The organism is Paenibacillus sp. OK003 (genome assembly GCF_900109515.1).
GTDB classification, from domain to species: domain Bacteria; phylum Bacillota; class Bacilli; order Paenibacillales; family Paenibacillaceae; genus Paenibacillus; species Paenibacillus marchantiae.
In genome coordinates this window covers 288358-346028 of sequence record NZ_FOBD01000005.1, presented here as the reverse complement: position 1 = coordinate 346028, position 57671 = coordinate 288358, and the positions used below count along the sequence as shown (strand labels likewise).

The 57671-nt window shown below is 47.8% G+C and carries 46 protein-coding genes and 1 pseudogene (2 of these 47 only partly in view); 21 read left to right on the top strand and 26 right to left on the bottom strand.

The features are described from left to right. Window positions 1-141, top strand: partial view of an ArsR/SmtB family transcription factor gene (locus BMW94_RS10140; protein WP_082935196.1) — the end only. Its footprint begins 768 nt before the window's first position; the window shows 141 of its 909 coding nt (coding positions 769-909); the start codon falls outside the window, past its left edge; the stop codon is at window positions 139-141. A 90-nt stretch (window positions 142-231) separates the two neighbouring features. Here BMW94_RS10140 and BMW94_RS10135 read toward each other — a convergent pair whose 3' ends face one another. The 5 genes from BMW94_RS10135 to BMW94_RS10115 form a co-directional block, all read right to left on the bottom strand. Continuing rightward, window positions 232-1047: a C40 family peptidase gene (locus BMW94_RS10135; RefSeq protein ID WP_090997842.1), complete on the bottom strand. Its 816-nt coding sequence runs from the start codon at window positions 1045-1047 to the stop codon at window positions 232-234. 425 nt (window positions 1048-1472) lie between these two features. After that, entirely contained in the window at window positions 1473-4748 is a 3276-nt protein-coding gene (locus BMW94_RS10130) for a glycoside hydrolase family 48 protein (RefSeq protein ID WP_090997839.1), read from the bottom strand. Window positions 4749-4825: 77 nt separating this feature from the next. Continuing rightward, window positions 4826-7819 carry a glycoside hydrolase family 9 protein gene (locus tag BMW94_RS10125; RefSeq protein ID WP_090997930.1) on the bottom strand — a complete coding sequence of 998 codons (2994 nt, stop codon included), beginning with the start codon at window positions 7817-7819 and terminating at the stop codon, window positions 4826-4828. A 329-nt stretch (window positions 7820-8148) separates the two neighbouring features. Then, window positions 8149-9885 (bottom strand): methyl-accepting chemotaxis protein, encoded by a 1737-nt coding sequence (locus tag BMW94_RS10120; protein ID WP_090997836.1) that lies wholly within the window; start codon window positions 9883-9885, stop codon window positions 8149-8151. Window positions 9886-10096: 211 nt separating this feature from the next. Next, window positions 10097-10648, bottom strand: coding sequence for an undecaprenyl-diphosphatase (locus BMW94_RS10115; protein WP_175480644.1), 552 nt, complete (start codon window positions 10646-10648; stop codon window positions 10097-10099). A 182-nt stretch (window positions 10649-10830) separates the two neighbouring features. Here BMW94_RS10115 and BMW94_RS10110 point away from each other — a divergent pair, with 182 nt between their 5' ends. Together BMW94_RS10110 and BMW94_RS10105 are read left to right on the top strand one after the other, a co-directional pair. After that, on the top strand, window positions 10831-11820 hold the full coding sequence (locus BMW94_RS10110; protein ID WP_090997830.1) for an LCP family protein: 990 nt from the start codon (window positions 10831-10833) through the stop codon (window positions 11818-11820). 162 nt (window positions 11821-11982) lie between these two features. Continuing rightward, a complete protein-coding gene (locus tag BMW94_RS10105; RefSeq protein ID WP_090997827.1) occupies window positions 11983-13236 on the top strand; it encodes an acyltransferase in 1254 nt (417 codons plus the stop codon). A 50-nt stretch (window positions 13237-13286) separates the two neighbouring features. Here BMW94_RS10105 and BMW94_RS10100 read toward each other — a convergent pair whose 3' ends face one another. Further along, a complete protein-coding gene (locus BMW94_RS10100) occupies window positions 13287-14021 on the bottom strand; it encodes a hypothetical protein (RefSeq protein ID WP_090997823.1) in 735 nt (244 codons plus the stop codon). A 221-nt stretch (window positions 14022-14242) separates the two neighbouring features. Between BMW94_RS10100 and BMW94_RS10095 the strand changes: the two genes are divergently transcribed. Continuing rightward, complete coding sequence (locus BMW94_RS10095) at window positions 14243-15190, top strand: hypothetical protein (protein WP_090997821.1); 948 nt, start codon at window positions 14243-14245, stop codon at window positions 15188-15190. A gap of 54 nt (window positions 15191-15244) precedes the next feature. After that, the gene (locus tag BMW94_RS10090; RefSeq protein WP_090953016.1) at window positions 15245-15487 is read left to right on the top strand and encodes an NHLP leader peptide family RiPP precursor; all 243 of its coding nucleotides are present in this window, start codon (window positions 15245-15247) and stop codon (window positions 15485-15487) included. 77 nt (window positions 15488-15564) lie between these two features. On the opposite strand, the gene BMW94_RS10085 is transcribed toward BMW94_RS10090, so the two are convergent. Together BMW94_RS10085 and BMW94_RS10080 are read right to left on the bottom strand one after the other, a co-directional pair. Then, window positions 15565-17466: a sensor histidine kinase gene (locus BMW94_RS10085; protein WP_090997818.1), complete on the bottom strand. Its 1902-nt coding sequence runs from the start codon at window positions 17464-17466 to the stop codon at window positions 15565-15567. 163 nt (window positions 17467-17629) lie between these two features. After that, the gene (locus tag BMW94_RS10080; RefSeq protein WP_090997815.1) at window positions 17630-17911 is read right to left on the bottom strand and encodes a hypothetical protein; all 282 of its coding nucleotides are present in this window, start codon (window positions 17909-17911) and stop codon (window positions 17630-17632) included. A 146-nt stretch (window positions 17912-18057) separates the two neighbouring features. Between BMW94_RS10080 and BMW94_RS30440 the strand changes: the two genes are divergently transcribed. The 3 genes from BMW94_RS30440 to BMW94_RS10070 all read left to right on the top strand — a co-directional run bounded on the left by BMW94_RS30440 (window position 18058) and on the right by BMW94_RS10070 (window position 19052). Then, a complete protein-coding gene (locus BMW94_RS30440; protein ID WP_175480643.1) occupies window positions 18058-18219 on the top strand; it encodes a hypothetical protein in 162 nt (53 codons plus the stop codon). Between the two features lie 201 nt (window positions 18220-18420). Next, entirely contained in the window at window positions 18421-18804 is a 384-nt protein-coding gene (locus BMW94_RS10075; RefSeq protein WP_090997812.1) for a hypothetical protein, read from the top strand. Window positions 18805-18842: 38 nt separating this feature from the next. After that, window positions 18843-19052: a hypothetical protein gene (locus tag BMW94_RS10070; protein ID WP_090997809.1), complete on the top strand. Its 210-nt coding sequence runs from the start codon at window positions 18843-18845 to the stop codon at window positions 19050-19052. A gap of 240 nt (window positions 19053-19292) precedes the next feature. Here the strand turns inward: BMW94_RS10070 and BMW94_RS10065 are convergent. Continuing rightward, window positions 19293-19526: pseudogene (locus BMW94_RS10065) on the bottom strand (MFS transporter); the annotation flags it as partial. Between the two features lie 257 nt (window positions 19527-19783). Between BMW94_RS10065 and BMW94_RS10060 the strand changes: the two are divergent. After that, entirely contained in the window at window positions 19784-20434 is a 651-nt protein-coding gene (locus BMW94_RS10060) for a peptidylprolyl isomerase (protein WP_090997806.1), read from the top strand. Between the two features lie 182 nt (window positions 20435-20616). Here the strand turns inward: BMW94_RS10060 and BMW94_RS10055 are convergent, their stop codons facing one another. Next, the gene (locus tag BMW94_RS10055; RefSeq protein ID WP_024632483.1) at window positions 20617-20799 is read right to left on the bottom strand and encodes a hypothetical protein; all 183 of its coding nucleotides are present in this window, start codon (window positions 20797-20799) and stop codon (window positions 20617-20619) included. Window positions 20800-20928: 129 nt separating this feature from the next. On the opposite strand from BMW94_RS10055, the gene BMW94_RS10050 reads away from it, so the two are divergent. Together BMW94_RS10050 and BMW94_RS10045 are read left to right on the top strand one after the other, a co-directional pair. Then, complete coding sequence (locus BMW94_RS10050; protein ID WP_090997803.1) at window positions 20929-21186, top strand: YqkE family protein; 258 nt, start codon at window positions 20929-20931, stop codon at window positions 21184-21186. Window positions 21187-21343: 157 nt separating this feature from the next. Further along, entirely contained in the window at window positions 21344-22138 is a 795-nt protein-coding gene (locus BMW94_RS10045; RefSeq protein WP_090997800.1) for an SDR family oxidoreductase, read from the top strand. Between the two features lie 569 nt (window positions 22139-22707). Here BMW94_RS10045 and BMW94_RS10040 read toward each other — a convergent pair. Next, entirely contained in the window at window positions 22708-23469 is a 762-nt protein-coding gene (locus BMW94_RS10040; RefSeq protein WP_090997797.1) for a YwaF family protein, read from the bottom strand. Between the two features lie 448 nt (window positions 23470-23917). On the opposite strand from BMW94_RS10040, the gene BMW94_RS10035 reads away from it, so the two are divergent. Then, window positions 23918-24892: a ring-cleaving dioxygenase gene (locus BMW94_RS10035; RefSeq protein WP_090997794.1), complete on the top strand. Its 975-nt coding sequence runs from the start codon at window positions 23918-23920 to the stop codon at window positions 24890-24892. Window positions 24893-25074: 182 nt separating this feature from the next. Here BMW94_RS10035 and BMW94_RS10030 read toward each other — a convergent pair whose 3' ends face one another. The 3 genes from BMW94_RS10030 to BMW94_RS10020 all read right to left on the bottom strand — a co-directional run bounded on the left by BMW94_RS10030 (window position 25075) and on the right by BMW94_RS10020 (window position 28351). After that, window positions 25075-25782: a stalk domain-containing protein gene (locus BMW94_RS10030; RefSeq protein ID WP_090997790.1), complete on the bottom strand. Its 708-nt coding sequence runs from the start codon at window positions 25780-25782 to the stop codon at window positions 25075-25077. 277 nt (window positions 25783-26059) lie between these two features. After that, on the bottom strand, window positions 26060-26905 hold the full coding sequence (locus tag BMW94_RS10025) for a hypothetical protein (RefSeq protein ID WP_090997787.1): 846 nt from the start codon (window positions 26903-26905) through the stop codon (window positions 26060-26062). A gap of 168 nt (window positions 26906-27073) precedes the next feature. Further along, window positions 27074-28351: a methyl-accepting chemotaxis protein gene (locus BMW94_RS10020; RefSeq protein WP_090997784.1), complete on the bottom strand. Its 1278-nt coding sequence runs from the start codon at window positions 28349-28351 to the stop codon at window positions 27074-27076. A 324-nt stretch (window positions 28352-28675) separates the two neighbouring features. On the opposite strand from BMW94_RS10020, the gene BMW94_RS10015 reads away from it, so the two are divergent. Beyond that, a complete protein-coding gene (locus BMW94_RS10015) occupies window positions 28676-30106 on the top strand; it encodes an aspartate ammonia-lyase (RefSeq protein WP_090997781.1) in 1431 nt (476 codons plus the stop codon). Window positions 30107-30268: 162 nt separating this feature from the next. Here BMW94_RS10015 and rpoN read toward each other — a convergent pair whose 3' ends face one another. Together rpoN and pruA are read right to left on the bottom strand one after the other, a co-directional pair. Further along, window positions 30269-31576, bottom strand: coding sequence for an RNA polymerase factor sigma-54 (gene rpoN, locus BMW94_RS10010; protein ID WP_090997778.1), 1308 nt, complete (start codon window positions 31574-31576; stop codon window positions 30269-30271). A gap of 118 nt (window positions 31577-31694) precedes the next feature. Further along, on the bottom strand, window positions 31695-33242 hold the full coding sequence (gene pruA, locus BMW94_RS10005) for an L-glutamate gamma-semialdehyde dehydrogenase (protein ID WP_090997774.1): 1548 nt from the start codon (window positions 33240-33242) through the stop codon (window positions 31695-31697). A 245-nt stretch (window positions 33243-33487) separates the two neighbouring features. Between pruA and BMW94_RS10000 the strand changes: the two genes are divergently transcribed. Then, window positions 33488-34411 (top strand): proline dehydrogenase family protein, encoded by a 924-nt coding sequence (locus BMW94_RS10000; protein WP_090997770.1) that lies wholly within the window; start codon window positions 33488-33490, stop codon window positions 34409-34411. A 222-nt stretch (window positions 34412-34633) separates the two neighbouring features. Here the strand turns inward: BMW94_RS10000 and BMW94_RS30910 are convergent, their stop codons facing one another. From BMW94_RS30910 to BMW94_RS09985, 3 genes are read right to left on the bottom strand one after another with little or no spacing between them, the layout of a single operon-like run. Beyond that, the gene (locus tag BMW94_RS30910; protein WP_090997768.1) at window positions 34634-37189 is read right to left on the bottom strand and encodes a YVTN family beta-propeller repeat protein; all 2556 of its coding nucleotides are present in this window, start codon (window positions 37187-37189) and stop codon (window positions 34634-34636) included. A gap of 54 nt (window positions 37190-37243) precedes the next feature. Next, window positions 37244-37600: a hypothetical protein gene (locus BMW94_RS09990; protein WP_090997765.1), complete on the bottom strand. Its 357-nt coding sequence runs from the start codon at window positions 37598-37600 to the stop codon at window positions 37244-37246. Between the two features lie 58 nt (window positions 37601-37658). Continuing rightward, window positions 37659-39320: a collagen-like protein gene (locus BMW94_RS09985; protein ID WP_254790200.1), complete on the bottom strand. Its 1662-nt coding sequence runs from the start codon at window positions 39318-39320 to the stop codon at window positions 37659-37661. A gap of 454 nt (window positions 39321-39774) precedes the next feature. Here BMW94_RS09985 and BMW94_RS09980 point away from each other — a divergent pair, with 454 nt between their 5' ends. After that, window positions 39775-41469 carry a sigma-54 interaction domain-containing protein gene (locus BMW94_RS09980; protein ID WP_090997762.1) on the top strand — a complete coding sequence of 565 codons (1695 nt, stop codon included), beginning with the start codon at window positions 39775-39777 and terminating at the stop codon, window positions 41467-41469. A 135-nt stretch (window positions 41470-41604) separates the two neighbouring features. Here the strand turns inward: BMW94_RS09980 and BMW94_RS09975 are convergent, their stop codons facing one another. Beyond that, a complete protein-coding gene (locus BMW94_RS09975) occupies window positions 41605-43671 on the bottom strand; it encodes an nSTAND1 domain-containing NTPase (RefSeq protein WP_090997756.1) in 2067 nt (688 codons plus the stop codon). A gap of 344 nt (window positions 43672-44015) precedes the next feature. Here BMW94_RS09975 and BMW94_RS30430 point away from each other — a divergent pair, with 344 nt between their 5' ends. Beyond that, window positions 44016-44300, top strand: coding sequence for a hypothetical protein (locus tag BMW94_RS30430; protein WP_175480642.1), 285 nt, complete (start codon window positions 44016-44018; stop codon window positions 44298-44300). A gap of 54 nt (window positions 44301-44354) precedes the next feature. Here BMW94_RS30430 and BMW94_RS09970 read toward each other — a convergent pair whose 3' ends face one another. Next, entirely contained in the window at window positions 44355-46025 is a 1671-nt protein-coding gene (locus BMW94_RS09970; RefSeq protein WP_090997753.1) for a PucR family transcriptional regulator, read from the bottom strand. A 190-nt stretch (window positions 46026-46215) separates the two neighbouring features. Between BMW94_RS09970 and ald the strand changes: the two genes are divergently transcribed. Next, complete coding sequence (ald, locus tag BMW94_RS09965; protein WP_090997750.1) at window positions 46216-47349, top strand: alanine dehydrogenase; 1134 nt, start codon at window positions 46216-46218, stop codon at window positions 47347-47349. A gap of 151 nt (window positions 47350-47500) precedes the next feature. Here ald and BMW94_RS09960 read toward each other — a convergent pair whose 3' ends face one another. Continuing rightward, a complete protein-coding gene (locus BMW94_RS09960; protein ID WP_063567666.1) occupies window positions 47501-48418 on the bottom strand; it encodes a PD-(D/E)XK nuclease family protein in 918 nt (305 codons plus the stop codon). A 264-nt stretch (window positions 48419-48682) separates the two neighbouring features. Between BMW94_RS09960 and BMW94_RS09955 the strand changes: the two genes are divergently transcribed. Beyond that, window positions 48683-49366 (top strand): serine/threonine protein kinase, encoded by a 684-nt coding sequence (locus tag BMW94_RS09955; RefSeq protein WP_090997747.1) that lies wholly within the window; start codon window positions 48683-48685, stop codon window positions 49364-49366. Between the two features lie 126 nt (window positions 49367-49492). On the opposite strand, the gene BMW94_RS09950 is transcribed toward BMW94_RS09955, so the two are convergent. After that, window positions 49493-50380 (bottom strand): helix-turn-helix transcriptional regulator, encoded by an 888-nt coding sequence (locus tag BMW94_RS09950; RefSeq protein ID WP_063567668.1) that lies wholly within the window; start codon window positions 50378-50380, stop codon window positions 49493-49495. Window positions 50381-50510: 130 nt separating this feature from the next. Between BMW94_RS09950 and BMW94_RS09945 the strand changes: the two genes are divergently transcribed. Together BMW94_RS09945 and BMW94_RS09940 are read left to right on the top strand one after the other, a co-directional pair. Next, the gene (locus BMW94_RS09945) at window positions 50511-51398 is read left to right on the top strand and encodes a sugar phosphate isomerase/epimerase family protein (protein WP_090997744.1); all 888 of its coding nucleotides are present in this window, start codon (window positions 50511-50513) and stop codon (window positions 51396-51398) included. 75 nt (window positions 51399-51473) lie between these two features. Then, complete coding sequence (locus BMW94_RS09940) at window positions 51474-52529, top strand: Gfo/Idh/MocA family protein (protein ID WP_090997741.1); 1056 nt, start codon at window positions 51474-51476, stop codon at window positions 52527-52529. Between the two features lie 298 nt (window positions 52530-52827). On the opposite strand, the gene BMW94_RS09935 is transcribed toward BMW94_RS09940, so the two are convergent. Further along, the gene (locus tag BMW94_RS09935; RefSeq protein ID WP_090997738.1) at window positions 52828-54147 is read right to left on the bottom strand and encodes a glycoside hydrolase family 125 protein; all 1320 of its coding nucleotides are present in this window, start codon (window positions 54145-54147) and stop codon (window positions 52828-52830) included. A gap of 317 nt (window positions 54148-54464) precedes the next feature. Here BMW94_RS09935 and BMW94_RS09930 point away from each other — a divergent pair, with 317 nt between their 5' ends. Next, complete coding sequence (locus BMW94_RS09930) at window positions 54465-55523, top strand: LacI family DNA-binding transcriptional regulator (protein ID WP_090997736.1); 1059 nt, start codon at window positions 54465-54467, stop codon at window positions 55521-55523. A gap of 136 nt (window positions 55524-55659) precedes the next feature. Here BMW94_RS09930 and BMW94_RS09925 read toward each other — a convergent pair whose 3' ends face one another. Together BMW94_RS09925 and BMW94_RS09920 are read right to left on the bottom strand one after the other, a co-directional pair. After that, the gene (locus BMW94_RS09925) at window positions 55660-57279 is read right to left on the bottom strand and encodes a DUF4179 domain-containing protein (protein ID WP_090997733.1); all 1620 of its coding nucleotides are present in this window, start codon (window positions 57277-57279) and stop codon (window positions 55660-55662) included. Further along, a protein-coding gene (locus tag BMW94_RS09920; protein WP_090997730.1) for an RNA polymerase sigma factor crosses the window boundary here: on the bottom strand, window positions 57260-57671 show its 3' portion. It continues 161 nt past the right edge of the window; only the last 412 of its 573 coding nucleotides appear in the window; the start codon falls outside the window, past its right edge — the gene reads right to left on this strand; it ends in the stop codon at window positions 57260-57262. The genes BMW94_RS09925 and BMW94_RS09920 overlap by 20 nt, the downstream gene beginning before the upstream one ends.

The window sequence follows — 57671 nt, the reverse complement described above, 5'->3', positions numbered from 1 at the left end:
ATTCCTGTAGAACGCAATCAGTGGACATTACGCCTCTCCGTGGAGGAAGATGCGCAGCATGTGGGCGGGCTGACGTTGTATGGTCAAGGATTCGGCAACTATGATCAGGATATTCTGTTCCGTCTGTACTACCAGGACTAAATAAACAACAAAAAGAACCTTCCATCCCCCGCATAGGCAGAGATGGAAGGTTCTATATATGTGGCCATTATTTAAGAAGCATGCCGGAACTTAAAGTGCACTTCCGCCAAACAGGAAACGGTACTCCCAATGTTTGCCGGAGATATCACTAATCGTTACACCGCCGCCAGCATTGGAATAGGTGTGCAGGATTTTGCCGTCACCCAGATAAATTCCCGTGTGGGTAATCGTAGCAGTAGATTTGTTCACACCAGAGTACGATGAAGCTGAGCTGCCTTTGTAGGACATAAAGTACATCAGGTCACCACGCTTCAGATTTTTCCAATTCGTCTGAACCGTACCGTTGGCTTTCACATAAGCACCTTGTTTACGCGAATCGGATGGAAGCTTGATTCCGAGCGCATCAATAAATGCCTGGCGGACAAAGCTTGAACAATCAAACGTAGCCGTACTGTTACGACTTGCGCCAAACTCATAAGGCGTCCCCCAATATTTCATGCCAGCAGCTATGACTTTCTCCACGGAAGCACTGCCTGTAACAGACGTACTGCTGTCTGAACCAGATCCACTAGTACTGCCACTTCCTGTTGTCGTGTTGCCTTTCACGGCTTGTGTATATTTTGAAGAAGAAGATATGTATCCTGTCCGGTTACCGGAGTCCGTAACTTTATACCAGCCTGATCCAGATTTTTGCACTACCGTGACAATCTCTCCTTTTGGCACCAAACGAACAATGCTCGCGGAAGAAGATGGCGATGTACGCAAATTAACTCCCCAGATGACTTTAACTTTTGAATTTTCAACGGCAGCTGCCGATGCAGGTGTCGTTAATGCTCCTGTTGTCAGACTTCCCATCAGCATCGTTGCTGTTACACTTGCAGTAATGATCTTGCTTTTCCAGTTCATGATGTCGTGTTCCCCCTGATGTTACAGAATTTTAACCTGGCCTCATTGCCGGGCTTGCCCCATTGTAAAACGGGCTGTCCATAACGATCATCAGTCCAAAGTCCTGTATTCGATCAGACAGGCTTGAGCACTAAGAATCAGGGAAAATTCTCACACCAGTGGGCTAAAACTACCGCAAATCACTTCTTTTTCAAAGGTTAAATTATTGTAACTATTTGCTGCGCTTCGTTTTACGCAGAAAAGAAGCCTATGCCGCTCATCACTTAGGACATGCGTCATATGACCTATATTTTAATGTTTAAATTCTATATATGGTAAACATTACTATGGTTCATTTCCCGATTATGAATACCCGTAATCCTAAAATCAACACGTAAAAAGCCGGGGATTTCTCCCCGGCTATACTCTGTTTCAATATGAATGGATTATGGCTCAATGCCCCAAGCGTTGACTCCGCCAATATAAGCGGTCACTTTGTTCCAAGCGCTAAAGGCCGTTTTGGTCGCATCAAAAGAATAGTCATTGCTCTGATCAAAATTCGTCCAGTTGTTCTTCGAGAAGCGCCCCTGAATCATTCCCGTCTCTGCTCCGGCAGCCAAACTGCCTGCCCCGGATTTGAACCCAATCTCCAGATACGTATCCGCTGTGCCTTTAGCCGGATCTATGGTCACAAAGTGAGCTTCAACGTTGGCGCTGCCAATCTGGGCGTAATCACACCAGAAACTCAGATCGGATGCACTATCCTTCGTAAAATAATACCGCAGCTTCACCTGGCTCAGATCCACTGCTGTCGTGCCTGTGTTTTTGACATTGAACTGCGGGTTCACCGCATTGCCTGACGTCCCTGAACCGCCATTGCGATATTGCACTTCAAGTGCACCTGTTGTTACAGGAGGCGCTGTAGGTGTCACGGTCACTATATTGGACAAGGTCTGTCCGCTTGCATTTACTGCCACCACGCGGTAATTGTATGCGGTATTGTTCACTGCCGTGGCATCCGTGTATGTCAATGCCGTCAGACCTGTAGCCAGATCAGTGTAGGCTCCACTTGCTACCGAGCGTTGTACCTTGTAACTTGCAGCTCCGGTCGATGCGGTCCATGTCAGCACAGCCTGATTGTTGCCTGCCGTTCCCGTAAGGGTTAACACTCCCGGTATGGAAGTTCCCGCTTGCGGTGTTGCAGAGGCTTGAGCAGAAGGTGCAGATTCACCAGCCGTATTCACTGCCGTCACTACATAATAGTACGTTTTTCCATTCGTCAGTCCTGTATCCGTGAAGGTCGAACCGGTAACCCCTGTTGCTACGGAAGTATACGGGCCACCGTTCACCTCTGCACGTTTTACCGTGTAAGAAGCGGCACCCGTGGATGCGTTCCAGTTCAGAACAATCTTTTCACTGCCTGCTGCAGCGGTCAGACCAGCCGGAGCTGCTGGCACTTGGACGACGGGGCCTCCTGCGTCACCAAGGAGACGATCATATTCGCCATATGCGGTAGCCATATCCACCTGTGACCAGAAACGGTGATACGTAAAGGTTGGTGCGCCATTTTCCCATTTTTTCGTTGTTGGATTATACGACGTTTTGTACAGATTATCCAGATAAGCCCATGCCGGATCTTGCTTGATGGCTGGACGCAGGTCAGAATAACCAATGTATACGCCATTACCACCTTTGGCCGGGTCAGAAGGTACGCCGGCTGTACCCGGTATCGTGTTCCCCTGTCCGAAGGTTCCCGTCCAGTTCGCCGGAATATAAATCTCTTTGGCGAAGAAGCGGAAGTAGTCTTTACGAACTTCCTCGGTCACGATCCCCACACCATCATTGTAATCCCACGCCGTGTTCAACAGTTTCTCAGCCATATCTTTGGCTTCCTGACCTTTGGCACTGAGCACGCCGCCTTCGGCTTGAGTTCCCGCTGCAAAGAACGTCAGCGTTTTGATATAGCTCCCCAGCACGCCTGTATCCTGAGCAGGATCTTTGGTTACCACATGGAAATTAGGATTGTTCGTAAAGGAACTGAACCCATTCCATTTATCCGGTTGCCCCTGCCATTCCTGGCTGCCTGGAATCCAGAATTCGCCCGGTGCAGGTGTAGTGGCAACCTGTGCATTGGTACCGCCAAGTATCCGCTGACCTGCGGCGTTCAGATAATATCCTTGTGCATCCGTCACCGGACGCTCATCGACGAATACATAATCCTTGGCCCAGTCGACCCACTTGGTAATGACTTTTTTGGCCATCTGGAAGTTCTCGGAGCTGAGGTCCCCGCTCTCGGCAAGAATGTAATACATCTCAGCTACACGCTCCAGCGACCAGGCCTGGAAACCGAACCATGTGTTGGAATCAGGGTCACGATATACCGGAGCTTCCTGATAAGCCATGTCGTAGAACGTACTCGTTCCGGCAGGGTATGCTTTATAGGAGCCATCAAAACTGTTCGTCGCTCCACCGCCAATTGCCCCTTCGTGAGATTGTAACCAGGTGTAGAACTCCAGTTGGCGCTTCAGCGATGCATTCCAATCTGCCTTGGCTGTTGTTGATTTTGGAATCAGGCCGCCTGCCGGATCAGACAAGGCATAAGCTGCCACCGGATTCTGGTAAGCCTGATGCGTGTGACTGGCGCCAATCCGCCAAGCCCAGTTCCCACCCTCGCCAAGGCCGCCGCCCCATGAGGTATACCATGCCATCAGATACATATTAGAGTCTTTGCCTGTACCGGCAGTTGGTGTACCGTTCTTGGCACTTCCGATCTTCTGGAAGTACTTGTCGTGCATCCCATAGCGCAGATAGTCACCCATTTTCTTCGCTTTATCCAGATACGCCGTATTGGTGTAACCCATCTCCTTTGCCCAATACAGGACTTGCACCGCACGTGCGTCAGCATCCGTTGCGTTGGTATAACGCCACTGGGCTGCCGGTGCCTGGGTCTCCTTGGTGAACAGGCTCATGAAACCTTCGCCCGTTTTGCCAAATGTTTTATTGTCCTGAGACGGGTGTGGAATGGCTTCCCACACAGACTCCTGCTCTCCACGCTGGAACGTATTCACGTAAGCCGCCGTATGATTCGGATTCAGCAGGTTGCCATACCCGTACCAGTTATCCACATCCAGCAGCCAGTGCATCAGGTACGTCTGATTGTTGCCGTAGGAAGCTTTCAGCTCGGCATCAAGCGGGTCTTTTCCGGCTGCATATTGACCGTTAATTGCAGAAGGATATTGATCGGGAAAAGGTTTTTCCGCTGCATAGGTGGCCGGGCTGTTCGGATTGTAATAACTCATCGTAGGCTGCTCTTCCTTGCCGTCACCTTCATTGACAGGAATGATGTATTTCTCCATGCTGTCCCAAGCCGCTTCCAGTTTGGACCAATCTCCCGTATAGTGACCGTACATCGTTTCCAGCCAGAGCCAGTAACTGTAGGCCTCGGATGTCGTCATGTGTCCATAATCCGGTGCCTCGCTCATCAGCGTTTCAATGGAATGATACGGAATGCCCTCTGGAGAAAAATAACCGTTCGCCGGATCTTTCAGCTGATCATACAATTGCAAAAATCGAGCTTCGTTTACTCCGTCCGCCTGAGCATCAATAGTCTGTTCTTCGGCATAAACCGTTTGAGGCCCTGCCCACAAACCGGTATACCCGGTCAGCATAACGGTCCCTGCCAGCATGGCAGACAAACTTTTTTTCGCTGCTGATCTCAACATGTACATACCTCCCTGGAATGGTGAAATTCAATTTGAATTACTGTGGGTCTGCGCATGCTGTTAAACTGCCTTTTAGGTTACGGCTCCATGCCCCAGACTTTCGTCTCTCCCTGAAACCCTGTCACCTGATTCCAGACGGCAAAAGCCGTCTTGGTTGCATCATAGGAATAGTCGTTGCTCTGATCGAAATTGCTCCAATTATTCTTGGAAAAGCGCCCCTGGATCACACCCGTCTCCGCTCCGGCAGCCAAGCTGCCAGCCCCGGATTTGAAGCTGATCTCCAGATACGTATCCGCTGTACCCGTTGCCGGAGTCAGCGTGACAAATTTGCCTTCAATATTGGCCGTGCCGATCTGGGCATAATCACACCAGAAGGTCAGATCCCCTGCACCATCTTTGGTAAAATAATATCGGAGCCTCACGGTACTCAGATCAATCGCCTGATTGCCTGTGTTTTTTAGATTAAACTGCGGAGTCACCGCATTGCCGGAAGTTCCTGACCCTCCGTTACGATACTGCACCTCAAGCGTGCCCGTTGTTGCCGGAGGCGCACTCGGTGTCACCGTCACGATATTGGACAATGTCTGTCCACTCGCATTCACGGCGGCGATTCGGTAACTGTACGCCGTGCCATTTACGGCTGTTGCATCGATGTAATTCAACACTGACAATCCAGTTGCCACATCGGCATATGCACCGCCCACAACGGAGCGCTGCACCTTATAAGTCACAGCTCCCGTCGCTGCCGTCCAGGTCAGAATCGACTGGGCATTGCCTGCCGTACCGCTTAACGTCAGTGCGCCAGGCAACGATGTTCCAGCCTGCGGCGTGGCAGAGGCTGGTGCAGACCCGGCCGATTCCCCGGCCGAATTAACAGCCGTCACCACATAATAATAGGTCTTCCCGTTCGTGAGCCCCGTGTTCGTGTACGTCAATCCATGCACACCTGTCGCTACAGAAGTATATGGACCCCCACTCACCTCGGCACGCTTCACGGTGTACGATTCTGCCCCAGGTGATGCTGCCCAGTTCAGGATTACCTGAGCATTCCCTGAAACAGCCTGCACCCCCGAAGGTGCAACAGGCGTGACGACCGGTGTGACAACAGGTTCCTGACCGTATATCCGTTTTCCCGCATCGTAGACTGGGAGATATACGCTCTTCGTCACATTGCCTGTGCCCAAGCCCTGGAATGAATGATCGTTATTCGCATTCCACGCGCCTTGCGGGCCGGTAATGCGGAACTGGACCTCTTTGCGATAATGTCCTTCACCGCCTGGATATATCTTCGTTCCGGTAAAGTCCGCCGTAACAGCGTAGATTCGTTTGGCAGCATCAACCACAACCGGTTGGGATACGGTCGCTCCCTCGGAGTATGCGGTTGTAACATTGACATCGGATACGGTATATCCTGCTGCGTAAACTTCACTCAGATCCAGGAAATAACGAAAGGACAACTTATCCCCCATCCGCGCAGGCCAGCCGGAACGATTGTTCAGTTGAGCCTTGATTTCCGTGTAATTGGAACCGGATGCTTTCACGGCAGCTTCGACAAAGAACTCATCTGTCTTCACTTCCGGTGCCGGGAAATTCGCGATGGGCTGATCATTCTGGCCGAATAACAGATTCATCTTGGCTAACGCACCTGTAAAGCCTGCATTGTAATCGGTTGCCACCTCATTGCTGACATAGTCTCCAATGGAATCGGTATAGGCATCCGATGCATCCGGTCCACCAACCATCGCTCCGTACAACGTGTGACGGTGCTCTGAAGGTGTATTCTCAGAATTCATCCATGAACTGTGGGAGGTTCGGTGATGTGGGTGCTTAGGCGGATTCTGCCCATAACCAACCACATAACTGCTCTGGCGAGGATTATCCCCTAGAATATAGTTCATTTGCGAAACGGCAAAATCCTGATATCTTGCTTTTTTCACCGGATCACTGACCCAGTCGGAGTACACAAAAGCAATAAAGGATGCATTCGCTGCATAACGGAGCGATCCCCATGTATCAAGCCAGGCAAGCCCGCCCGGTGTATACTTGATCCGTTGTCCATTTGTGCCTACTGACCAATAATCCAGATTACGCTCCGTGGATTGAATGAACCGTGTCGCTTCTGGCATGTTCAGACTCGACGTAATGCGAGCCAGCAGAATCTGGGCTCCGTAATGTTTGTCATCCCAGCCTTGGGTCCATGTGTAGGCCCAGTTCCCGTTCTGTCCATCCGCCTGCCACAGATTGGCCGTAGCAATCGCTTTGGACAAGTAAGCGCTATCATTTGTCGCCATATATAACCATGTTGCAGCCCAGGCGAGTTCATCATAGTAACCTGTCCATGAATTGTAGAACGATTGGGCATCTGTAATGCAATCCGAATATTTGCCTCGATACGTATCCGCGAAGCTGTACAATTCCTTGGCATGCTGAAGCAGTTTATTGGCATAAGCCGGGTCATTGTCACGGAACACAATGGACGAAGAAGCGAGTGCCGCTGCGGTTTCACCCGCAAGTTCACTTCCCGGACAGGATGCGTCGATCTTATAAGCAGGACGGTTCATCTGCATCACTTCAGCCGGTCCCCACCAGGCATGGTCTGTATTGCCTGCTCCAACCTGTCCCCATAATTCATTTGGTTTCGTATGCGCTTTCACAAAATAGTCTGTGGCCCATCTCAAGTTATCCTTAATCTCCTCCAGTTGCCCTGCCTGCTCGTATCCTTCACGGTACTCCACAACAGACCAAGCTAACATCGTAGCTGAATAGGCCATAGGCAGACCAAATTTCACATGATCTCCGGCATCGTACCATCCTCCGGTCAAATCAACCCCAACATCCGCTCCGTCATTTAATCCGGAATCACCACGCCATTCCACCCGGTTGTCTTCCGGCAATTTCCCTGAACGCTGTGTTTCATAGAAATAAACCGCCTTCTGCAATGCTTCCGCATAGTTATGATTTCCGGCAGCCGCATCTGCCTTGCCATTCCATGCCTGTATGGATGTACTTCCTGCCAGTAGCCCTGCCGATAACGCGAGAATAGCGATTCGTCTCCACCAGCTTCCCTTCATCTTCAACCATTCATCTCCTTTGGCAATAGTCGTCTCGTCATTTTTCAATTACACTGATGAAATAACCCGCTCCTTTCTATGGTGTAACTCCATGTATTTCCACCATTAATTACCATTATAGCTCTTTGCTCCAGTTGCAATATCAGCGCTGGTGACTTCTGAAATAACATTGTTGTGACATGTTTGGGTAGTGATATGACAAAAAAGACTGCCCCTCACATCGCATGAATGCAATATGAGAAACAGTCCAGATATTCCATATAACCCTTGCTACAGGCTGAATGTTGATCATGCTATTATCAGTCTGAACATCCTGTCTTTGGGATGGTTTATACTCTGAATTTGTTGATTTGCTCCTGCAACTCTTCAGCCATTTTGGACAACGAGCCTGCTGACGAAGCAATCTCTTCCATTGAAGCCAGCTGCTGTTGGGTTGCGGCAGATACATTATGCACCCCGCCTGCTGCTTCTCCCGCAATGTTGGAGATCTGACCCACATACCCTACAACTTCATTCGTACTTGCTGACATTTCCTCCGAACCTGCAGATACTTCCTGGATTTCACCAGCAACCTTGTTCACGGCATTCGAAATTTGTTCAAAGGCTTGTCCCGCCGCGGTTACAATCTCAATGCCAGCCTCCGTTTCATTGCTGTTCACTTTTACAGCCTGTACGGCATGATCTGTATCCTTCTGAATCAATTGCACCAGATCCGTAATTTTTTGAGCCGATGTAGAAGACTCCTCTGCGAGCTTCCGTACTTCTCCAGCTACGACTGCGAAACCACGTCCATGCTCACCTGCACGTGCCGCTTCAATCGCTGCATTTAATGCCAGAAGGTTGGTCTGACGCGCAATATTGTTGATAACCTCAGTAATCGTACCAATCTCCGCGGAACGTTCTCCCAGCCCTGTAACCAGTTCTGTCAGTGATGCAATAGAATTGCGAACAGATCCCATCTGTTCAACAGCCTGCTGAATAATCATATTTCCTTCGGCAGACTGATTCGCTGCATCAACGGCAGATACGGATACACTTTGAGCAAGCTCAGCAATCTGTTCCGAACCAAGAGCCATCTCACTCATCGCCTGTGAAGAACGTTTCACCATATCTACTTGATCGGATGTACCTACAGCCAATTCCTCAACCGTTTCGGAGATCTGTTCCGATGCTCTTGTATTCTGCTCTGCACTCGCTAGAAGTTCTTCCGAGGAAGCGGCTACCTGTTCGGATGTCATCGATACGGATTGAATCATCTCACGCAGGTTGCCTGTCATCACATTGAAGGAATCGGCCAGCGTCCCCAGCTCATCCTTGTTCTTGAGAACAATCCTCTCACTGGTCAAGTCACCATTAGCAATCAACATCGCTGCTGCATTCATCTTCTGAATTGGACGTGAGATGATGCTTGCAATGAAGAAGGCAATAAACATGGCAATCAGGAAAGCAACAATGGTTACTCCCAAAATAACATTAAATGCTTTTTCGGCTAGCTCAACCGATCCATTCGTAGCTGTATCCGATTCTGTATTCCCAAGCGTAATCAATTTGACAATGCTATCATTGGCTGTGTACCACAGTGGATAAGACTCTGAATGCAGTTTGCTGGCATCCGCGTAATTGTTCTCCATGCCTAATTGAATAAATCCAGGCATTTTCAACAAATAAGCATCATAGTTCGTGCTAAACTCATTATAAAGCTTCATCGCATTTGCGTTGTCCGCAATGAATGTCTGTAACTGCTTTCGTTCGTCTTCGATCTTGGCAAGAAGTTGATCCTGAGCCTCTTTCAACTTGGCTATTTCATTCCCGTCCTGCTCAACGATCATAGCAAGCGCAAGCCGCTCTACATCGGATATATCACCATTCATCTGACCCAACAGCGCTACACTAGGCATCCATTTCTGGTCTATCTCATCCGCTTTGCCTGACATGCCATGAATTTGAATTAGTGCATATGTACTGACAAAAGCCAACAATGCCACCACAATAATAAATCCGGTCAATAATTTCATACGAATTGTAAATCTAAACTTCCCCATCATGTTTCCCCTCGTGCCCTTCATGTTCCCCACTCCTTAGCTTGGCGCATAAACTAATGCATATTTATAGTATATCGACACCTTTCGTCATGAATTGTAGATATCGGAATTCGATTTTTGTAAATTTCAGTTAACTTCGAAATAAACACAAAAAAGCCTCAATTCTTTGGCTCACCAAAAACGTAAGGCTTTTGTATCTTAAACTTCTTTTCTAATCCGCCATAATCAACCGTTTCTAACGGAAAACCCGACGATGAATGTCAATGAAGAAATCGGGAATTGACTTGGTATAATTACGCGTAGCAATCAAGATTACACTGACCAAACTACCCAGAATGAACCCACCCAGAATATCCCCAGGATAATGTACACCTACATAGACACGCGACACCCCTGTCAGCACAGCAAGCAACAGCATCCACATGCCGAAGCGGCGCCCGATAAAAAACGAAGCTGCAGCAAGCGCGAATACAAAGGAAGCATGTTTGCTTGGAAAAGATGGATCTGGCACATGCGGAACCAATTGGTTCACCGTGCCTTCCATGAACGGCCTTGGGTGACCTACCACAGGTGAAATCCCCCATTTTACCAGACCCAGTGCTACGATCGAAGCTACACATGCATAAAACACAATTCGCTGCTTCGACGGATCGCCAAGAAACCACACAATCACAAGAAGCCCTATCATAATCCAAACCGCATATTCAGCGGATGTAATCATAAACCAGTCCAGAAGCGGAATTCGGTCTGCAAACTGGTTGATCCAATTAAATACAGATTGATTCATAAAGTTGTTTAATACCTCCATTACACAAAACGCGATATTTTTTACATAATAAATATACACCAACTATTTGTCAAACATGTTGCCCAGTAACCGAACTTTCGAAATCAAAGAGGACATTTCTCTTACTTTTTGTTAAACTAGTTTGGGTTACATAATAGTTCATTCATAGAAAGGTGAAGATTATGCTTAAGAAATGGTTGTGGGGGACATCCCTAACCCTGGCACTTGCCATAACCGGTGTCATTGTATATTACGGATACTCGATCGTTCATTTTGCCAATAGCATCTCAACCGCTTCCGAGACTTCCACTTCTGACACAAACCAAAATACGGACAATCCAACCACCCCTGTTCCTAAATGGGAAGGGAAGGAACGAGTTAACATTTTGCTCCTTGGCGGTGACACCAGAGGGGAGGATGCCGGCCGTTCAGATTCGGTCATGGTCGCTTCCATTGATCCGGTATCCAAGAAAGCCCATCTCTTCTCTGTTCTGCGTGATACATACGTTGACATTCCGGGACACGGCAAGAGCAGACTCAACGCAGCCTTCTCTTACGGCGGAGCGGAATTAACCAAACAAACGGTCGGTGACTTGCTCGGCATTCCTATTCAGCATTACGTGTATACTGATTTTATCGGATTCATGGCGCTGGTTGATGCTGTAGACGGGATCGATATTGAAGTGGAGAAAGACATGTATTATACCAGCAAAGCAGATAAACATATGTACGATATTGATCTCAAAAAAGGACTTCAGCATATGGACGGTAAGACTGCCCTCCAATATGTACGGTTTCGGCATGATGCCACATCAGACTTTACGCGTACCGAACGGCAGCGGATTTTCATGACTGAGCTGGCCAAGAAGATGCAAAGCACCACTTCACTCTTCAAAATTCCTGAAATCTTGGAAGCTGTCGCTCCATATATCGAGACAGACCTCAGTCCAACGCAGATGTTGAAATTGGCTTCGCTCGGATTTGATATTAACGTAAATGAAATCGATAAACAGCAGATCCCTCCTAACAAGCTGCTTACCAATGAGCTTGCAGGTTCTGCCCAGGTACTCGGTGTAAATAAACCGAAACTCCAAGCATACATTCAGAATTTGTTCGAGGAAGATGCAAAATCTTCAGAGGATGAATCAACGAAAGCACAAGACTTAAACTAAATCGAATGGAAACAAAATGAAGCTGGTATCGCAAGGATACTTCGATTAAAAAGATGGCTGCCGCCATCTTTTTTTGTACCTATTTTCCCCATTTAATGCAGCCTTAATGTTCAACAGGTACCCTTATATGATGAATTCCGGTTACACGAAGGAGGGATACACGTGAATAAACCGCGAATCGTGGAATGGACTCAACTGCGCGCCCTTGCATTTCTCGCCATTGTGATGCAGCATAATATCGCAGAATATATATATCGCGCTGATATTGAGCAACCTGATTCTGTCATGCTGACCATGATTTATCATCTGACTCGTTTTGGCACGCCGACCTTTGTCTTTCTGTCCGGTGTAATGCTGTTCTATCATCATAATCACACCAAACCGGATTACCCCAAGTTTATCCGTAAGCGGTTTGGAGATATCTATGTGCCCTTTGTGGTATGGACGTTCATCTATTGGTTATTTGTCCGGGTATTCACCCCCGAGTTCTGGCTTTCGGGTATGCCGGACTTCCGTAGTCTTGTTCGTGAACTGTTCCTCCCCCAGACGGGATATCATCTGTGGTTTGTGATTATGGTGTTTCAGTTCTATATTCTGTTTCCCATGTTTCTTGCGGGAGCCAAGTTCATTCAGAGACGTATTGAAAAAGTTACACGTTTCACCCCAATGCAATCCGTCATCACACTGATTCTCATTGGGATGGCCTTATATACTTTGCTTATGAAATGGTCCTACTACGATATGGGCGGGTGGACGGCTTCCTTACCCCAACCCTGGTCGGGTTTGCTGCAATATCGCTCCTATTCATGGGTTATGTACTGGTTTTACTTTTTGCTGGGCGCAGTCTGTGCCTGGTCAGTGGATAGCTGGAGAAGCTGGACCGCAAAGGTATTGCCATGGATGGTCTGTCTGTTTATCGGTATGTACATCTGGCTTGGATATGATGTGCTGCGGGGATCGGGCGATGTCGTTAACCTGAATATCTCAACCTATCTGAAGCCAACAACATTCATCATCATCATGGCCCAGCTGTTCATGTTCTATGGGTTCCTTGTACTGCTGCGAGGCAAAAATACTCCCTTTCAGCGTCTCCTGACGTGGATTGGCCGATATTCCTTCGGTGGCTATCTGGTTCATGCATTGGTGATCTACTGCATCGCGTATATCACCCGGCCACTTACACTAACCGGATGGCATCTGCCGATTACATTGCTCTCGTTTCTGGTCACCGTAGCAACGTCTCTTGCAATCAGTTGTGGACTTTCCAAGCTTCCTGGTTCTCGCTTTACCATCGGATTACAACGGAAGAAGCGCCCAAGAAGTTCCCGTTTGCATGATACTGTTTCTGCGAGCAGAACAAGTTCACCGGAGCGCAACCCGTCAGCAAGCGCAAATCGCAGTCCGGAAACCAGCTAATCCTGGTTAAATGTAGAAAAAGCGTCTCCCTTCGTGGAAGACGCTCTTGTTCACTTTACTTCTGTGGAAGCGGATCGACCAGGTACAGGTTCGTGAGGACTAGGAGCTTGATGTGCATTGCCCTTCTGATTAACGAACCTTTTCAGGTCACCCGTCAACTGATCCTTCAGCTTGTCTACCAGCTGCGTTTCACTGATGCCTTTTGCCTGAGCAATCTCAGCCAGTGATTTCCCGCTTTGAAGCTGCTGATGGAGCTGCTCGGGAGTGATGCCGAGAAAACGGGCAATAGCCCCCTTGTCCATCATCGGACGTCTGTTGCCGTGGTGAGCGAACTCACGTCTTAATTCCCGCAGTGGTGTGTTGATTACCTTCTTCAGCTTCGTATCCATTCCTGCTTTGGCTGCTGCTGCCTGATCTTTCGTGAGACAGCCTTCTTCCGCTGCTTTATCCAATCGCTGAGAGAGCGACGGCTTCAACTTCTCTAACAATTGTGCCTCACTAAGCCCCTTGCGTTCCTTGGCAATCTGAGTCAACGTTTTGCCAAGCTCCATCTGCTCCTTTAAATCACGGAGCCCAATACCGAGCAGGTCTGCGGTTTCTCCAATCATAAACAGGCCATGACTTGCCTGCATACATGGCTTGGTCTGATTGGTGGAGGAGGATAGTGTCGCCACTTGATCGTCAACAGCTCCATTTGGATCAGCGGATGCCGTATAGCCGGTTGATGCTGTTATAAATACGGCTGCCAGTCCGGCTGCCATCCATTTTTGCCATTTGTATTTCATTTCTCTTCTTCCTTTCATATGTCAAAATCCTGTGCTCTCCTAGTTTGAGCCTAACTTCCGCTTTTTTATGCCATAAAAATACAAAATGTCATTGTTTTTTTCACAATTCATCACAAAATCTCCTATTTTTTTCAATTCATTTCCGGTATACTGTAAAGTAACTTCATGATCTAGTCGAAAAGTCCTTAATCACTTTATTACGGGAAGGGCGTAACCAAACGATGCGGAGAGAATGGTTTGATCCGTTTACATCCGATGTGGAGGTGGTGTTCGCTGCAGCAGAGCAGCTGGTACAGAAATATCCTGAACCAATGTCAGAACATGCACTAGAACAACTTCATTTGGTCAATCCGTTGTTACGAGATTCGGGTCACAGCTACATTGGCTACATTATTCCATTGTGGATGCAACTCTCGGATGGTTTACCTCCAGAGAAGGCACACAAACTGAGTACTGCCTGTCTCCTGCATATGTTATATTTTCTGAATCAGGATGAGGTTATGGACGAACAGCCAGAAGATGTGACTTTGAAATTATCACTGGGTAATCTTTACTACGTGGATGCGATCTGTGCCTATTCAGAGCTATTCAGCCTTTCTTCCCCGTTCTGGACGTATTTCAGACAGTATGTGGAGGATTGGGCCATGAGCGTCACCGGTGAGAACTCCATCGATTATTTCAAGAGAAGCCCGCTATTCATCGCCCAAAAAGCCGCACCACTTCAGCTTGGAGCTGCTGGCTCACTGCTTCTTTTGGAACAGAATCATCGCATTACTCCGGTATGTTCTGCCGTCAACATTGCACTGATGACTCTCCAGATGACAGATGATTTCACCGACATTAAACAAGATGCTGTGCATGGAAATTACAACAGCTTCCTCTCCCACATATCCGCAGCACTGGAACACAACTACCCGGCTCATCCTGTAAGCGAACGTGTACATGATAATGTATACAATACTCAATTGATGAACTCCTATGTAGACATTGCTCGCCAATATAACATCAGACTGACATCTTCTAACTCGGGAATATCGCATCTCGAAGCGTTTAATTCTTACTTATGCGGCATTCTGGGACAAAGTGTTCAGGACATTGAACAACACAAAAAAATGCTTTTTCAAGGCGGGTTTCATTACTGGATCAGCGAGAAACAACACTTGTCCTAATCAGAAAAGAAAAGCTGGTACAGTTGAATTTTAAATATGAAGGGAATGTTGACGATGATGGTATCAGAGAAAACGTTGCACGAGGATATTATTGAAAAGGCTTGGACAGATGAGCACTTTAGACAACAACTGCACTCCAACCCGAAGCAAGCGCTTCGTGAAGCATTTGGCATTGATATTCCTGAACACATTCAAGTCCGTACCGTTGAAGAACAACAGAACGATTACGTTCTCGTGATTCCTCCCAATCCAGCCAAAGTGGATTATGACGTCAATTGCGGACCGTGGAGAAGCTAAACGGATTAGATTGAATATGTGATTGAACGACACAAGGGGTAGCGAACAAAAAAGCCATCGTACACTTCTGCCGCTCGTCATTCGACGAACTCGGCAAAAGATACAACGGCTTCTGTTCCTACCCCTTTTGTGCTTGTAAAGCTGATCTGCCCATGCATGGCCTCAACGATTCGGAAGGTCACCATCATGCCAAGCCCTGTCCCTTTAATTTTGTTCGAGAAATAAGGCTCCCCAAGGCGGACCAGTGCTTCCTCATCCATGCCCTCGCCGTTATCCCTAACATGTACCTTGATGACCCCATCCTGGGCATAAGCCCAAATATCAATCTGACCCTGACCTTGCAGAGCTTCAATACTATTCTTAATAATATTAATAAAAGCCTGTTTGAACTTGGACGAGTTCCCTCTAATCCATAGATCTGGCGGAATATCGGATGTTATTTTCCCGCCTTCCAGATTAGCCATCGGTACAAGAATACCTTCAATATGGTTAAATTCATCCGCAATATTCAGAGAAACAATATGGTCAAACTCCGGTTTGGCAAACGTTAGGAAGTCGGTAATAATGCCGGAAGCCCGATCAAGCTCCTCCAGAGCAATCCGCACATATCCCTTGTTTTTGTTGTCTTCCTGCTCTGTCATGAGCTGAAGGAATCCTCTTGTCACCTGCAGCGGATTACGAACCTCATGAGCTACCGATGCCGCTAGTTCGCTAATGATCTCCATTTTCTCGGATCGCTGCAATTCATTATTAAACAATTCCAACTCTTTCGAGTATTCAAGCACTTTGGTATGTTTTTCAGCAAATCGGCTTCCCAGTATGGCAATAAGTGAGATAATAAAAGCAACCATGGACCATTTCCACCATATCAGATGATAGGTTCCATTACGCTGGTAATACCACAGTAGTTCAGCAACACTGATTAAGGCAAATGTGCCGAATCCCGTAGCAAGTAAAAGGGCTTCCCGGCTCCGTTGAAGTGCTTTGGAGATGGTGCCGATCATTAAGATGCTCAACAGGATTACGAGAACGAATCCAATTACATTCTGAACCAACAAACTGTAGAGCATGTCCCATTGACCGCCTGAAATAAAATTAATCAGCAGAGCAGCCACAGCAACTACAGAATAGATGAATTGGAATTTTCTTAGTTTGGTAAAGATGCCATAACGACCTGGTCCGATAATTTGTTCAAAAAAATAACAGAGTGCAGGCATGCCCATCAGCATAGCCAGATCAAACAATACGGAATACAGATTACCGTAAACCTGGTAGAACGTATATAAAAACTGAGAATAGGTGATAATCATCGTTCCGATTGAACCCATCACAATACATAGCGAAATCCACAATCCTTTATGGAATTTGCCCAGGAAAAATGTGCAGCTCAGCATCGTAAGAGCCGTAAATACAAAGGTCGCTCCCAATATCACATCAAGCAGTCCATTGTGAATGTACTTTTCCTGTAATGTAGCATAAGGCCCAACCTGAACCGTTCCGTAGATGCCAAGTCTGCCTTTCTCATTCTCGGACCAAACATACAGTTTTGCACCTGAATTCTCTCTCGATAAGGGTAACAACACAGCGTTATTATCATAATTGTAATGATAATTCTCATACACCTTACGATCGTCCAGGTAGATCACAATGTGGTTCCCTTTAATATTCTCAAAACGAATTGCCGAGCTATCTTCGTTTATTTTAGGAATGGTCACACGAGTCCACAAGGAACCTGAAGGAGCTTCAACGCTGCTGTATTCCAACTTTTCTGCACCTTGCTTCTCCCAAATCTCCTCCGAACCTTGAACCTCATTGATGAATCCCTGATCGTGTACGTTCCCCCATTTTACTTCCCATCCCGTAATGGATACAGGTCTGTCTACTTCTCCTGCAGTCGCTGAGACGAAGTCATGCGGCAAGCAGAGAATATTCAACATACTTATCCATAAGATGATGATAGCTTTGGGCACATTTTTCATTCACAGCACCTCAAAGTTCTTATTTTCTCTATCCCCAAGTTCTCTCATTTATCATTCGCCACAGTTTAACGTGTCACCTTCTTGGAGGAAAATGAAAATTCACATTTTAGTAGATTTATAGTTTTATTTCCATTTTATTGATAGGTCCCGAGTGTTTTCTCCATTATTCGCGCAGATCTTCGAACTGGTTCTCAATCATTTCGCGTTCTTTCTGTTCAATTGTCGTGCGATATTCCAACCACTGCTCCGTTTCCTCATCTTCATAGATCGTCCATATATCCGAGAAAAGATAATCCCGCAACTGTACAATCTGTCCTGACCATATCCCGCCTACCCAGAACAGCCCGTCCGGACGACGTATAACGGTACGGGAAAACCCGGGCGTAGACGCTTTTTGGCCGATTCGGATTTGAGTGATCATATTCCCCAGCGTAAACCAATCCAATTGGAATCCCTCCCTCATATATCCATGTTTCATCATATCATAGGCCAAAGATGAAAAGCTGTAAAAAAGGCCTGTGCGATTCAATCATCCCTTCAGGGTGTAATGGTTCCTCAAAGCAAACAATTATCATTGAGGAGATGATTCGAATGAATGAGCCACACAGAACGGTAGAGGTAGAGCATAGGGATGTCCAGCATAAATCGGATTCGAGTATGGTCGCTTCCACGTTTATCAAATATGCGGCTTATATCATTATTTTCTTTGGATTCCTGTACTTTCTGGTCAAATATGTTTTTCCCAAATTTTAAAGTGTATACATTGAATCTGTAATCCGTACATCGTTCCCTTTCATCTTATATTCATATTTGGGGAACACAAGGGAATCATAATGGGTGCGAGATTACAACGTTAGCCCTTTGGGTAACTACGACATAAGCACCTTTCTTTTCACGATAACTGCACAATCAAAAAAACCATTAAATATAATCCACTGAGAGGGAGTGCTACTTATGTCAGACAGACCGATTAGCAATGAAGAGAGTGAACGTTACTACGACCGTTATCAGAGGTCCCGTGATATTCCACTGGAAACCGAAGTCCCTGAAGGTGACATAGACACTTTTGATGAAGTTACGGGAAGACGCATCGAAACTGAGGATACAGTAAATAGAGTGAATCCGCCCCTTGTAGCTTTAGGGGCTACGGAAGAACCGGAATTGGAGTCACGGACAGCAGAGCCTGCACTCGAATCCGTACCTGATGCTGATCTTATCCAACCCAATAGTCCGATTGATCCCGCCGCACCCGACCCCAATGCCCTTCACGGGACGGACCTGCTAAACGGTGCAGGGGCGGATGCCAAACCGGAGAATGATATTCCACCTCGGCGTTAATCCTCTTGTCACAGCCTGAATTAGGAGGTGCAGACACAGTGAAGGATAATCACAAGCGACACGTACATGAGCCGGATAATCTGGTAACCGAAAGGGATATTGATCCGAATTTTGGATTGTTCACGGAAGATTCCTTTCCGGAGGCCCTAGCAAATGAGGATCAGCTTGATGCTGTTGAACATGCCATTCCGAAGGAGAACGTTGACGGCGTTGAAGTTTCCCGAAAAGGTTCATCCCAGGATGAATAGGAACACATTACAGATTCAATGAGAATATGAGGAAACCTCTTGCTCAAGAGGTTTCTTTTTGCTTTTATCTTCCTGATAACATAGACTTTTATCCTGAAAAAGAGATGGCTACCGTATTTCTACAGTGCCATCCCCTCTCTGATATCCGATTAACCATTTATTGTTTTGTCGTTTTTGATTACTTTGCCAAAGGTTTGCCTGATCCCGGCAACTTCTGCTCAAGTCGGGACCATTTCGCCACAACGGCTTGCGCCCGTATTTGTCAGCCAGTGATCCCCAGAAGGGAGACACCAGCGCACTTGCCAGAAACGTGATGCCAAAGGCAAGCCCGGACCAGAACTCCAGGTGATCACGAACGCCCAGATCGCCACTCAGAAACAAAGGCAGAAATGGGATGGAGATCGAATAAGCGGTGCTGCAAAAAAACACACCCATCCACAAAATCACCAGATTACGCTTCCACGAGAAGTCCATATACCCGCACGCCCTTTCCGTTACTGACGCCGGGACTGCCGTGTATTGGAGCGGACGGAACAGACCCGTACGTCCCTGACTGCGGAAGCATTTTCCTTATTTTACACCTCTGTAAGCATTTACACCATCCCTTATCGCCCACAATATCCTGCCTTGCATTGCCATCTTGTCCGCAAAAACGGTATGATAGTTGAGGGATTATCCGACAATAACTCGGACTAAACATATTATGCAGAGATGCAAGGGGGAACGTTCTCATGTCTTTTCAGTGGAAAAAAACAACAGCTGTGTCGCTGGTTCTAGCGATGCTGCTTATCGTCATTAGTGGTTGTGGGCGCCCTGCAAGCAGTGCGACGGAAACACCGGTCCCGGCTGCACCCGAAGGGCCAAATCCAGTGGCCACAATTGAAATGCAAGACGGTCAAAAAATTGTCATTGAGCTATATCCCGAAATTGCGCCCAATACCGTGTACAATTTCATCTCATTGGCGAATAAAGGTTTCTATGATGGGTTGATCTTTCACCGTGTTATCCCCGGCTTTATGATTCAGGGTGGTGATCCAAACGGCGATGGTTCGGGCGGCCCAGGATATACCATTAAAGGTGAGTTTACATCCAATGGTCACAAAAACCATCTGAATCATACACGTGGAGTCATTTCCATGGCGCGTAAATCCGATAATCTGGACTCCGCAGGCTCCCAGTTTTTCATCATGTTAGCGGATGCTGATTATCTGGATAATGCATATGCCACATTCGGTAAAGTTACAGAAGGCATGGAAGTTGTAGATGGAATCGCTGCTCAGGAAATCGGGCAAGGAGACAAACCGGTTACCGATCAGGTAATGAAAAAAGTCACTGTCGACACTCACGGAGTAGAATATCCTGAACCGGTAAAAATGCCTTAATCTTTGAAAAGGATTTTAGTTATCCATCTTGATTCACAACCCGTAAGACAAACAAAAGCTCTGTCCTGCGTATTCACGCAAGGCAGAGCTTTATTCAATGTTAGCGTTTACATAAATGACTTTATAAAAAATGCCCTCTTCTGGCATAACTCTATATGCAGCAGCTCTGCAACCCACTGATCTCAATACATCCATCCCATCAAACGCAACCAACCGATGATCGCAATCCATAGCGGACAGCTGAAAGCAACACCCCATGCAAGCCCTTTCAGTAAACTACGGTTTACTTCCACGAACAACGACTCCTTTCTCCAGGGAATAGTCGCAGTATCGGTAATAATATATGAATTTATACCCGTTTTCATTCGTCACGTAACCCCCTATTTCCTGCTTTTGATCCGCCAGTTTCATGGAATGGGTCTGGTGAACCTGATATAATAAGTTTACTGAACCATAATGGAAGCTGATTCATGTTTTTGAGAGGAGATTATTCTATGGCAAAATCCAAAAAACACCCCCCTGCTCCCAAAGCAGCACAGGATAAACCGACTACACTAAAGGATCTGCTGAGCAGTGATGTGTTAGAGAAACTGAAAGCTCAGGCGGATGAAGCCAAGGCTGCCGAGGCAGACCGGAAAGAGCAGGAACGCCTGCAGGCAGAAGAAGCTCGTAAAGCGGAACAGAAGCGGAAAGATAATGATTTTGAGTACCTGTTGAACAACAGTTCGTTGGACTGGAAGAAACATAAGTAACTTTGCAGCAAACTGATTATCTCATCATTATACAGGATGCAAAGTGAGGACCGCGATGCGGTCCTTTTTTATATGGATTCAACTGATTCACCATGCGGGAGTCGGGTATGTAGAGATAGAGAGTTACTGATAATTCATACAATACGGAGGGATCAGGATGACTGAACAACGTTTGCAAGGGAAAGTTGCGATTGTAACCGGAGGTGGCTCAGGAATTGGTCAGGCAACCGCCATTCGTTTCGCTGAGCATGGGGCCAAAGTGTTCATGCTGGACCGGACCCCGGAGAATGCAGAGGAAACCAAACAGACGATTGAGAATGCAGGCGGAGAAGCCCACGTCATTGAATGTGATATATCCAAACCGGACAACGTGCAGAAGGCAATCAATCAGGTGGCAGAGCAAGCTGGACAGCTCGATATTGTATTTGCCAATGCGGGCATCAACGGCACGATGGCTCCCATTGAAACGATGGAACCTGAGGACTGGGATCAGACGATGGGCATCAATATGCGCGGCACGTTCGCAACTGTGAAGTACGCCATACCCCATTTGAAAGACCGCGGAGGAAGCATTATTATTACGAGTTCCATCAACGGTAACCGTGTATTCTCTGGCATAGGGTTCTCTGCATACGCTTCCAGTAAAGCAGGTCAGACGGCTTTTACAAAGATGGCAGCATTGGAACTGGCCCGTTACAAGATTCGTGTCAATGCCGTCTGCCCAGGAGCCATAGACACGAACATCGATGACAACACCTATCCTTCGGACGATCTGAAAGAAGTACAGATTCCGGTTGAATTTCCGGAAGGTCACGAACACCCCCTCAAAGGTGAACCTGGAACGTCGAAGCAAGTCGCCAATCTGGTGCTCTTCCTCGCTTCCGATGAATCTTCCCATGTGACCGGTACTCGGATCTACGTGGACGGAGCGGAATCATTGCTTCGTGGATAAATTTATAACCATACTCCATGTGGAGTTAACTACCGAACATCCCGCATACGGCCTGGATATCCAGAACGCTGCGTGATGTTTAATTTGAAATATATCTTTATAGAAGAACGAAGGAAAACTCGTTGCTTCCCCCTTGGTTTTGAATGAATTTTTAACTAGGGCTTGTCTTCAAACCTGTTGAAAGCCGAAGCGTACCCAAGCGAGTTCAGAGTAGGCAAGTGAGCTGCATCCTGAATGTTCGAGCATGTGCCCTTCATGAACGAGTAAACGCTGACGAATCTGAGGCGTCTTATTCAAGGATTTGAAGCGCCCGCAGAAATCTAAGAAACTTGAGACACTCTATATCAGAATAAAAAATCGGTTGTAGCGTTTTTGCCAAGAGATTTTAAGAAATAACGTGTCTGATGTTCTTTACAATTTAAAAAGAGGGCCTAAACGCCAAATAAGACGCCCTGTGTTTCTTAGAAAATCATCTGGCCATTCGGTCAGAATCAGCCAGCCCCGACTTCAAGACTTTTTTGGAACCTGACCTCCATCATTGTATAGCTTGTCTGAGTTTGAAGACATACCTAGAGCGCAGAACTCTTTCCTCTTTTCACTCGATGATTCAGACGCTCCGGAATCGCAAAGAGCAGGATGTACATCAGAGAGAACATCACTACTGCCAACACCTCTTCCCCAAGAATGTACAAGGGATAGGGACCCAACATATCGAGCACTGAAGGTGTATCCGGTTTGTGTCTGAGGAACATATAATTGGCGTCAAGCACGACATCCACACCGTATACAACCAACGCAGCCACATTCACAAACATCATCGAACCCAACACAGATCTCCAGCTTGGACGAAGCTGCTCCACCCAAGTCATATAGAGCAACGCCAGAATAATACAAGCGTGAGCAGTAAAAAATTGAATGAACCGAAAATGTGCATAAGCATAACCGAGATTAGGCGTTACGATTGCCATCAAGGCTCCTGCTATTCCTGCGAACAGCAATGCAGAATGCAGCAGTCGGCTGCGTGTCAACAATAGCAGCGCCGATAACAATAGTGACAGACTGCATAGCTCCAGTGGCAATGAAGTTTGCAGACTCCACACATCCCCATATATATACCAGAGCTGAAGCACAATTTCACAGCCAAACATGATACATGCCAGAACGATCCGAAAGGTATGGCGTGTGTTCGGTGCCCAGGACCGCAGCCAATTTCGAAACAGGAACATCAATATAACCAGTGCAGCAATCACACCAATCGCCCATAGGTGCGAAGTGGAAAACAGCATAAACGGTTCTGCATCATAAGGGTCTAGCCACTGAGGATAAGCCATGCGCCTCTTCTCTCCTTCACATTACACAAACACATTATATCTCTTTAATGTTAACTTTTTCATTTTGTCATTGAATGAATACACTGTCCAGATGGAATTCTAAAATAGGATTGTATTTTAAATATCTTTATGTTAAGATAAATCCAACAACAAAACAAACTAAAAGTTAGTAACTTTCTTTACGGAAATATTATAAAACAGTATATATGTTCTTCTAACATTTACACGATAACGGAGAGGACAGTAATAAACTGAAGAAGCGAAGCGTTCGCCTCAAAGCTTTCTGAAAAGAAAGCTACATCGGAAGCATACGCTTATCCCGGATTTTCCCCTTTGAAGAGAGGAATCAAAAACTCTGGGGATAACAGCGATCGGAAGGTTGTTCTGTCATCGGAGTGCCAGTGTAAATACTCATTAGTTGAACATATAAAACCAGGAGGAATTTATAATGCAAATCAAAGGTCTTCACCATGTATCTGCACTGACCGCACACGCAGCTGAGAATTATCGGTTCTATACCAACGTAATGGGATTGCGACTGATCAAAAAAACAGTCAATCAGGATGATGTTTCGGTCTACCACCTCTTCTATGGAGATGAAAAAGGGAATCCGGGTACCGAACTGACCTTCTTTGAAATTCCAATGGCCGGACAAACACGAGAAGGCGTGAATAGCATCTCCGCAACGTCACTACGTGTTCCAAGTGATACTGCACTTACGTACTGGCAGCAGCGTTTTGACGAATTCGAAGTCCCACATGGAGAAATCACTGAACGCGGGGGGCGTGCCACTCTCTCGTTTACCGACTTTGAAGGACAACGTCTGATTCTGGTTTCTGATGAGCACAATACAGGTGTTGCCGGGGGCAAACCATGGGATCAAAGCCCTGTGCCTGCCGAGTATGGCATAGTGGGCTTAGGCCCAATCCATCTTACCGTCAAAGATGCCTCCCTTACCGCTCCAGTTCTTACCGAGCTGCTCGGCTTCCGTCAAAAAGGGACCTATCCTGCTTTTGTCGCAGGCCAGCCCGATGTACTCGTCTTCGAATCAGGTGATGGTGGAAGTGGCTCTGAGGTGCATGTCGAAGAACGGAATGACCTGGCCCAAGAACGCCCTGGACGAGGTAGTGTGCACCATGTTGCCTTCCGGGTCGATAATGAAGAAGAACTGAAACAGTGGGTGGAACGGGTTCATAATTTCCGATTCCCGAACTCCGGTTTCGTAGACCGTTTCTACTTCCGCTCCCTGTATTTCCGTGAAGCGAACGGTATTCTGTTTGAGCTTGCAACGGATGGTCCGGGATTTGATACAGACGAAGAAATGGAGCATCTGGGAGAATCGCTTGCCTTGCCTCCATTCCTCGAAGGTCGCCGCGCTGAGATTGAAGCGAACCTGAAACCACTGGATACCGTGATCCGCTAATATTCGTAACTGGCGTGTAATTCAGCAAAAAGATTTCAATTCAAAACAAAAATAAAAACGATGTTCACCAGGCAACTCTGAATACCGGATACGGTTCAGGAATCCCTGGTGAATCATCGTTTTTTTATGTTTAGGCTTGCCTTGCCCCTTCTGTAAGGTGGCAAACCTGCAAATTTTGTGTTTTACTTCGTCAGATACGATGTTGTCAGCGGTACAAACAGAGCCGAATCTGGATCTTCTGACACAATCTCGACATAGACAGCGTCTGTACCTTTAACGTCCACATCTATACTCATCATACCGCTTTCTGGAGTGATATTGAACTTTTTGAGTGTCGCGAGATCCTGATTATAGATATGAATCTCCTGATTTCCTGTTAGCGCGGCAAGTTCCAGGTGCAAAGAAGAATATTTTTTACCCGTATTAATCTGGATGTCGTCCCCCTGTTTTGAAGGATCATTATGCAGATAAACATCCTTGTAATCCTTGCCTTTATATGTGGTATCCTTAGGATCTTTGGTGTGCCATGCGGTAGATCCCAGTACGGATGTTCCAAGTGCACTCAGCGTTACTTTTCCGTTAGTTACAGGCGCAGATCCATTCGTTCCGCCAATGAGGACGGATGAAGTTGCACTGTCATACGTGATCTCTGTTCCAAGCAAGGATCCCACAGCACGCACAGGCAAATAAGTTGTTCCGTTATACGTAATAGGCAACACCGTTTTACCATTGGCATCTTTGGCTGTCACCGTGGCACCATCCAGTTTTAGCGTAATCTTGCTGTTCAGATAAGCTTTAATCTGTTCCAACCCTGTTGCTGCGAGTGCACCCGTCCCGATTCCAAGAGTTAATGTGCCCACCATCAAACCCAGTACAACCTTCTTCTTCATCAAAATCCCTCCTGAACGTTAAAATAATTTGTCCTTTATACATTTAAACGACTAAAGTGATAATGTCAATTGTTTACTGCATTTTTAGTACATTGTTCCTATCTGTAGGCAGCACAAAACGAGGCTGAATGTCCCGATTTTTTTCAGCCTCGTCCCGTTTCCTACTGCCCGATAAGGCAGAAAGGAAGATATTCTTTGCACATCCTTATCTGGCAGAACTTCTCTTTCACCACGAGAACTGCCAACCTTCGTCCCACCAGATGTCTACACGACCCTATCAATCAAAAGATTCATAATATTCTTCTTCATACACTTCCATGCTGTATTTCAAATTTGCAGCTTTCCACTCGCCATCTTGATACACATAAGCGAATGTCAGATCACCAGCATATAAAGCTGCACCGTAAGATCCTGCTGCTGATACGACAAGTTGGCCATCCTCCACGCTGTAATACGTTACTCCACCGAATCCCAACTCTTTGTTATACAAGCCGCCACTCGTGTCTCCTTCGATCCGTGAAGGTTCTGCTTGAACCCCATCAACGGCAACATCAACATCTACACGGTCTGATCCAACCGTAACCTTTGACTCCACATGCTGCTTCACAATCTCATCCAGAGATTGCATCTTCATCTCTTCCAGCGTTATCGGATTAATGATACGGGCTTGTCCCAAATAAATACCTGTTCCATGACCTTCCGTATACAAAACAACGATCTCTTTCTGGCCATCTCCATTCAGATCCAGCTCGTGTACTTCAGGTTTGTAAGACCCGCCTTCTCCCTTCCAATCACTAAATTCTTGTGTCTTACCGTCCACTTCCAGCACCATTCCGTTATATATATATCCTGAACCCTCCACTTTCATGGGGTACAGTCTTACGTTCTCATTTTCCGGAGCAACAGAGATGTATTCCTCCTTGACGGAGGTTGCTTCTTTCGTTGTAAAAGTGGTTTCATTCATTGTTTCTATATTGGAAGCCACGACCGCTGAGGTCTGGCTGGATTGATCATCTATGTTAAGCTGTTTTTGCGATTCATTCATGGTTCGGGCAGACGAAGTTGTACTAATCGTAGCTACCGCCAAAATAATCATCAGCAGGATACCTGTCCAAGTTTTCAATATGCTGGGCTCCTTATCTGTAGTGTAATACTACCATTATATCTTCATTTATCGCCCAAGCGTTGCGATTTTGTTAATGTTTCATAAAAATATCTTTACATATTTCAGTTTTTACGAAAGAATGTTCGTCTTTAACCATAATAAGCAAAAAAACATCCCGGAAACAGCTCAAGGCTGCATCCGAAATGCTTTCGTTTTGTCCATTAATCGATCTGTTAACTGTCTCAGCTCTTCAGCGGAAGATGAAATCTCCTGCATGATTGCCGTCTCTTCATGTGCTGCATCCATAATCCGTCTCGCCTCATCCGAGAATGATCCGGCTTTCCCCTGAATCTTTTTCACATGACCATGCGTCTGCTCCACGCGGCTGGTCTGCTCCCCAATTTTGGATCCGATGTCATGAGCACCCTTCATAAACACTTCTACCGTACCTGTAAGCTCCTGCAACGTCTGATCAACCGAGATCGTACGCTCCGACTCGTTCACTACGAGGCCGTGCTGTTCATGAATCAGTTGAGCTGTATCTTTAATCCGCTGCTGTACGCGGCTAATCAGCTCATTAATCCGATGCACCGATTGTTTGCTCTCGTCTGCCAGCTTACGAATCTGCTGTGCCACCACAGCAAAGCCCGATCCCTCTTCTCCTGCACGTGCAGCTTCAATGGAAGCATTCAGGGCAAGCAGCCCTGTTTCCTCTGCAATGTTTTTGACGGACTGGGTAATGGCTTCAATATCCGAGGCTTCCTTCTCAAGCAGCACCATAATGTCACGGGAACGGTTGTGAGATTCCGTCAGCTCGTCCATTCCTTTCATCAGAGAAGAGAAGGTCTGCTTCGTATGATCTACTGAACGTTCCATCTGGCCGGACATCTCTGTCATCCCAATCGACTGACTGTGCATACGCTGAAAATCGTTCAACATCTCATCTGCTGTAATCAACGACTGATGTGAAGTCGTCTTCTGCTCTTCCACACCCACAGCAATATGATCCACCGCATCAGACATCATCTCGATCTGCTCCGCTGCCTGGGCGATTGCTTCACTAAGTGACTGGGCGTTCTGTGAGGTTGTACGTGTACTTTCTGTAATATCGTTTACAATACTTCTCAGATTAAAAACCATTACGCGAAAAGCATCATATAATACAGTAATTTCATCCTGTGTACGCCGCTCTGGAACTTCAGCCGTCAAATCCCCCGATGAAATTTGTTGCGCCGCACGGGACAAATGCACAATTGGACGAGTCAACCAACGAGAGGCAAACCAGCCCAGGATCGCGTTCCAGCATACGCCCATGATGAGTACGATAGATATATACAACCAGCTTGGCATGGAGAACGCGAGCCAGTCCTGAAGGAAAAATATAAAAAAGCCGCTAGTTCCGTACGTAATCAGTGAAATCAGTACTAAACCTGCGACGGTTTTTGCGCCTAAAGTCCATTTCATATTGACACCTCATAGTCCTTTTTTCCTATTTTACCAGTAGATAACTAAATAACATGTGATTTAGATCACTGAAAACGACAAATCCACCAACCATCTTATTCCTCATGCATGACTTCTCCTCTAAGTAGAGCATAATGGATAAGACGAGTTTTGACTGACTGAACCTTTGTAATCTGCCAAGGTGATATCCTTAATTTAAATTATTTATCGGCAAGAAGGGTGAAATGATTTAGCTTGGCATCCATTTTGCTTAAATGATATACTGAGTGCGCTTCGGCATTGCCGGAGCTGACCTATTTTTGGATGCCACTGGAGGCGAACGAAATGTCTACAATGTCCACAAGGACGGAGAAAGATTTTATTGGAGAAAAAGAAATTCCTGCTTATGCTTATTACGGAATACAGACGGTTCGGGCTGTGGAGAACTTCCCGATTACCGGCGTTCCGGTACACCGGGAGCTGATTACAGCTCTGGCTGCGGTGAAAAAGGCTGCGGCAATCACGAATATGGAGCTGAAGATGCTGCCACGCAAAATTGGCGATGTCATCGTCATGGCTGCTGAAGAAATGATGAAAGGCCATCATCTGGATCATTTTATTGTTGACTCTATTCAGGGCGGTGCAGGCACCTCCATGAATATGAATATGAACGAAATTCTGGCCAATCGTGGTCTGGAACTGTTATTGCAGAACAAGGGTGACTATTTCCACTGTAACCCGAATAATCATGTGAACATGTCCCAATCCACCAATGACGTCATCCCAACTGCACTGCGCATTGCTGCGTATCGGTTGTCTGAAACGCTGCTGGATACGATGAAGCGTCTGCAGGCTGCGTTCCGCAAAAAAGAACAGGAATTTAACGATGTAGTCAAAGTAGGTCGGACACATCTTCAGGATGCTGTGCCTATTCGCCTTGGACAAGAGTTCGGTGCCTATGCACGTGTTATCGGACGTGATATCGAGCGTCTCGAGTTCGCAAATCGTCGCCTGCTCACCATTAACTTGGGTGCGACGGCTGTAGGTACAGGTCTTAACGCGAAACCGGAATACATCGTCAAGGTCACGGAGCATCTGTCCGATGTGACAGGATTGAATTTGCAAACGGCCGAGGATCTTGTGGATGCGACACAGAATACGGATGCCTATCTGGAATTGTCGGCTGCACTGAAAGTATGTGCTGTCAGTCTGTCCAAAATCTGTAACGATATTCGCATGATGGCTTCCGGCCCACGCGCAGGATTCAATGAGCTGCGTCTTCCACCACGTCAGCCAGGTTCGTCCATTATGCCAGGTAAAGTGAACCCGGTTATGGCGGAAGTGATCAATCAGGTGTCCTTCCAGGTGATGGGCAATGACCATACGATCTGTATGGCCTGTGAAGCGGGTCAATTCGAATTGAATGTCATGGGTCCCGTTATTGCGTTCAACTTGCTGCAATCGCTGAAAATCATGAATAATGGTATCGACGTCTTTACTCGTTATGCTGTTGAAGAAATGGAAGCAAACCGTGAGCGTTGTGCATTGATCATGAAGCAGAGCTTTAGTGTAATTACAGCGCTCAATCCACATCTGGGCTATGACGTGGCAGCCTCCATTGTGAAGGAAGCGTTGAAGACCGGACACACCTTGCAGGAGATCATTCTCGAGCGGGGTCTGCTGACACCGGAAGAATTGGAAGAAATTTTGCATCCGGAGCAGATGACTACTCCAGGTATTGCAGGGGAGCACTTCCTGCATAATATGGAACGGTAGTAAGCTGTTTAAGTTCAACTAATGAAAATTTACATTGACACTCCGATTAGAGAACAACCTTCCGATTGCTGTTAAATCGGAACGAATAACCCCCGCAGACCGTTACAACGGCTTGCGGGGGTTACTTGTATCTCAGTTATGTTTTGTTACTGAACCACAGGGTCATTTTCCCCAACGTTTACGCTCAAGTGAAGGTAAAATTTGAAGCTCTTCCCTGTATTTCGCAACCGTTCTGCGGGAGATCACGATGCCTTCACTGGCGAGTAATGCCGTGAGTTGGCTATCTGAGTAGGGACGTTCCGCCCGTTCAGAACGAATCAGCTCTTTCAGTCTGAGCTTCACCGCCGGCGCAGAGGCCACCTCTCCGTTCGTTGTTTCAAGACCTGATGCAAAAAAAGTCTTGAGCTCAAACACACCATGCGGTGTCTGAACATATTTGCCATTGACCGCACGGCTCACCGTCGACTCATGCATGCCGATGGCCTCGGCAATCACCGCCAGATTGAGCGGCTTCAAACCGGCAGGTCCTTCACGCAGAAAAGATTCCTGTTCACTCATGATCGCAGCCAGGACACGCATCAGAGTTCGGCGACGCATGCGCACACTGCGAATGATCGCTCTCGCCTCTGCTGCCCGGCCAGACCAGACCTCGTCTGCATCGATCTCCCTGATCCAGCGGCAGAAAGCTTCGTTCAGGGATACCCGCGGCACACCCGCTGAATTCAAACGTAGAGAAAGCTCATCATTCCTTATCTGCACAACGGCATCCGGAATAATATAATGTGCACGTTCCGTACACCCGATGGATCGGCAAGGTTTCGGGTCCAGACCAGCAATATAATCATAGGCTGCTTGAGCCTGCTGTGACGAAATCCCCAGTCTTGTTCCTGCTCTGCCTGGATGGAAACGAACCAACTCCTCCAGACCTCGCTCCACCATGTGCTCCGCATGCTGGTTAGCGTATGAATCACGCCTAATCTGAAGCAGCAAGCATTCACGCAAGTTGCGTGCTCCCACACCTGCCGGGTCCAGCGACTGGAGAATGTCCAGGGCTGCTTCAGCCTCAGGCATCGATATTCCCCTTGCCGATACAACATCCGTCAATTCCATCGTCAGATAGCCATCATCGTTGACACAACCAGCCAAATATACAGCTGTTGTCTCCATTGCAGGCGGAAGATTCTGCAATCGAAGCTGAGATATCAATAGATGTTCAAGTGTAGGTTCGGCGCCTTTCATCTGTAACAGCGGATCATAAGAGGAGAACCTCTCCTGATTCAATCGTCGGGGAAGACGGGTGCGCAGGGTAGAGGGCTCTTCTAGCTCAAGCACCGGATTTTCATCCGCCGCCTCCTGCAAATAACGAGTCAGCTCCTGACCCGACAAGGTCAGCAGATGAATGGATTGCTTCATCTCCGGCGTAATGGATAATCGAATACGCCCCTCCTGCACCAACTGAAATCCTAACATCCGTCTCCCCCCTTAAGCGCTGCTCAAGCTACTCCAGTATACTGACGAACAAAGACTATTTCAGGAAATGATAGCATAAAAACCAAGCGATTACAGCGGGCCCAGACCCAATTTTCAACTAATATTTCTCGGATACCAACTTCGCTTGGGTGAACAGCAGCAAGTAGTCTCTTCCCCCTGCCTTGGAATCTGTTCCCGACATGTTAAATCCGCCAAATGGATGTGTACCCACGAGTGCACCTGTGCATTTACGGTTAAAGTATAGATTCCCCGCAAAAAATTCCCGTCTGGCTTGTTCCAGATGTTCGCGATTGCGCGAGATCACCGCACCTGTCAGTCCATAATCGGTATTATTGGCAATATCCAATGCATCCCCGAAGGAATCTGCCTTGATAAAGGCCAACACCGGTCCAAAAATCTCTTCCTGTGAAATCCGCGCTTGCGGGTCCACATCAGCAATAATGGTCGGTTCAATGAAATAACCTGCCTCGTTCCCTGTACGACCACCGAGTACAAGGCGTCCTTCCCCCTTGCCTATTTCAATATATTCTGTGATCTTGGCATACGCCTTGTCATCGATAACCGGACCTACCTGATTTCCGACTTCAAGCGGACTGCCCATGCTCAGCTGCTTGGTTCGTTCAATCACTTTTTGCAGTACCTCGTCATATACATCTTTATGAATAATGGCGCGGGAACACGCAGAGCACTTCTGTCCCGAGAAACCAAACGCCGAAGCCGTGATGGATTCCGCAGCCAATTCCAGATCACTGTCGCGATCTACAACAATTGAATCCTTACCACCCATTTCAGCAATCACCCGTTTAATCCACTTCTGACCCGGTGCGGTGCGTGCTGCACGTTCATTGATCCGCAGACCGACGTCTCTGGAGCCTGTGAAGCTGATAAAGCGGGTGAGCGCATGGTCCACCAGATAATCGCCAACCTCACTGCCCGGTCCTGGCAAATAGTTCACTACGCCATCCGGCACACCCACTTCTGTAAGCAGCTCCATAAATTTAGCGGCAATAACCGGTGTTGTACTGGCTGGCTTCAAAACAACGGTGTTGCCGGATACCAATGCAGCAGAAGTCATGCCTGCCATAATCGCGAGAGGGAAGTTCCATGGCGGAATGACAACACCCACACCAAGCGGAATATAAGTCAATTCATTATCTTCGCCTGCAATTCGTGTGAGCGGCTGTGGTTCACTCAGACGCTGCATCTCACGGGCATAAAACTCCATAAAATCAATAGCTTCGGCTGTGTCTGCATCCGCTTCTGGCCATGTTTTGCCTGCTTCGTATACCATCCATGCCGAAAATTCATGCTTACGACGCCGCATGAGCGCCGCCGCTTTATACAAATAACGGGCACGCTCATTCGGGTCCGTATGCTTCCAGGTGCGAAATGTTTCCGCAGCCGTCTGGATGGCCTGCTCGGCAAGCTCTTGATCGGCCTGATAGATCTTTCCGACGATCTGATTTTTGTACGCAGGATTCACGGAGGATACCGTGCGGGCGCTTGTTAGTTTTTGTCCACCAATAATAATGGAGTATTCCTGGCCAAGTTCAGCCTCCACCTTGCGAAGTGCGTTCTCAAAAGCTTCCCGGTTAGCCGGGACTGCAAAGGATGTGAATGGTTCGTTAACAAAAGGGATATTCATGAATGATTTCCTCCTTCAGATGTGGGGGTTCGCTGGCTGTTTGCCTGAGTTACCATGTATCTTTACTCATCACCCAATATATGTAGCAAGATCCGTGCCAACTCCGGTTCATGAAGGAATATTTTTAAAAATAAATATTATCCTTCAAAATTACCGCCCGTTTTCTTCTATGCAGAACAACCTTGGCATGATTATTGCTTGATATCTTTGTTATAAAGAAACATGATCCATAAGGAGGAAACCCGATGAGTATCGGAACGGAAATGTACCGCAAAACGCTGCTGACCGTCGCAGGTAATAAAGCTGTGGAGAATCTCTCCATCAAATACGGCAAAAAGCTGGCTGGCAAGTTTATCGCAGGCAACACACTGGAAGAAGCTCTCGAAGAGATTCGGGTACTCAACAACAAAGGCATTATGGCTACACTGGATCATCTGGGCGAGGGCATTACCCATTTAAGAGAAGCCGCGTTGTATCGGGATGAGTATATACGTCTGGTGGAAGGCATTGCCCGTCAGGGTGCAGACTCCAATGTCTCACTAAAACCAACTCAAATGGGACTCGCGCTGGACCCTGAGGAAGGTTATCGAAATATACGTGCGGTTGCCACCCAAGCGAAGCTGCATAATCTGTTCGTCCGGATCGATATGGAGGACAGCCCGTTTACCCAAGCGACTTTGGATATTGTGCGCCGTTTACACTCGGAGGGACTGGATAATACAGGTACGGTACTGCAAGCCTACTTGCATCGTACCGTGGAAGATACACGTGATATGATTCGGGAAGGAATCCGGCTGCGTCTTGTCAAAGGTGCTTACAAGGAACCTGCATCTGTAGCTTATCAGAACACTTCAGAAGTCATTGATCAATTCAAAACGATGATTCGTAACCATCTCGATCAAGGCGTATACACAGCGGTTGCTTCACATGATGACCATATCATTACCTGGACCAAGCAATACGCGAAGGATCGGGGAATTTCCCCGGATGCGTTTGAATTTCAAATGTTGTACGGCTTGCGTATGGGCGAACAGGAACGCCTGGCCAGAGAAGGCTACCGTATTCGTTGTTATGTGCCCTATGGAACGATGTGGTACCCGTATTACACCCGCCGTCTGGCCGAGAAACCAGCAAATCTCTGGATGGTGGTCAAAAACATGTTCAGATAATTTCTCGACTGGACTCCCTTATATAAAATGCAATGATAAAAACAAAAACCATGCTGCCACTTTCTTGCAGGGCACATGGTTTTTCTGTATACACAGCATTCCAGAGCATCCCAACTCTTCTTCGCTCCGGCTTATCTCTTAATGTCTAAAAAATGAGCATCCCCAATTTAAAATGTCTATTTTTTTAGACACACCCAAATACTATTCACTGGTGCACTCTCATTAAGGATTTATCCCTATTCCCAATGGTCCGGAATTTACGGTAATTGTAGCTGTAACGGTATTGGTATTTCCATCAATAACCGAGATCGTGCCACTCGTATTGTTCGCGACATAAACTCCATTAGTTAAAGCATCCACTCCTACACCGGATGGTGCAGATCCCACTGGAATGGTGGCAACGACGGTATTGGTATCTCCATTAATGACAGATACATTATTGCTGCCGTTATTTGCAACATAGACAAAGTTCGTGTTTGCGTTCAGTCCTGCTTCAAACGGCCCAGTCCCTACTGGAACGGCAGTTAGAACGGTATCGGAAAATCCGCTAATAACAGAGACCGTATCGTCCCCATTATTTTCCACATATATCCGGTTATTTGTTGGATTCACCGCTACTCCCAACGGCTGTGCTCCTACATTAATAGTATTTACGACGGTATTTGTATCTCCATTAATGATAGAAACTGTGTTGTCACCTAAATTAGCCACATAGATGAGGTTGGTGATCGGATTTACCCCTACACCAAACGGTTCAGTACCCACTGGAATGGTAGTCACAACGGTGTTGGTATTTCCATTAATAACGGAAACGGTGTTGTCGCTGAAATTATTCACATAAATGAGGTTCGTGTTTGGATTCACAGCTATTCCCTCTGGCTGAACACCCACTGGAATGGTTGTGACGACGGTGTTGGTATTTCCATTAATAACAGAAACCGTATCATCCCCAAAATTAGTTACATAAATCAGGCTCGTGTTTGAATTTACTGCTATAAACTGGGGTTCGCTGCCCACGAGAATCGTGGTTACAACGGCATTGGTATTCCCGTTAATTACACTAACATTATTACTTCCAGAATTAGCTACATAAATTAAATTCACGGAAGTAGGTATACCAGTGGCTCCCGTGACTCCTGTTGCTCCGGTAACACCAGTAGTTCCCGTGACTCCTGTTGCACCTGTAACCCCAGTAGCTCCCGTGACTCCTGTTGCTCCGGTAACCCCAGTAGCTCCCGTGACTCCTGTTGCACCTGTAACCCCAGTAGCTCCCGTGACTCCTGTTCCTCCGGTAACTCCAGTAGCTCCCGTGATTCCTGTTCCTCCGGTAACTCCAGTAGCTCCCGTTGCCCCTGTTGCACCAGTGTCCCCTGTTGCTCCTGTTACTCCTGTTGCTCCGGTAACTCCAGTATCGCCTGTTGCACCTGTGACACCAGTGTCTCCTGTTACTCCTGTTGCACCTGTAACACCAGTAGCTCCCGTGACTCCTGTTCCTCCGGTAACTCCAGTAGCTCCCGTGACTCCTGTTCCTCCGGTAACTCCGGTAGCGCCCGTTGCCCCTGTTGCACCTGTGACACCAGTGTCTCCTGTTACTCCTGTTCCTCCGGTAACACCAGTAGCTCCCGTTACCCCTGTTGCTCCGGTAACTCCAGTAGCTCCCGTAACTCCTGTTCCTCCGGTAACTCCAGTAGCTCCCGTTACCCCTGTTGCTCCGGTAACTCCAGTAGCTCCCGTAACTCCTGTTCCTCCGGTAACTCCAGTAGCTCCCGTTACCCCTGTTGCTCCGGTAACCCCAGTAGCTCCCGTAACTCCTGTTCCTCCGGTAACACCAGTAGCTCCCGTTACCCCTGTTGCTCCGGTAACTCCAGTAGCTCCCGTAACTCCTGTTCCTCCGGTAACTCCAGTAGCTCCCGTTACCCCTGTTGCTCCGGTAACCCCAGTAGCTCCCGTAACTCCTGTTCCTCCGGTAACACCAGTAGCTCCCGTTACCCCTGTTGCTCCGGTAACTCCAGTAGCTCCCGTAACTCCTGTTCCTCCGGTAACTCCAGTAGCTCCCGTTACCCCTGTTGCTCCGGTAACTCCAGTAGCTCCGGTAACTCCTGTTCCTCCGGTAACTCCAGTAGCTCCCGTTACCCCTGTTGCTCCGGTAACTCCAGTAGCTCCCGTAACCCCTGTTGCTCCGGTAACTCCAGTAGCGCCTGTGACTCCTGTTCCTCCGGTAACTCCAGTAGCGCCCGTGACTCCTGTTCCTCCGGTAACTCCAGTGCTGCCTGTTGCTCCCGTATTACCTGTTGCTCCCGTATTACCTATTGCTCCTGTTGCTCCTGTGGCTCCTGTTGCTCCGGTAACTCCAGTGCTGCCTGTTGCTCCCGTATTACCTGTTGCTCCTGTTGCTCCAGTAACACCTGTGATACCCAGCGATTCACCCAGCAACTCCTGTGACACCAATCGATGAGCCGTAACCAGCTCACCTTCGGCATCTTTGCCCCAGACAGAAATTTGCGCTTCCGGAGCAGCCGTGTCTGCGGTTGAAAATACAAACTCGAACCCATCAAAATTCGCCACATAGTCTTTGGTCACAACCTGATTAGGCAACACATTAAACAGTTCTTCCACATACAACGTTCTAACCCCATCCAAGAAGTACCCCAAAAGAAGTACATTATACACATCAGTCAAATTTCGGTTATCAATTTTAATTGTGACAAATTGAGTGGGACGTGTACCCGTTACACCTGAAATATTATTTTCAATGGGTCCAGTTGATAAAATGGTCATTCAATCACCCTCCTTTGTATCATGACTTAATTCCCCTCATGTTGCCTATCTATTTCATCCAGAGCCTAATTGTTCGGCAGATACTAATCGGTGCGCGTCTACCAGCTCACCCGATGATGTCTTTCCCCACACGGAAACCTCAGTCTCATTCACAGCCGCACCTGTGATGGTGAATACGAACTCGTAAGCAACGAAATTTGTACTATAATTCCTTGTGAGTACCTGGTTAGGAAACACTTCGATCAACTCACTGACATACATCGTTCTCTCACCGTTCAAGATGTAACCGTAAATCTGAAGAGCTGAACTATTGACCAAATCCCTGTTCACAATCCTCACCGTTACAAAACTCGAAGGATTCACACCAAGAACTGGACTATTGTCAATGGGTCCGGTTGAAAGAACAGTCATACAATCCCCTCCTTCAGGCAGCCTATTCCCCATTCTGCTTCAGAGCTCACAGCTTGAGTTAGCTGCTCAATTGTTGAATAAGAATAGACGCATTGGCATTGATCTGTGACCCACCTGCCAGAGTTTGCAGATCAACAGTCGATGCACTTGAATGATTTCGTAATGTCAACACATCACCGGGAGCGGCGGAGATAATAATCATTCCTGGATTCGGTTGAGTGCCGGCTCCTGAACCATAGACACTACCGCCTACAGGGGCTCCGTTTTGATAAAGGGTGAATTGGTTTGCCTGAACGCCTGCAACGATGAAGAATATCGCATAGTCCCCAGCATTACCAATAATAATTTCAGACGTACCAGGTGTATGAGTAATATTAGTAAGGTTTTCATTGCTATCGAAGGTTATATCCGTCTCGGTAGCTACAGACTGAGTTGAAGTATTAAAAATGTAGCCATAGGACGACAAACCTTGCCCTGTTGCGCCTGTTGCACCAGTTGCTCCCGTAACCCCGGTATCGCCTGTCGCTCCTGTTACTCCAGTGCCACCCGTTGCTCCCGTCACTCCAGTGCCGCCTGTTACTCCCGTCACTCCAGTGCCGCCTGTTGCTCCCGTCACTCCGGTGCCACCCGTTGCTCCTGTCACTCCAGTGCCACCTGTCGCACCCGTAACTCCGGTATCGCCTGTCGATCCTGTCACTCCCGTGCCACCTGTTGATCCCGTTACTCCGGTGGCGCCCGTTGATCCCGTCACTCCAGTGCTGCCTGTTACTCCCGTCACTCCTGTTGCACCAGTTGCACCCGTAACTCCGGTATCGCCTGTCGCTCCTGTTACTCCAGTGCCACCCGTTGATCCCGTCACTCCAGTGCTGCCTGGTACTCCCGTAACTCCTGTTGCACCAGTTGCACCCGTAACCCCGGTATCGCCTGTCGCTCCTGTCACTCCGGTGGCACCTGTTGCTCCGGTAGCGCCCGTTGATCCCGTCACTCCGGTGACTCCTGTTGATCCCGTCACTCCAGTGACTCCTGTTGCTCCCGTCACTCCGGTGCCACCTGTTGCTCCCATTACTCCGGTGGCGCCCGTTGCTCCCGTCACTCCAGTGACTCCTGTTGCTCCCGTCACTCCAGTGACTCCTGTTGCTCCCGTCACTCCGGTGCCACCCGTTGCTCCCGTCACTCCAGTGCTGCCCGTTGATCCCGTCACTCCGGTGCCACCCGTTGATCCCGTCACTCCGGTGGCTCCTGTTGCTCCCGTCACTCCAGTGACTCCTGTTGGTCCCGTCACTCCGGTACCGCCTGTTGCTCCTGTTGCTCCGGTGCCGCCTGTTGCTCCTGTCGCTCCAGTTACACCTGTTATGCTCAGGGTTTCACCCAGCAACTCCTGTGATACCAAACGGTGAGCTGTGACCAGCTCACCTTCGGCATCTTTGCCCCATACGGAAATTTGCGCTTCCGGGGCAGCGAGGTCTGCTGTGGAAAACACAAACTCGAACCCATCAAAATTTGCACTATAGTCTTTGGTTATGACCTGATTGGGCAACACATTAAACAGTTCTTCCACATATAACGTTCTGACCCCATCGAGGTAATAACCCAAAACAAGAACGTTATATGCATCTGTTGAATCCCGATTATCGATTTTGACGGTGACGAATTGAGTAGGTCGGGTACCGGTTACACCTGAAATATTATTTTCAATGGGGCCGGTTGATAGAATGGCCATTTCAGCAGCCTCCTTTTTATTCTTCTTTATGCGGATTGAGCCTTGGTATAGCATTATTCAGAAGTTTCTTAATGGTGTGGACAATTCATGTTCTATAGTAATAATCACTTAAACAGCCCGGTATCTAGGAGAAAGATAACAGTGTAGCTCACTATTTAAATGTAAGTTTTAATAACTCAGACCTCACCTAAAATTCTGATTCATTCATATAAATTAACAATTATTCCTAAACCATAAATTTGTAAGCGTATACTAAAAATCAATAATCAGTACTCCTCCCTTCTTCGCCGATAACATGTATGCTTCATGTCAAAAAATATATACACACTACATTTGGAAAGCTATAATATGGGTAACCATCATTCTCCCAATCATTTCATATTCAGAACACTTATTAGCAGCTCGTGTAACAGGTGTAGTTTCCGAACGTTATGCTCTAACTGAGGTGATATCGTTGAAACATTTACTTCCAGATTTGATGTCCTTATTACGTACAGATATGAATATCCCGGATTCGGGCCTCTCCATGCCCGTCATCTCTTCAACCACAGGGCTGGCAGACGCCTTCCCCCTGTTCAATACCAGTCCTTATCTGTTAGTTCAGGACGATGGACCACTATTGGGCTATATCGCTGTATCCGATGTTCTGCAAGAAATGATGCATGCTCATCGGCTTATGGAGGCTTATTTTGAGACAACACTGGAGACAGCAGGCTCAGCCCTGACATTGATTAATGAAGAAGCAAAGGTGACCTACTGGACATCGGGTGCAGAGCATGTTTTTTCCATCAACAAAAAAGATATCATTGGGAAACCGGCAGCGGATTTCTTTCCCCCGGATCGCCTTCAATCGCTCAAAACGTTATATACAGGGGAAACTGTGTATCGAAAGCAGCACCAACCAAGACCCGACCTGTTCGCCCTGATCAATGCGCGTCCGGTGCAACTCGATGGACGTATTGTAGGCGCGGTTGCTGCCGAAGTGGATATAACAACCGAAATTCGTCTGCATCAAGAGTTATTACATATGACTTCCAAAGTCCAGCACCTGGAGAAAGCCGTTGCCCGTCTGCGCCCGGATTCCGATCCATTTGCCAGAATCAAAGGCAGCAGCCCGGTAATCAACCAGTGTCTGGAGACTATTCGCAAGATCAGTACCACCTCAGCTACGGTGCTCATTCTTGGAGAAAGCGGAACGGGCAAGGAGCTATTCGCCAAAGCCATTCACGACCTGCGTGAACCGCAGACAGCGCCATTTATCGCCATTAACTGCGGAGCTATTCCGGGTTCATTATTTGAAAGTGAGTTATTTGGCTACGAGAAGGGCGCATTTTCAGGGGCTGATCCCAAAGGAAAAAAAGGAAAAATCGAACTGGCCGAAGGCGGCACGCTCTTTTTGGATGAAATAGGTGAAATGCCGCTGGAGCTTCAGGTGAAGCTATTGCGTGTATTGCAGGAGAAAAGTTACTTTCCTGTCGGTGGAACACGCATGAAACAGGCAAGCTGCCGGATTATCGCCGCAACCAATCAGAATCTGCTAGGCATGATTGCCCGCAATCAGTTCCGGGAAGATCTCTACTACCGACTGAATGTCATTAACCTCGTCATCCCTCCCCTGCGTAAGCGCAAGGAAGATATTTACGAGTTGACACAAACCTTCCTGCAAGAGTTTTCCTTGCTCTATAATCGTCATATTGAACTGGTTCCTCCCGAGGTGTTCAAGCTGTTATTCCAGTATGACTGGCCAGGTAACGTACGGGAATTAAGAAATGTGATTGAACGGATCACCATTCTCACCACGGATGGCGAGGTCAAGCCTGAATATCTCCCTGACACCTTTATTCCATCCATGGATCAGGCACAATCCATTTTGAACGAGACGGTACAGCTTCATCCACAGTCCGGCCTCGAATCGGGCTCGTCTCCTTTCTCCGGGAGCACAGACCCTTCTCTTCCAATACATGAAGGAGAAAAAGAGGAGTCGACGGATCCTTCCACCCTATCCTATCAGGAGCGGCTGGACATCTATGAGTCGGAACTCCTGCTACAATACCTGAATGCTGCCGGAGGCAACAAAAGGACACTCGCCCGTCAGCTCGGCATCTCCAGAGCAACGCTCTATAACCGCATGAAAAGGCTCGGTCTATGACCAATAGTCACTGATTGAGAATGATTCCATCAAAAAAAACACGCAGGACCAGCTCTATAGGCCGGTTACTGTGTGTTTTTTGGTTTATTCCAATGATGCTAATTTCCGATGAATTCATATTATTCTTTCTATTACCTATAGCACTCTTGCCAGTCGGACCAAAGCGGCTCGCAGATGCCGATAGAATGTGGCCCGGCTCATTGAGCATGTCTGTGCTGCGGCAGTTGGATTGCCAGCATGTGTCCAATAGGCCGCGTATAACAGTAGTTGATCCTGCCGGGAGATACCATGAACCCGACCCTCCAGCAAATCGAGAATACGCGTCTGTAGATGGATTCCATCCGCCATTCCGCTCACTCGCGCAGCGTACTCATGCAATTCTCCGGGAGAGTGCAGATGAGTCAGCATTTTGCGTACATCCTGTTCGGACCAGGGGACTTGACTCACGCCAGATACCTCCTGCTGTATCCCACTGCCCTTTGTATCCGGAACCAATAGGGACATGACCCAATCCCCGAATTGTCCACTGCGCAAATCCAGATCCAACACAACTGCTTGATCTGCATACAGGTCACATAAACGAGTACTTGCTCTTTTACTCCGAAAACCAATGCTCTGCAAAAAAAGCTTCAGATTCGGGTTGGTTGCGACCAATATGACCCTGGCCCCTTCTCCCAGTAGTGACAAACGATCCAGCGACATATAACCCACAAGTTCTTCACGTTTGTAACCTGGCACATCATCCCTTGCTGCAGCGAGTACCGCAAAGTGAGTATCCGTCTGGTCCGGATCACAATCCAGCTCTTCCGGCGTGAAACATTCCTGCATTTCGGCGGGAAAATAGTTGGACAGCATCCCGCTGCTCTCGCGGTGCACGAGGACCGTAATGAACATCCCGATCGGATCGCCCTCCTTGTCACGCATCAGTACAATTCCCTCAGGATAACGCTGTGCCAATTCGTCTAAGAAAGCAGGATAAGACGGAGCCTGCCAGGGCTCTACACTATATTCACACCACTGTTGGAGCAATTTGTGCAACGCCGGCAAATCTTCCGCCCGCATCACTTCCATCGGAGAGAACAGTGAATCAGCCGACACATCAGCGTACTTCCGGTGCTGGAGCATGGATTCCTGACACAAAAGGAGCATTTTTCTCGTAATCTGGCGTCTCTCATGCGGACCCGCTTGTTCATGGAGCGGCTTTAACAGACCCGCTATTCGCACACGCATGGCTTGCAGACGCTGTGGTTCGCGTTGGCGAAAATCCCGAAGCAGATGTAATCTGGCCATATCATGCAGCGCCAGACCATTAGGACCGGAACGAATGAACGACATACGCCTCAGGACGTTATACTCCTCTAGCGTCACCTCTGTTTGCAGCACAGATGCCAACAATTCCTGATTCGCTGTTTCCAGCAGCGTTAATACCTCTACCATTGGATGCAGGCGGGGAAGCGTCAATTCAAGCAGCAGCCTGGCGCTGATCATTTGTGACAATTCGGTCCACTCGGAAAGAGGAATATTCCTGCGCTGATCCGCAGCCTCCACAGCAAGCGCCAGCCCCAGCGGATGTCCATCCGTCATACGCGCAATTGTCCCCGCCATGCTCTTGTTCAACGACCCTGCTAACGCAATATATTTGGACACTTCTTCATCCGTAAAATGTTGAAGAGGCATCTGCACGAGGCGCTGCCGCAACCTTGGATGTGTCCGCCACGCTGAAGCAGGCTCCGGTCTTGAGGCTAGAATGATAAGGACTCCATATAACGGGAGCTTGGATAGGAAGACTTCCATAAACCAGCTCTCCAGAAGAGCCAGCTCTTCATAATTATCCACAGCAAGGACCAGCCGTCTCTGTACTGAAGTCTCACTAAGCAGGCTCAATGGCCGCGGGTTACCACTCCCCATTGTCTCCAGTCCCAATGTAGAGGAGAGATACTCCAAAAAAACTGACGGTGTCGAGCCGCAGGATCTGCCATCCATCCATATGGCGGTCGCTCCCTGGTTTCGAGCAACGGACAACATCTCGGACATCAAGGAAGATTTACCGATGCCTCCCATGCCCGTAACTGAAAAAATGGTTAAAGGTGCTTCCGGATTGCCAAGCCATCGGTCCAACATCATCAGTTCCTTGGCTCGACCCACAAAACGTTTTCCATGACCATAGTGGCTATCGTATTGAACCTCACTACTGTTCTCCATCTGTGTCCTCCGTACTAGATACTGGTACTTTCCATATACCTTATTTTCTCACAAGTTGAGACTATATTGAGACGCACAGTTACATGTGAAGTGATAAAATCTAGATAAAAGCCAAATTATAGTAAAATATATAAAACAGCTATATGTAAACGTTTAACACAGGGTACATACAGCTTTCATTCCGCTGTTTAACATAATCGCCATTCCGCTAATCGAGCACACCAATCAAGTGGGCATTGGATGTGATTCAGAACGCTGAAGTCAATGAGCATCACCTATTTTCGAACTTCATGCTTCCCTTTCAGAACCTATACAGCCCGATATTCCAGGAAAGGCGGATTTGTGTGAGAAAAAACCTCGATATCTGTAATCTGAGCGGACAACTAGGAATCAACCGTGAACGACTTGATGAATGGTTGCGTCAAACCGGTGTTTCATCCAAAAAGATGGAGACGGAAACTCTTCCGGAGCGCAGCTCTTCGCCATATCGCTTGGCTGCTCCCACCTCGTTATCCCTTGCACCTTCCTCCGGCCAACCGAGACTGTTTCGAGGCCGCCGTTTGGCTTCTGGCAACCCTGTATTACCGAGAGCATTACGACACGCTCGTCGCATCAGTAAAAATTGCTAGACTGTGCATATATTTCATTGATGCACAGTCCGGACTGTCTTCCAGCCTGATCCATCAAGACGAAAAATCCTGTTCCTTCTCGATCATGGCATGAGCAAGCAGCGCCATCTCCAGGCAGATTCTTCTTTCCTGATCCATAAAATCAGGTCCCATCAATTCTTCTAACTTCTCCAATCTATTGTATAAGGTTTGCCGATGTATGAACAATTGAGCAGCCGCATCCCGTTTGGACCCGAAGTTTTGCATAAAGGCATTCAATGTCTCCACCAGCCGTAGATGATGTGTCCGATCATATTCAATCAGAACGCCCAGATGGTCATTCACAAAAGGCTGCAGAAACGATTGGGGCAATGCTTTTAACATTTGATATATACCCATACGTTCGTAAAAATGAATATGTTCCAGCCGATCTACGGATCGTGAAACTTCGATGACCTGATACGCTTCCCGCAGACTGTCCGGCAATCCTGTTAAACGGTTACGCACCTTGCCAAATCCGGCATGGATCGTAACCTGTTTCAGATTGCGACTCGCAAATCTCTTCACATCACCAATAATGCCCTCAAGTGATTTTACCAGTTGTTTTCGTGTGGATGTCTTGCTCTCTTCCTTGGCACAGCATACATATACCTGATTATTTTTCAGCATGATGAGGCTGGCCAGATTTTTCTTTTTGAGTAACGAACGCAGCAGAACCAGAATATCCTGATGGTTGGTTTCCATTCGCTCACGGCCGATGCCTTTCATACGGTGCTCCATCTCAATAACCCCGCCGGCAAACCAGTACTGTCCCTTCACCAGCAGACGGAGCCCCATTCGGGTCTGAGCCTGCTCCTCATGTAGAATGTTACCGTTCATCAGATCCTGGATCAGCTCATTCTGGTTGCGTACCATCTTCTCCTCCAGAAACTGGGAGCGCAGAGTCAGTGCCGCCGCAGCCTTCGCTGTATAATCGAGCAACAGCTTAAGATACTCGACGGGTGCTGAAGGATGTACAACCATGCCTACCGCGGAAAAAACCTGACCAAAACATACGACCGGGTGACACAGTAACACCTGTTCCTCATCCAGATGGAACCAGAGCTCGGTGTCTGAATCATTGAGATCCAGGTGCTCAACCTCCTGTTCGTACCATGTGTAGATCGCTTGCTGTGTCTCCGAAGGCAGCTCCGGCACAAAACTGCCCGGTTCCATGGACGAGATATACACAACCGGCTTGGCCGCGTATTCATGCAGAAGATGAAGCACAGCCGACATGTCTGTACTCTGTAATGTTCGCTGCTGAAGCTGACGGGAATAGGTTTCCAGACTCTTTAACAGCTGGTGTTGATGATTAATAAGCAAAGCGTGAATATCTTGCGTAATTTCAACAAAACGGACCGGTTGCTCAAACACGATAAGCGGGAATTGATGCCTGTCAGCCAGTTCAATCAATTCTTCGGGAATGCCATGAATGCTCGTACCAAACTCCACGCAGAGCCCCGCCGCTTCGCTCCGGATTAACTGGAGCAGATATTCTTCGCGCCCTTCTTCCGATTGAAGCCACAGTCCAGTGGATAAAATAAGATCATGGGGGCTTACAAAGGGAGATACATTGGTGATCTCCAATACATGAACCCATCCAACCTGACGTGATGTTCCTTCTTTCCCCGCAGCAAGCCGGGCTTTGGCAAAGACGGGGCGAGCCAGAATATCCTTTATCGTAAACACGCGGTCATTTCTCAATATCGATCCCTCATAGTGTCATTTTTTCTTACATTATAAACGATGGACAAATGTCCTGAATAGTCTTTTCTCGACATTATGTTGATTCAATTCACCAAAACATAGACATGAGGTAAGGTGCAAAACGATGATTCAGGTCATAAACTTGTAGTATAAGCTAACAACCATTAAATGGACGAGGTGCATGGCGATGAGAATCGGAATTCCGAAAGAAATCAAAAACAATGAAAATCGTGTAGCAATGACCCCAGCTGGAGCTGCTGATTTTGTCAGAGCTGGACATCAGGTCATGATCGAACGTGGCGCAGGATTGGGCAGTGGATTCACAGACAACGAATATCAATCGGCCGGAGCGGAGCTTCGGGATACAGCTTCAACTGTGTGGGCAGAGGCAGAACTGATTATCAAGGTCAAAGAACCCCTTGCCAGCGAGTACGCCTATTTCCGTCCTGGCTTGATTCTCTTCACCTACCTGCACCTCGCAGCGGAGCCTGCACTGGCAAAAGCACTGATTGAAAGCCGGGTAACCGCCATTGCGTACGAGACACTGGAAGTTAACGGTACGCTGCCTCTGCTCACCCCGATGAGTGAAGTTGCCGGACGGATGTCGGCTCAGATTGGAGCGCAGCTGCTGGAGAAAACGGAAGGTGGCAAAGGCATTCTGTTATCCGGCGTACCCGGCGTAAGCCGTGGCAAGGTCGTCGTTATTGGGGGCGGCACGGTGGGCACGAATGCTGCCAAAATCGCGATCGGTCTGGGTGCGGATGTGACCATCCTTGATTTGAATCTGAATCGTCTGCGCCAGCTGGATGATATCTTTGGCAATCAGATTCATACGCTGGTATCGAGTCCATCCAATATTGCGTCGGCTGTTGCGGCTGCCGACCTGCTGATCTGTGCGGTGCTGATTCCAGGCGCCAAAGCGCCAACTCTTGTCAGCGAGCAAATGGTTACCACCATGGCACCCGGTTCGGTCATTGTGGATGTGGCGATTGATCAGGGCGGAATTGTGGAGACCATTGATCATATCACGACCCACGATGAACCGACCTATGTGAAGCATGGTGTGGTGCATTACGCGGTAGCGAACATGCCAGGCGCGGTGCCGCGCACGTCTACGGTGGCGCTGACTAACGCCACCATGCCTTATGCGCTTCAGCTGGCGAACCACGGTGCAGCCGCCGCGATTCGCGGCAGTTCGTCCATTCGCAGCGCGGTGAACGTGCTGAATGGACATATCACATATGAGGCGGTTGCCCGGGATCTCGGGCATGCCTATGTTCCCGCAGGACAGGCGCTGGAGAATACCGCTGCGGTCCAGTAATCTTGATATGACCGTTCCACCTGGCGCCTTGTCGCCGGCCTGTGGAACGTAATAGAAGCGCCAGTCCGGGCAGATTCTGTCCAGGCTGGCGCTTCTTGTTTTATTTACACATGAATTAGGAATGAGATCTGAAGATGCTTCGAGTGGCGCTCTATACTACACGTTCGCTGCACACCTCACGGAAATTACAGTCCCGGCAAGCACGGCGTGAAGGCATTGGAGTGAAATACGAAACGTCCTTGGGACGGTTGTAATACTCATCATCCACACAGGAGCGCATCTCCGCAATATACCGCCCCACGTTCTCCTCCACCTTCAGAATATCCTCTTCCGTTGCCGTAAACTCTCGGTGTGTCCCAGTTAACAGGTACTCCACCCGCAGCTCAATCTGCTCCAGCGGAACCCGGTAATGCTCCCTCACATAGGATGCGTACAGCATCAACTGATCCGAGAAGTCATCCTCCTTGCCCGTCTTCCAGTCCACAATGACGATGTTGCCGTTGCTGCGACGATATAACAAGTCCATCTTCACATACACACGCGTATCGTGCAGCATCATCGTATCCCATTTCTCAATCTCCAAAATATCCGTACTCGCACGGGACAGGTCCTCCCACGTGAGCGTCTGGTACAGATTGCCGACACAGGCCGAGGCTCGTTCTTTGATCGTGGCAATCCGGTCATTTAACGTGTCATCCCCGTAATACATCTCAGACAACATCACCCGGTTCTTGGGGTCGAGCCGCCACTGATCCTGATCCATGGATTCCACATACGCCTGATTCAGCAGCTTGCGCATCGTCAGTTCCAGAAAGTGTTCACGCGGTTTATCCTTGCCTTCTTCCCTGCTACGTACCGCCGATTCACACATCCGATGCGCGAGGTCACCGAATACGAGGTAAAGATTACTGAGCTGCTTCAATCGATACAGACGTACCTGCATCTCATCAGCCGACTCTGCCTTCCAGCCGTTATGGGCTCCATAATAATGATAATAATATTTGCGCAGGCACTCATCGAACATACTCGCCCGCGACTGCGAATAAGACCACTGCGGGTATTGTGCCATAAGATATTCTGCCTTTCTGTATGCCGGATCTGCATGAGATCCCTTAATGCTCACAGTATATAGGAAAGGGCAAAAACGCCGCAAGCACCATTCCGTAATTTTCTTCTATCCGCAACCGTTTCCGATTCAATGCGTAACGTTTATATAGTAACATCACCAAAAGATGAAATTACAACGCAGAACACATACTATACTAAAAGAGTACAGGATTTTGCAGTTAGACAGATGAATTGTACAGGCATATCCTAAAAGGAGGCACCACCCATGAATCGACCGGATTGGTTCCAGGCGGAAGAAGCATTACAACAAATCCAAGTCATCGGAAGCGACCGGAATGAGCTCGTGAACATCATTGGCCATGTAGAAGGACTGAATTGTATTGGTACAGGAACGGATGCGGCGGTATTTACGTATGACGGCTTGCCACAGTATGCCTTCAAGATGTACTCAGATCATGCCCTGGACAAACTTGAAAATGAAAAACAGGTATATGAGCAGCTCAAAGGCCTGCCCTACTTCCCTACCTATTACGGCAGCGGCCGGAATGTTCTTGTGATTAGTTTTGAAGCGGGAGATACCTTGCTCGAATGTCTGGAAAAAGGAATCCCGGTCCCCGAGCAGGTCATGCTCGATGTGGACGAAGCTCGTGAGGCAGTACGCAGCCGTGGCCTGAATCCACGGGACATTCACCTAAAAAATGTCATTCTCCAGAATGGACGCGGAAAAGTCATCGACGTCTCGGAGTATATTCAGGACGGCAACGATCATCGCTGGGAGCATCTCGTCTGGGCCTATCACAATATTTATCCACGGATCAAAGGTACGCCCATCTCCCCACGCATGCTGCAAACGATCAAATGGGGATACAATCAACTGGATCAGGCCAATATCAAATTGGACGACCTCTCCAAGAAGGCCAACCGATTATTCTCGAAATTCATGAAATAAGCAATGTTTATAAAACAGATCAAATGTTTGTTCTGATATCTGATATTCATAAAATAATCCGGATTACTCGCGCATCTCTGGCGGTGATCCGGATTTTTGTTTGTACCCTGTTGACGCAAGGCCTTCCTATTTTAACCGCCCCTGCGAGGGTGTCATCCCTTTGTATTGTTTATAAAGCTTCGTAAAATAGTTAGCATTATCACAGCCAACCTGAGCAGCGATCTCGGTAATGGTAAGGCTGCTCTCCTGCAGCAACTGTTCGGCTTTCGTCATTCGGCACCCATTCACATATTCTACAAAGGTGCGTCCAGTCAGTTTTTTGAACATTTTGCAAAAATGATACGTGTTCAGCCCCACCTGACCGGCTGCCTCGGTAACGGATATTTTCCCTGTTGGCTCCGCTTCAATCTGCTCAATCAAATGTTTGAATCGTTCTCGATTGGGAAAATACGATCCCTTTGTTTTATCAGGAAGCTGGTGTGGCATAAATGTACGGGCAAGCAGTGTGAACAAGGCATGCAGCTTGGATTTCACAACCAGTTGGTAGGCAAGCGGCTGTGAGGCCATCTCCTCGATGGCTTCATCCAACAGGGAGTAATAGCCTTGGCAAGCTATGTCGTGCTCCGCCGGTTTTACCGGGAATCTTACCTTACCCTCCAGATAGGGAGCAACATATTTCAAGTGAACGGGATCATGGGTAAAATCATGAAATAATGCACTGTTGAGCACAACCGAATCAAAATGGATATCCCCTTCCTCCAGAGCATACCCAACATGCAGCGCCCCTCCAGGAATGATAATAACCTCACCTGCTTGAGCTACGTAAGGCCTGCTGTCGATATGAAACAGTGCACTTCCCTTCCGCATAAAAATCAGTTCAAAGTGTTCATGCCAGTGCAAGTACAGAATGCATTCTTCCGTTTTCATCCCCCAGCAACGATTCTGGAACAGCTGAAATGGATGCGATTTATGGTCAATGCGGGTATTTTCGTGAAGCGCTTTCAGGTCCAGCACGCTGTCTCCTCCTCTCCCCACAAGATCAGACTAATATTGCACAAGATTGTATAGAGCCATCCGGCAGATGCCCGGCTATAATGAGTGTGTCACGAAGTACTATAAGCCAATATTGGAGTGAAATACAACCATGAATAATCCGTTACGTATAGGCACACTTGTAGGTGGACATGACGCAGTCCGCGTCATTCCACAGATTATGAAGCATGGCTTCGAATCATTCAATCTGACCTTCTGGCAAACGACTGGTGATCTGGATCTCGCCGAAACTGCCAAACGTGTCCGTGAAATCGTGGACGAACAAGGAATTATCATCTCTGCCGTAAGTGTCTTTGGTAATCCGCTCACCGGAGCCGGGGATAACGCTGATACACTGGCCAGTTGGGAACGGGTGATTGACCATGCCCAGCTCTTTGGAGCGGATATCGTCTCCGGCTTCACCGGACGACTGACCGATCAACCGATTGACCAGTCGATTCCGCGGTTCAAGGAAGTGTTTGGAGAACTGGCACGCCGGGCTGCAGACCGGGGTGTACGCATTGCTTTTGAAAACTGTGATATGGGCGGTACATGGCAGACGGGCGATTGGAACATTGCGCATAATCCAACGGCCTGGGAGATGATGTTCGATGCGGTTCCTGATGAAAACATCGGATTGGAATGGGAGCCATGCCATCAAATGTCCAGCCTGATCGACCCGATTCCGCAACTGCGCAAGTGGGCGCCTAAAGTATTCCATGTGCACGGCAAAGATGCCACCATTGCCTGGGACATCGTCAAAGAATATGGCGTGCACGGCCCACGTGAATTCGTCTGGCACCGTACACCTGGCTTCGGGGATACCAACTGGTCCGACATCATTACGATCCTGCGCCAAAACGGGTATCAGGGAACGATTGATATTGAAGGCTGGCATGATCCTGTCTACAAAGATGAACTTGAAATGACCGGACAGGTGCACGCACTAAACTATTTGAAACAATGTCGTGGTGGAAATTTTGTTCCTAATCCGGTATAGAAACGGGATTAACATGGAGTTACATGATATTCATTGCACGAACATAGAAAATGAAAAGCATAAGGAGATGATAGGATGAGTCATCCTTATCGGGTAGTTGTGGCAGGCTGTGGGGCCATGTCCAATACCTGGGTGGATTACGCCATGCAAAGGCCGGACACGGAAATTGTGGGGCTTGTCGATCTGTATGAACAGACTGCCGTTGCACTCGCTGCACGGCACGGCCTCTCCTGTCCCACGTTTACGGATATCAGTGAGGCCATTCGAGTAACAGATGCCAATATCGTATTTGATGTCACCATTCCAGCAAGCCATCACACCATTGCGATGACGGCATTACAACAAGGATGTCATGTATTTGGCGAAAAACCTCTGGCGGAATCCTTCTCTGACTGTGAAGATATTGTTCAGACTGCACGCCGTACGGGCAATATTCAGGCTGTGATGCAAAATCGCCGTTTCGATCCACGTATTCGCGCCTATCGGCAGTTGATTTCCGACGGAACGATTGGTCAGGTCGGTTTTGCAGGGGCAGATTTCTTCCTAGGACCTCATTTTGGAGGATTCCGTGACCTGATGGATAGTCCACTGCTGCTGGATATGGCGATACACACCTTCGACCAGGCACGTTATATTCTCGGTGCCAACCCGGTCTCGGTGTACTGCCACGAATTCAATCCTCCGGGGTCCTGGTATCAAGGTAATGCGATGGCACTATGCATCTTCGAAATGTCCGATGGCTCCGTGTTTAACTATCGCGGGTCCTGGTGCACAGAAGGTGTGCCTACTTCATGGGAAGCATCCTGGCGTGTAACCGGCGAAAAAGGAACCGCGATCTGGGATGGACATGATGACATTTATGCTGAAGTTGTCTCGGCACAGCATCTGGATGCAGAAGGAAAACCATCCTTTTTCCAACCATGTGAGCGGATCGAAGGACAACTGCCCGTCATGGAGAAAACCGGACATCACGGCTGTCTCGAGAACATGTTCGCAGCGCTGGAGTCCGGACAACTGCCTGAGACCGATTGCAGTGACAATCAGTTCAGTATGGCCATGGTTCTCGCATCCCTCGAAAGTGCCCGCACAGGTCAAAAGGTGCTCATCGCCGATCTGCTGAAAACCACATAGCGAAGCGCCTACGTACTTGAATTAAATAAAGCCCAATCTGCAAAAGTTTAGCAGTTTGGGCTTTATTGTTTTTTACCTACTTCCTTTTCCTATACAAGGTACAAAAAAAGTTTCTGATAAAACGCGAAGTAGTGCAGGGAACGAAATCGATTCTGAAGAAACGAAGTGCTCGCCTTTATCACCGGATTTCCCCTACAAAAAGGGAATCAAAAAATCCGGGGATAACAGCGATCGAAAGAACGATTCGTAACCGGAACGACTGCTTTGCAGGCAGTTATTTTTTTGAACTTACATCATTTTATAGAATTCCTTTTTTCATTGCCTTGTACACAAGCTGCGAGAATAGGCTGTTGGACCAAGCAAACCAGGGCCTTGTGAACGTGTTCGGATCATCTGATTGAAAACCTTCATGCATGTACCCGGTACCTGCATCTGTGTTCTCCAGCACATCTATCATCTCCAGCATTTCCTTATCATTGTCTGCGGTCAGACCTTGCATGGACAGCGCCATATGCCAGACGTAGCCGGGAGGAGTATGAGGGCTGCCGATGCCTTTGGCTGCTTGTCCTTCATAATAAAACGGATTTTCCTTGCTCAAAATAAAGCGCCGTGTATTCTGGTACACGATGTCCTCGGTGGAAGCATACTCCAAATACGGAATAGACATCAGTCCCGGGGTACCTGCATCATCCATGAGGCAAAAGTTGCCGTAACCATCCGTCTCATAGGCATAAATCTGCCCATACTCGGGGTGACGGTAAGTACCGTATAAGGAAATACCGTGTCGTATTTCTTCTTCTAAATGAGCCATCTCGCTGACCAGCTTCTCATCTCTGAAAACCCACCTCGCAATCTCCCCCATTTGACGCAAAGTCACCGCTGCAAACATATTTGCCGGGATATTATAATGATAATCACATGCATCATCACTGGGGCGGAAGCCGGACCAGATCATCCCGGTATAGTTTACCGGCATCCCCAATCCTTCGTTACGGAGTGTATCATGGGCTGGACAATTCCGGCGCATGAATCGATATGGCGACTGCTCACCATGGCGCTGCTCCGTTTTCCACAGACTGACTATGCTCTCCATTACCCTCTTGAAACGCTCGTCAAATATATCCGTCAATTCCGTCTCACGCCAATACGCATAGGCGAGCCGCATAGAGAAACAAAGTGAATCCAGCTCAAACTTGCGTTCCCACACCCAAGGCGACATCTCTGTCTCATCATTTGCATCCCAATGCCATCCATTAGCCGTTTCGTTAAACGCATTGGCATAGATATCGATGTCCGCATAGAACGTATGCCGTTTGATCAGCCCCCCAATGATTCGCTGCAGCTGTTCATCTTCCTTTGCCAGCGGAACGTAGTGCATCACCTGCTCCACTGAATCACGCAGCCACATTGCCGGGATATCCCCTGTAATAACAAAGGTTGTCCCATCATCCAATAGCTTTGTCGTCGTTTCCAACGTGTTGGGAAAACAGTTACGGAACTGTGCCAGCAATCTGGGTCTATGTTGCAGTCGTTCCTCGGCCTCGGTAAGAATGTTCTGCACAGCTTGCGGTAATTCCAGATGCGGCATGGGGATTTTCGGTAATCTGAACTGTTCCACGGATGTCGTCTCCTTTGAATTGAAGTTTCCATATTTGTTTGCATCGTTTCATTCAATGATTTGTGTCGCATTGTTATTTTCGTTATGATAAATTATAATAACATTATTATTTGTAAGTGTACTGTGCCGGAAGATGATCGTCAATTGGCGAGGACTGCTTAAACCCAAATATTAATTTAAAACTGAGCATTTACACGATAACGGAGAAGCAGAAAAAATCTGGGATAACAGCGATCAGAAGATTGTTCTGGCCGCGCAGTGATCTAGTGTAAAATCATTCGTTCGACTTGTATAGTTACATATGAAGGAGTAATGAAATGTCACGTAAAGTATCCATCCAGTCGCTGGCTGACCAGCTTGGATTATCCAAATATGCCGTCTCCCGTGCACTTAGTGGGAAGACAGGCGTCAGCGAAGCAACTCGCGCCCGTGTGCTGGAATTAGCCCGTGCCTTGGGATATCGCCAAAGCACCCCCGGAAGCAGCACTGTTCCAACTGCAATCCATACAGAACAATCCGAGCCCCCATTTGCTCTCATCTGCATGAATCAGCTCAACCGGGGTGAGCCCCACTACTGGCAGCGCGTCCTCTCCGGCATGATCTCTGCCTGTAATGAAAGAGGATGGCATCATGCCATTGTATCTCCCTCTCTGGGAGTCGCTGATGAACACACGCCTCCAGAACGGGCAATTGCCCCTCACTTGGATTGGGAACGTTGTGCAGGAGTCATTGCCATGGGTGCTTTCCCCCATGCGGTCTTGCAACGACTGGCTCAGACAGGTCGTCCCATTGTGCTCGTGGATCATCAGGAGCCACTGTTGAACTGTGATACCATCAGCCATGATAACCTGGAAGCAGGCATTACTGTGGCGAGATATTTAATGTCGATGCAGTGTCGCCGCATCGGTCTGATTACGGATGATGGCCGGGCTGCCAGCTTCGCGCAGCGGAAGATCGGCATCGAACTGGCGTTGAACCATTTTCACGCAGACAGCAGTCGGTTGACCACGTTCAGAGAATGGAATATTCCTTATGAGAACGGCGAATGGATTGACCAATTGGCTGCCACAATCAAAAACATGCCCGCGAACGAACGGCCCGATGCCTGGATTGGCGTCAATGATGATATCGCCTTGCAGTGGATGAATAAGCTGCAGGAAATGGGATTCTCCACACCTGGGGATTGCCTTGTCATCGGTATCGACAATGTGCATGCAGCTGCTACATCGTCCCCGCCTCTGACCACAGTCAACCTCTGTAAAGAGGAACTCGGTCAGCGTGCAATCGAAGCTTTGCAGCGCAGGATTGAACGCCCAGGTACACCGAAGGAAACAGTCATGTTATCCACGTCCCTTATTCCAAGGGAATCGGCGTAACAACTTCTTTAGAATCAGTACAACTTAACTTTATTGAATATCAAAAAGGCCCAGCATTTTATTATGCGGAGCCTTTCTATCTCTATCTAGTGAATCATCCAAGCTTATTCCATTCCGTTCTTGGCATTCATAACTGTTATTTCTGCCATGGCAGACTGGTGTACGATGGAAGATCTACTTCCCAATTCACGTCTCGATACTCACGATTAACTACCGTTCTTTTTAAGGTAAATTTCGTTCCATTTTCTTTGTAAAAACCACGAATGATCAATTTCAGATCATTTACAACGTTCTCTTCGTTATTATTGGGCTTATCCGGGGTTCCCATCACTTCGACGGGGTACTCAGTCCCTTCGCTATCAATCGCTACCCATTGATCCCCATTGAAAGCATTTCGGAATGTTCCATTTCCCTCCAGTACAAGTGATGAGTCTCCTTCAAAGCTGCCTTTGGGCGGATTAAATGATTGCTCCACTGGCCGATAATTGAAGTCATATAATACAATTTGATCTCCAAACTGTTCAAATTCTACAAATGTATAGAACTTGGTATCCTTACGCCTCTTGTCCAGATCAACTACCACTGATTTCTCTTCCTTCACAGGAATCGTGTAACCATCCAGGACAAAGCGAATCTTCTTCGCATCCACCGTAACAAAAGCAGGGTCCCATGTCTCCGATAACTTCAATGGACCACCATCACTCAATCCACTCAGATCTCGGAGCCGGAACTTAGGTTGACGGGCATCTGGCCTGCTCCCGTTGAATATTCGATACTCATTCGTTTCAGGAATTTCGAGGTGATACATCAAGTCCATATCATCTGCCCAATCTTCTCCGACTTTGGCACGCAGTTTATCATCCAGACTGATGTTCATATCAAGGCGGGTCCCATTTGGCGTACGTACAAGCTGTGTCATATCTAATTTCAAACCCTCAGGAGTGGTGTAGGTATTGTTCATGGGAGCCTCAACAGCCAGTGATTTGGCTTTGGTCATATCGATGTTGAATTGAAAGCTCCAGTCAACTGTTGCGCTAGATTCCACAAATTCCTCCTTTTCGGAATTATAATAACTGGGAATCTTTAAATGACTAAGTTCCCCTCGAACAACGACTTTATCCGGAATTTCGTCCTGCAACTGGTATACAAATCTTTGATATTTTGAACTGTACAGAGTCTGATCCCCAGGCGAAGACAATGATGCAATCGAATTTCCTTTCTCATCTGTAATATGAACTCTTCCCAAATCGGGATAAACCGGATTAATCATACTGCCATCTGGTGCATTTTGCTGTAAGGTCATTACAATCTGAGAACGATCTACAAGCACATCTTCAATCTTAAGCGTGTAGCCCTGATCCTCAATGTTAATATTTGGATTAACCACTAGACAGAGTGGCTTCAAACGTTTGTAATCATCGGCAAAATAGGAATACTTGAGTTCTTCTGGCACAGGTATGTTAGGTAATGGCGGGTTATTTACGGCATTCACCGTGGGTTGAGTCAATTTTTCTGTGTGATCAAAAGCAAACCAGGCCCCTCCCACAAGGATCACAACTGCCGCCGCTGCAATCCCCGTACGGCGCATCCAATGGGATTTGGAGGCCTTTTTCGTAAACGGATTCCCGTGCTCTGCGCTCTCCATGGACATTCCATCCAGTTTCCGCATCACCTCAAGCGTAAAGTCCGCATCCGGTTCCTCACGGAACAAATGCTGTTCCCACAATCGATCCTCATCATTTGGAATAGGCTTCATACGTCGATAAACCTCCTTTGCGCTCCATTTGTTTCTTCAGCGTTTTCTTCCCTCGGTAAAGTGCATTACGCACTTGTGCGGGGCTCATGTCCGTGATATCTGCAATCTCTTCATAGCTCAGCTCATTCGTATATTTAAGCAGCAGCACAAGCCGATACGATTCCGGTAGTTGGTCCATCTGGCGATAGATTTCACGCTGCATTTCCTTATGCAGTACATGTTTCTCTGGTGTTTCACCATTGGTTTGTTCCAAACCCGTATGAACAGCGGTCATCACAGGTTTCTGTTGCCGCATAAAATCACGCATCCGATTCACAGCAATGGTGTATACCCAAGACGAAAAACTGCTTCCTTCCCTTCGTGTCGGAAGATAGCGGTAAATCCGGAGAAAC

Bases quoted from the DNA above. Each gene is read 5' to 3' on its own strand.
- BMW94_RS10135 (WP_090997842.1), bottom strand. From the start codon at position 1,047: ATGAACTGGAAAAGCAAGATCATTACTGCAAGTGTAACAGCAACGATG.
- BMW94_RS10130 (WP_090997839.1), bottom strand. From the start codon at position 4,748: ATGTTGAGATCAGCAGCGAAAAAAAGTTTGTCTGCCATGCTGGCAGGG.
- BMW94_RS10125 (WP_090997930.1), bottom strand. From the start codon at position 7,819: ATGAAGGGAAGCTGGTGGAGACGAATCGCTATTCTCGCGTTATCGGCA.
- BMW94_RS10120 (WP_090997836.1), bottom strand. From the start codon at position 9,885: ATGAAGGGCACGAGGGGAAACATGATGGGGAAGTTTAGATTTACAATT.
- BMW94_RS10115 (WP_175480644.1), bottom strand. From the start codon at position 10,648: ATGAATCAATCTGTATTTAATTGGATCAACCAGTTTGCAGACCGAATT.
- BMW94_RS10110 (WP_090997830.1), top strand. From the start codon at position 10,831: ATGCTTAAGAAATGGTTGTGGGGGACATCCCTAACCCTGGCACTTGCC.
- BMW94_RS10100 (WP_090997823.1), bottom strand. From the start codon at position 14,021: ATGAAATACAAATGGCAAAAATGGATGGCAGCCGGACTGGCAGCCGTA.
- BMW94_RS10095 (WP_090997821.1), top strand. From the start codon at position 14,243: ATGCGGAGAGAATGGTTTGATCCGTTTACATCCGATGTGGAGGTGGTG.
- BMW94_RS10090 (WP_090953016.1), top strand. From the start codon at position 15,245: ATGATGGTATCAGAGAAAACGTTGCACGAGGATATTATTGAAAAGGCT.
- BMW94_RS10085 (WP_090997818.1), bottom strand. From the start codon at position 17,466: ATGAAAAATGTGCCCAAAGCTATCATCATCTTATGGATAAGTATGTTG.
- BMW94_RS30440 (WP_175480643.1), top strand. From the start codon at position 18,058: ATGAATGAGCCACACAGAACGGTAGAGGTAGAGCATAGGGATGTCCAG.
- BMW94_RS10075 (WP_090997812.1), top strand. From the start codon at position 18,421: ATGTCAGACAGACCGATTAGCAATGAAGAGAGTGAACGTTACTACGAC.
- BMW94_RS10060 (WP_090997806.1), top strand. From the start codon at position 19,784: ATGTCTTTTCAGTGGAAAAAAACAACAGCTGTGTCGCTGGTTCTAGCG.
- BMW94_RS10055 (WP_024632483.1), bottom strand. From the start codon at position 20,799: ATGAAAACGGGTATAAATTCATATATTATTACCGATACTGCGACTATT.
- BMW94_RS10050 (WP_090997803.1), top strand. From the start codon at position 20,929: ATGGCAAAATCCAAAAAACACCCCCCTGCTCCCAAAGCAGCACAGGAT.
- BMW94_RS10045 (WP_090997800.1), top strand. From the start codon at position 21,344: ATGACTGAACAACGTTTGCAAGGGAAAGTTGCGATTGTAACCGGAGGT.
- BMW94_RS10040 (WP_090997797.1), bottom strand. From the start codon at position 23,469: ATGGCTTATCCTCAGTGGCTAGACCCTTATGATGCAGAACCGTTTATG.
- BMW94_RS10035 (WP_090997794.1), top strand. From the start codon at position 23,918: ATGCAAATCAAAGGTCTTCACCATGTATCTGCACTGACCGCACACGCA.
- BMW94_RS10030 (WP_090997790.1), bottom strand. From the start codon at position 25,782: ATGAAGAAGAAGGTTGTACTGGGTTTGATGGTGGGCACATTAACTCTT.
- BMW94_RS10020 (WP_090997784.1), bottom strand. From the start codon at position 28,351: ATGAAATGGACTTTAGGCGCAAAAACCGTCGCAGGTTTAGTACTGATT.
- BMW94_RS10015 (WP_090997781.1), top strand. From the start codon at position 28,676: ATGTCTACAATGTCCACAAGGACGGAGAAAGATTTTATTGGAGAAAAA.
- rpoN (WP_090997778.1), bottom strand. From the start codon at position 31,576: ATGTTAGGATTTCAGTTGGTGCAGGAGGGGCGTATTCGATTATCCATT.
- pruA (WP_090997774.1), bottom strand. From the start codon at position 33,242: ATGAATATCCCTTTTGTTAACGAACCATTCACATCCTTTGCAGTCCCG.
- BMW94_RS10000 (WP_090997770.1), top strand. From the start codon at position 33,488: ATGAGTATCGGAACGGAAATGTACCGCAAAACGCTGCTGACCGTCGCA.
- BMW94_RS30910 (WP_090997768.1), bottom strand. From the start codon at position 37,189: ATGACCATTTTATCAACTGGACCCATTGAAAATAATATTTCAGGTGTA.
- BMW94_RS09990 (WP_090997765.1), bottom strand. From the start codon at position 37,600: ATGACTGTTCTTTCAACCGGACCCATTGACAATAGTCCAGTTCTTGGT.
- BMW94_RS09985 (WP_254790200.1), bottom strand. From the start codon at position 39,320: ATGGCCATTCTATCAACCGGCCCCATTGAAAATAATATTTCAGGTGTA.
- BMW94_RS09975 (WP_090997756.1), bottom strand. From the start codon at position 43,671: ATGGAGAACAGTAGTGAGGTTCAATACGATAGCCACTATGGTCATGGA.
- ald (WP_090997750.1), top strand. From the start codon at position 46,216: ATGAGAATCGGAATTCCGAAAGAAATCAAAAACAATGAAAATCGTGTA.
- BMW94_RS09960 (WP_063567666.1), bottom strand. From the start codon at position 48,418: ATGGCACAATACCCGCAGTGGTCTTATTCGCAGTCGCGGGCGAGTATG.
- BMW94_RS09955 (WP_090997747.1), top strand. From the start codon at position 48,683: ATGAATCGACCGGATTGGTTCCAGGCGGAAGAAGCATTACAACAAATC.
- BMW94_RS09945 (WP_090997744.1), top strand. From the start codon at position 50,511: ATGAATAATCCGTTACGTATAGGCACACTTGTAGGTGGACATGACGCA.
- BMW94_RS09940 (WP_090997741.1), top strand. From the start codon at position 51,474: ATGAGTCATCCTTATCGGGTAGTTGTGGCAGGCTGTGGGGCCATGTCC.
- BMW94_RS09930 (WP_090997736.1), top strand. From the start codon at position 54,465: ATGTCACGTAAAGTATCCATCCAGTCGCTGGCTGACCAGCTTGGATTA.
- BMW94_RS09925 (WP_090997733.1), bottom strand. From the start codon at position 57,279: ATGAAGCCTATTCCAAATGATGAGGATCGATTGTGGGAACAGCATTTG.